Raw genomic sequence first — 55576 nt, 5'->3', positions numbered from 1 at the left:
CTGGGGCAGCGGCAGCCCCAGGGTGACAAACGCCTTATCCAGCAAATTGCGCGCCGGCGCGTTGGCGCGCGGCAGCACCCATTGCGCTGTCGCCAGCTGGCTGCGCGGGTCCGGATGGCGCAGCAGCGGGTGGTTATTACGCAGTAAAATCAACATATCCTCTTCGAATAACGCTTCGCTACAGAGGTCCGGGAGATCTTCATCCTGGCGCAGGGCGCCGATAATAAAATCAATATTACCTGCCCGCATATCGGCGACCAGCGACTCATACGGGCTTTCATTGGTCATGAGGGTGATGCCCGGGTGCTGGGCCAGAAAGGCGGCGATGGCGGAGGGCAGTAGCCGGGTCCGGCTCAGCGGCAGGGCGCCAATGCGCACGGTGCCCTCCAACACCCCGCGACGGGCAGCGAGATCGCTCCAGATGTTTTCCAGCTCGTTGAGCGCTCTGCTCACCGGGGGATAGAGTAGCTCTGCGGCAGGCGTGGGACGCACCCCCTCTGGCGTCCGGCGAAATAGCGCCGAATCCGCTCCTTTTTCCAGGACCTTCAGCGCGGCACTGACCGCCGGCTGAGTGATCCCCAACTGTTGCGCGACGGTTTGGGTATGGTTGACGTGATAGAGCTGAATAAAAATGGCTAAGCGGCGGGTATTGAACAGCCAGCCGGCGTCCGCCAGCGGGCCGCTGCTGCGGGTATGGTGCTTCTGCAGCAGCGCCGGGATGGCCTGCAGGTCGTCAATCGCCCGCCGGGCGCGCGGCAGGATGCACTTGCCATACTCGGTGGGCACCATGCCGCTGTAATGGCGTTCGAACAGCGTGACGTTCAACGCGGCTTCAAGATCGCGAATAGCCCGGGTTATCGCTGACTGCGTGCGGAATAAGTCATCGGCCGCGCGTGAGACGCTACCGCGCAGCGCGACCTGACAGAAAAAGCGCAGCTGCATGATATTTATAATTTTATCGTGCTTTCTCTTTAGCATTGTTCGTCAGGCCTGAAAAAGTGAGTGAGACGACAACATAAATAAAAATCATAGCCTTCGCAAGTTAACGAATTACCTCCCCACGACGGGACATGACAAGCTGAAAAAAACAACAGAGGAAGCCATCATGTCTCATCCGGTTAGCGAAAAAAGTGCCCTTGTCGTCAGCGCCCACTCGGCCGATTTCGTCTGGCGCGCGGGCGGTGCGATAGCGCTGCATGCCCTGCAGGGCTATCAGGTCCATGTGGTCTGTTTATCCTTTGGCGAGCGCGGCGAGTCCGCCAAACTGTGGCGTAAAGGCAACATGACCGAGGAGGCGGTGAAGCAGGTGCGTCGCGAAGAGGCGCAGGCCGCCGCCGCGATCCTGGGCGCCAGCGTCGAATTCTTTGATATCGGCGATTATCCGCTGCGCGCCGATAAAGAGACGCTATTTCGTCTGGCGGATGTGTATCGCCGTATCCAGCCCCACTTTGTCCTGACGCACTCCCTGCAGGATCCCTATAACTACGATCATCCGCTGGCCTCCCATCTGGCCCAGGAAGCACGGATTATCGCCCAGGCAGAAGGCTATCGCCCTGGCGAGAAAATTGTCTCTGCTCCCCCGGTTTACTGTTTCGAACCGCACCAGCCGGAGCAGTGCAACTGGAAACCCGATGTGTTGCTGGACATCACCGCCGTCTGGGAGAAAAAGTATCAGGCCATTCAGTGCATGCAGGGTCAGGAGCATCTGTGGGAATACTACACCCGCGTGGCGCTGCAGCGCGGGGTGCAGGCCAAGCGCAATATCGGCATCACGGCCGCGCGCGATATCGTTCACGGCGAAGCCTTCCAGAGCATCTTCCCCCGCGTAACGGAGAACCTGGCATGAACCTGTTAAATAAAAAAGGCCTTGTGATCCGCCACCTGCCGCGCCATGACGAGGCGGTTTTGCGCCGCTGTGAGGCGGCCGGGGTGGCGACGCTCCATGAAGCCAGGGATCGTCAGGGGCTGATGGGGCCGGCAATCCGTCCGATTCAGCAGGGCGTCAGCCGGGCGGGCAACGCGGTAACCGTGCTGGTGACGCCTGGCGACAACTGGATGTTTCATGTGGCGGTCGAGCAGTGCCGCGCCGGCGATATTCTGGTGGTGGCCCCGACCTCGCCGTGCGGCGATGGCTTCTTCGGCGATCTACTGGCGACGTCTCTCCAATCGCGCGGCGTGGTCGGGCTGGTGGGCGATATCGGCATTCGTGATTCGCAAACGTTGCGGGAAATGGGATTCGCCGTCTGGTCCCGTCAGGTTTATGCCCAGGGGACGGTGAAAGAGAGCCTCGGTTCGGTTAACGTCCCGGTGATATGCGCAGGTCAGCTTGTACAGCCGGGCGATGTCGTAGTGGCCGACGACGATGGCGTCGTGGTGCTGCCTCACGCCCGGGTCCGTGATGTGCTCCATAAAGCGGAAGCCCGCATGAGCAATGAGCTTGCGAAGCGTGAGCGGATGCGCCATGGCGAGCTGGGGCTGGATATTTACGCTATGCGTCCGCGTCTGGCGGAAAAGGGCCTGCGGTATTACGACCGCGCAGACGAGGTGGAGGAATAAATGGCGCAACGCGGAATCCCCTGTCTATGGATGCGCGGCGGCACCTCTAAAGCGGCCTGTTTTCTGGCCGACGATCTGCCTGCCGATCCGGTGCGACGTGATGCGGTGCTGCTGGCGGTGATGGGCTCGCCTGATCCCCGGCAAATTGACGGGATCGGCGGCGCCGATCCGCTGACCAGCAAAGTGGCGATTATCCGCCGCTCCGCACGACCTGACGCCGATGTGGACTATCTGTTTGCCCAGGTGAACGTGGCGGCGGCTACCGTGGATTATGGCCAAAACTGCGGCAATATTCTCGCCGCCGTTGGCCCTTTCGCCATCGAGCGCGGTCTGGTTCGCCACGATGCGCCGCTCACTCGGGTGCGTATTTTTATGGAGAACACGGGGCAACTGGCGGTGGCAGAGATCCCCTGCGATGCCGACGGGGTTGACTACGTCGGCGAGAGTCGTATCGATGGCGTGCCGGGCAGCGCCAGCCCGATCCTGCTCCATTTTCTTGATGTCGCAGGCTCCAGCTGCGGGGCCCTGCTGCCGACCGGCCGGGTTCGTGACCGTTTTGACGGCGTCGAGGTGACCTGCATCGATAACGGAATGCCGGTGATCCTGCTGCGCGCGTGCGACCTCGGTTGCACCGGCTATGAGACGCGCGAACAGCTGGATAATGACGACGCGCTTAAACGTCGCCTGGAGTCGATTCGCCTGCAGGCCGGGCCGCTGATGCAGCTTGGCGACGTCAGCCAGCGCACGGTGCCCAAGATGACCTTGATCGCCGAGCCGCGACACGGCGGCGCCATCAGCAGCCGCACCTTTATCCCCCACCGCTGCCACGCGTCGATCGGCGTATTTGGCGCGGTGAGCGTGGCCAGCGCTTGTCTGCTCCCCGGCTCTGTCGCGCAGGGCCTGGCGCAGGTAGCGCCAGGCGATACGCCGCTGCTCAGCGTCGAGCATCCGACAGGCGAATTTAGCGTGACGCTTCAGCTTGATGCTGACGGCGCCCTGGCTGGCTGCGGCCTGTTACGCACGGCGCGACTGCTGTTTGCTGGCGAGGTTTTTATTCCGGCCCGCGTCTGGCCGCGTGAGGAGTGATGATGACAATCGCGTTTATTGGTTTTGGCGAGGCAGGTGGCATTCTGGCGGCGGATCTGGCCCGTGAGCATGCGGTGACCATTTGGGATTGCAAGCTCAATGGCCCGGAGCGAGAGGCAATGCTCAGTAAAGCCCGTGATTCGCGAGTTCAAGTGGGAAATTCGCTGGCGCAGGCGCTGGAGGGGGCCACGCTGGTTTTTTCTACTGTGACCGCCGGTGAGGCGCTAAAGGTGGCGCAGCAGGCGGCCGCGCTGCTGCAGCCGGGACAATATTTCCTCGATCTCAACTCCGTGGCGCCGGAGACGAAACGGCAGGCGGCTGAACATTTTCTGCCGGGCGCCTACATCGATGTCGCGGTGATGGCGCCGGTACCGCCGGCCCGATTGCAGACACCGTTATTGATCGGCGGGCCGCAGGCGGAGGCGATCGCGCCGCGTCTGCAGAGGCTGGGGCTGAATGCCCGCTATGGCGCCAGTACGGTGGGCCAGGTGTCGGCGATAAAAATGTGCCGTAGCGTGATGATCAAAGGTCTTGAAGCGCTTACCACAGAATGCCTGTTCGCGGCTCGTGAATACGGCGTTGAGGAGGAGGTGCTTAGCTCCTTGCATCATAGTTTTCCCTCTCTGGGCTGGACAGGCGCGTTCCCCGACTATCTGATCAGCCGGGTGGCGGAACATGGCATTCGGCGCAGCGAAGAGATGGAAGAGGTGGTGAAAACCCTGCGTGACGTGGGGAGCGCCGGGATAATGAGCGAGGCGATCGCGAAAAGCCAGCGCCAGCTGCCGGAGCAGATGGCCGCCCGTAGCCTGAGCTACAGGCAGCTTACGCCGTTTGACTGGAAAACGCTGGTCGCGAGGCTGAAATAACCGCTATTTGGCCGGACAGACGATTTTGTCGATTGCGGCCTGGTAGCTTTTCTGGTTATTGCGCTCCTTCGCCAGCGTTGCTTCGCGGACCGCGTTCTTGTTACCGTCGGTCGCCAGCACTTTATTGGCAAAATCGTTGTCGCTGAGGTGGCTTGCTGGCGCGCATTTTTCCTTCACCGCTTTGAGCACCTGCTGTTTTTGCTGCTCGAACTGCAGGCTTTGCAGCGGTGATTCGGCCCACGCCGACGTGGCGCTCAGGGCGGTGACCAGGCATACCATCCAACATGCTTTCATCAGGCTTCTCCTTCCGTAATCGCTTCCGTCAACTATATGCGCAGGCGGGAAAACACGCAAATAGTGGTCAGTTTAACTTATTGAAAATGCGCTTTTTCTCGCCTGCTCAGGCGGCTCTCACCCGCCGCCGCGAGTCGATGGCGATCAGCACCACCGACGCGAGGATCAGCAGAGTGCCCAGCCAGTCCGGCAGCGTGAAGGTGATCCCCAGCAGCAGGAGCGACAGCAGGGCGCTGCTCAGCGGTTCGGCGCAGCTGAGGATCCCGGCCTTCGCGCCGCCAATTTTCTGCGCGCCGTTAAGATAAAGGCTGAAGGTCAGCGAAGTACCGATCACCACCAGGTAGAAAAAGGCTAACAGCAGGCTGCCGTTCACCACAAAATCGGTGCCCTGGCCGCCGTAAAACGGCAATAGCATCGCGCCGCCGAACAGCATGCTCCAGCCGACGATGGGCAGCGTCCCGTAGCGGGCAATCAGCGTTGAAGGATAGGTGGTATAAAACGCGGCGGCAAACGCCGAGGCGATCCCCCAGAACAGCGCCGCCGGCGAAATCGACAGCGTCGTTGGGTTGCCGTGGGTCACCAGCAGAAAGGTGCCCGCCAGCGAGGTGCAGATAGCTCCCAGCACCAGCGGTGTGGGACGCGCTTTGCGGGCGAGGGCGAACCAGGCGACGATGATCGTCGGCGACAAAAACTGCAGCACCGTGGCCGTGGCGGCATTGGATTTTTCAATGGTCATCAGAAAGGTGAACTGCACGGTTAGCGCGCCAAACAGCGAGAAAAACAGCAGGCTTAGGGCGTCGCGGCGGTTTTGCAGCACGCGGAAAATGCGGTCGCCGTGAACAAAGCCGAGCATCAGCAGGATCAGCCCGGCAAACAGCAGACGCGTCATGGTCAGAAACGGCGACGACATCTGGCTTTCCTGCATAATAAATTGCGCACACACCCCGGAACTGCCCCACAGCACGGCGGCAATCAGTACGTTCAGCATCCCTTTTTTGCTGGAGCCCATCTTTTCCTCAAGCGAAATATGACAAAGGGGAATCATAGCATGCGCGCGCCCGGGCGGCGGGGCAGGAAATGGTAGTCGGGCGCGGCGGCGTAACTATTTTGCAGGCCCGGTAAGGCGAAGCCGCCGCCGGGCATTAACCGATAGTCGCGTTCTAGCTTAAATCGACATTTTTACTGCCGAACAGCCAGGTGAGGACAAAGCCGCACAGGTAGGAGACCGCCAGCCCGCCGGCGTAGACCGCCATCCCGGCGTAAATTCCGCTGCCGGAGGTCATCAGCGGCAGCGCCACCAGACCGGACGGACCGAACACCGTGTTCAGGCCGACCGGCAGCCCCAGCCAGGCGATCAGTCCGACGAAGAACCCGCCGCAGGCGCCGCCGAGGCAGGCGGTGACAAACGGCTTCATCCGCGGCAGGGTGACGCCGTAGATCAGCGGCTCGCCAATCCCGAGGAAGCCCGGAATAATCGCCCCTTTAATCTGGGTTCGCAGCAGCGAATCGCGCTTCGCCCGCCAGAACAGCGCCAGCGCCGCCCCCACCTGCCCGGCCCCGGCCATCGCCAGGATCGGGAACAGCGAGTTAAAGCCCTGGGCGTCCACCAGCGCAAAATAGACCGGGACAAACCCCTGATGGACGCCAAACATCACCGCCAGCAGGAACAGGCCGGCCAGCACCGCCGAGCCAAACGGGTTGCCGTTAAGATGCAGGAACAGCCATGACATGCCGGTAAATAACCAGCCGCCAATCGGCATGATCACCGTAAAGGTCACCGCGCCCATGATCAGCAGCGTCACCGCCGAAGTGAGGATCATATCGAGGTTGGCCGGCATCACCCGCCGCACCTGGCGTTCAACCCACGCGCCAAGGATAGCGGCGATCAGTACGCCGATGATATTGCCGCGCGGATCGATGCCATGGCCGAAGAAGGTGGAAATGCCGGCGTAGAAGCCGCTAGTTGCCTCCGGGTTGTAGCCCAGCACGAACAGCGAGGCGATAATCGCGCCGTTCACGCCGGAGCCGCCGAACGCCTTCTGCGCGTTATAGCCGATCAGGATACTCAGAAAGGTGAACATCCCTTTGCTGAAGACCTTCATATAGCCAATCAGCGCCACCAGGCTGGCGTTCGGATGGGCGTTCTCCAGTACGAAAACCTGTTCCGCCAGGGTGGCGAAGCCCAGCAGCAGCCCGACGGCGATAAAGCCGGGGATCAGCGGCGTAAAGATGGTGGCGAATTTGGCGAGAAACTTCTGCACCGCGCTGGTCTGCTTGCCCTTCAGCGCCTGCTTTTTCTCCGCCGCGACGTCGGCCAGCGTCGGCGCGGCGGCGGGCGCCGCCTCCAGCAGGCCGTTCATCATTTCGGCGGCGGTTTGCGCCTTGCCGGGGCCGAGCACCACCTGGAACTGCTCGTCGCTGACGATCACCCCCATCACGCCGTCAATCTGGCGGATGGCGGCGCTGTCGGCCAGACTTTCATCGCGCAGGGTCAAGCGCAGGCGCGTCATGCAGTTGCCCGCCTGCGCGACGTTTGCGGCGCCGCCCACGTGGGCGAGGATCCGCGCTATCATCTCTTTCGTTATTTTTGCCATTGCCCGTTACCTGTCTGTCGGCGCTCAGGTGTTGCTGAGCGCCTTGCGGATATAGCCGTTGTTTTTCGCCAGCAGCGACTGCGCCTCTGCGGCGCTTAAGTCCGCCAGCACCATCACGATCGCCGTTTTACAGTGGCGGCCGCAGGCCTCCAGCGCCTTCTGGGCGGTGGCGCGATCGCAGTCGGTGGCCTCCATCACGATAGAGACCTGGCGCTCAATCAGCTTGGCGTTGGTCGCTTCAACGTCGACCATCAGGTTGCTGTACACCTTGCCGACGCGGATCATCGCCCCGGTGGAGATCATGTTCAGCACCAGCTTCTGCGCGGTGCCGGCTTTCAGGCGGGTAGAGCCAGTGACCACTTCCGGGCCGACTACCGGGGTGATCGCCACGTCCGCCAGCTGGGCCATTTCGCCATGCGGGTTACAGCTGACGATGGCGACAAAGGCATTCTGTCTATGGGCGTATTCCATGGCGCCAATGACGTACGGCGTGCGTCCGCTGGCCGCCAGCCCCACCAGCACATCGCGGTTGCTGAAGTTCAGGTTCTGCAGATCCATCGCCCCCTGCGCTTTGTTGTCTTCCACGTTTTCCACGGCGCTGAGAATCGCTTTATGTCCGCCGGCGATGATCCCCACCACCTGCTCCGGGCGGGTGCCGAAGGTCGGTGGGCATTCACTGGCATCGAGGATCCCCAGACGCCCTGAGGTACCCGCGCCAATGTAAATCAAGCGGCCACCGGCCTGCAGCGCCGCCGCGACCTTATCCACCACCTCGGCAATCTGCGGCAGATAGGGCGTTATCGCCTGGGCTACCTGCTGGTCTTCCTGGTTTATCACCGTCAGCATCTCGAGGGTGGAGAGGGTGTCAATGTTGGCGCTGTTGGCGTTACGTCGCTCGGTCAGCAGTTTGCTCAGGTCGATACTCATAGAAACCTCGTTATTCTCAGTGGCGCGCAGTATAAGGAATTATTTATTCCTTGCCTGTGAAGAGTATCACGATTAGTACGTGGAGAATAATACGAGAATGGTAGATATGGCGGGAAATAGTGCGGTAATAAATCTGGAATATTTTATTACCGCAGCAGGAGATTAGCGTGCGTCGCGCGGTTTGCTGAGGCCCAGCAGCAGCGCCAGCAGGTAGCAGATGGCCATCGCGAGGCTCATTTTCAGCATTGTTTCGCCGCCGAGACCCGCCAGCGGCGCGGCGATGCCGCCGAAGACAAACATCAGGGTGCCCATCAGCGCGGACGCGGTCCCGGACTGCGCGGCGTCGACGGCGCTCATCGCCTCCGCGCCGGCGACGGTGCTGATGCCGCTCATCAGCGACACGGTAAAGAACAGGCCGACCAGCGCCAGCACCGGCAGATGCAGCCAGGCAAACAGCAGCATGATCGCCGCACAGCTCACGGCCAGCGTCAGGCCGCCGCGCAGCAGGCTTTCGGCGCTAAAGCGGCGCGCCAGACGGGAAAAGATCATCGCGGCGATGATCAGCCCGATACCGTTCAGACCGAACAGCAGACTGAACTGCATGGCGCTCATGCCGTATTCGCTCTGCATCACGAAGGAAGAAGAGCCGATGTAGGAGAACAGCCCGGCCATCATAAAGGCCTGGATCAGGCAGAAGCGCAGAAAGCGGCGATTTTTCAGCACCGGCTGGCCGGGCCGTTGGCGGCTGGCATGCGCCGCTGTGGCCGGGCGCGTTTCCCGCAGGATCGCCAGGCTCATCACCAGCAGCACGCCGCCGATGGCGGCCATCGTCCAGAAGAGAATTCGCCAGTCGAAGGCGGTGATAACGTAGCCGCCCAGCACCGGGGACAGCACCGGCGCAATGCCGTTCACGGTCATCAGCAGGGCGAAAAACTGGGTCAGCAGGGTGCCCTGGTATTTATCGCGGGCGATGGATCGCGACAGCACCGAGCCGCCGGCGCCGGCAAAGCCTTGTAAAAAGCGCCAGACAATCAGCATGTTGATATCGCGGGTCAGGGCGCACATCGCCGAAGAGAAGATAAACAGCAGCAGCGACAGCGCCAGCGGTTTCAGGCGGCCAATGCGGTCGCTCAGCGGGCCGAAAAACAGCTGACCCAGGCCGAGACCAATCAGCGCGGCGGTCAACGACAGCTGGGTCTGGGTGCTGGTGGCCTGCAGCTGCTGAGTGATCTCCGGCAGCGCCGGTAGATAAAAATCCGTGCACAGCGGGCCGATACCCGACAGCAGGCCGAGGATCAGCGCCCAGGAGAGGGAAACACGTGCCATAACGATTCCTTGTAGAGGCCGGGCTCGGTCGCCCGGCGGGTAAGTTTAACTGGCGCCGCCGCCCAGCGACTGCCAGAGGGTGATCCGGTTATTGAGGTCGGTCTGCTGCAGGGACAGCAGCGTCGTTTTCGCCGACCACAGCGTGCGCTGAGCGGTGAGCACCGACAGATAATCGCCGACCCCGGCCTGATAGCTCTTCATGGCGATATCCAGCGATGTCTGCTCGGCGGCGACATACTGCCGCTGAGCATCAAGCTCTTCGCTCAGCGTTTCCCGGCGCGCCAGCGCATCGGCAACGTCCTTAAACGCGCTCTGAATCGATTTCTCGTAGGTGGCGATCAGCCCCTTTTTCTCCGCTTCCGCATAGCGCAGCTGCGCCAGGTTGCTGCCGCCGGTGAACAGCGGCAGGCTGATGGAGGGGGCGAACGACCACACCTGCATCCCGTGGCTGAACAGCGACGACAGCGAGTCGCTGCCGACCCCGGCGCTGGCGGTCAGGGAAATCGACGGGAAGAAGTTCGCCCGCGCCGCGCCGATATCGGCATTGGCGCTCTTCAGATTGTGCTCCGCTTCCTGAATGTCCGGCCGACGCAGCAGCACCGACGACGACACGCCCGCCGGCACCAGCGCGATGCTGTTATCCCCGAGACTCTCGAGAGTGCCGGGCAGCAGGCTCTCCGGCACGGTTTCCCCCGCCAGCAGGTTAATGGCGTTTTTATCCTGCGCCACCAGCGTGCGATAGCTGGCGACGCTGGCGCGCGCCTGCTGATAGACGCTTTCCGCCGAGCTTAAATCACCCGCGGAGGCGGTGCCAACCGCCATCTGGCGGGCGACGATGTTGCGCGAGTTTGCCGCGCTGTCCATGGTCTGCTGCGCCAGCGCCAGATTGCTGTTATCCGTCGCCAGCGTCACCCAGGCGGTGGTCAAATCGGCAATCATCGTCAGCCGGGTATTCTGCGCGGTGAATTCGCTGGCAAGCCAGGTTTCGCGCGCCGCGCGCGACAGGCTCTGGTTCTTGCCGAACAAGTCCAGTTCGAAGCTGGAGACCGCGCCGTCGGCCTGTGAAGCGGAGCTCAGGCCACTGGCCACCGTTTTGCTGCGGGTGTGGCTCAGTTCGGCATCAACGGTGGGAAACAGCGATGCCCGCGTTTCGCCATACTGGGCGCGAGCGGCTTCAATATCGGCCAATGCCTTTTGCACATCGCGGTTGCTGTTCAGCGCGATGCTGACCACTTTTTTTAACCGCGCATCATTGACCACTTTTTGCCAGTCGCCGACCACCGCCGTTGATTCGCCGTGCGCGCCGGGAAGGGGCGCCGGCACCGGCGCGGCCGGGCTCTCGTAGTGCGGGTCAAGAGAGACACAGCCCGCGGTCAGGAGCGCGATAAACATTAAACTCAAACGAAACATAACTTACTCCTGAGAAGGACGTGGGCGGGTAAAGAGACGCTTCACCAGCACAAAGAACAGCGGTACGAAGAACACCGCCAGCAGGGTGGCCGTCAGGGTGCCGCCGATAATCCCGGTGCCGATCGCCACGCGGCTGTTGGCTCCGGCGCCGGTGGCGATGGCCAGCGGCAGCACCCCGGCGATAAACGCCAGCGAGGTCATGACAATCGGGCGCAGGCGAGTCTGCGCGGCGCGGATCGCCGCCCGGGAGAGCGAATACCCCTCATCCACGGCGGATTCAGCGAACTCCACGATCAGGATGGCGTTTTTCGACGACAGGCCGATGGTGGTCAGCAGCGCCACCTGGAAGTAGACGTCGTTGCTTAAGCCGCGCAGCGTCGCCGCCAGCGCCGCGCCAAGCAGGCCGAGCGGGATGACCATGATCACCGAGAACGGCACCGACCAGCTCTCATACAGCGCCGCCAGGCACAGGAATACCACCAGAATCGAGATGGCGTAGAGGCTCATCGCCTGGCCGCTGGCCAGCTTTTCCTGCAGCGAAATGCCGCTCCACGCCCAGGTGGAGCCCGCCGGCAGGCTGTCGGCCAGCTTTTCCATCTTGTCCATCGCCGCGCCGGAGCTGAAGCCGGCGGCGTTTTCGCCCTGGATCTCAAAGGCGGCGGAGCCGTTGTAGCGCACCAGGCTTTCCGGGCCGTATTGCCAGTGGGTGGTGGCGAAGGCGGAGAACGGCGTCATGCTGTTATCGCTGCCGCGAACGAACCATTTGCCGAGGTCCGACGGCACCGCGCGCGCGTCGCTTTCGCCCTGGATATAGACCTTTTTCACCCGGCCGCGATCGATAAAGTCATTCACGTAGGTACCGCCCCAGGCGCTGGAGAGCGTATCGGTCACGTCGCTCAGCGACAGCCCCAGCGAGACGGCTTTGTTGTTATCGATATCCACCTGCAGCTGCGGCATCTGCGGCAGATCGTTAGCGCGCACCGACTGCAGTTCGCTGCTCTGGTTGGCCGCCGCCAGCAGCTGGCTGCGCAGCTTCATCAGGCTGTCACGGTCGGTACCGCCGCTGGCCATCAGTTCGAAGGTGAAGCCGTTGCTCTGCCCGAGACCGTCTACCGACGGCGGGGTCATGGCGAAGAGGGTGGCGTCGCGGATCGTCCCCAGCTCTTTGGTGGCGCGCAGGGCGATGGCCTGGGCGGTGTTGTCGTCCCCTTTGCGCTGCGACCAGTTTTTCAGCGACACGAAGGCCATCCCGGCGTTCTGCCCGCTGCCGCTAAAGCTGAAGCCGTCGACGGTGAAAATGACATCGGTATTGGCTTTCTCTTTGGTGAGGAACCAGTCGGTCACCTGGCGGCGCACCTCGGCGGTACGCACCGCGGTGGCCCCGGCGGGCAGGGTGTACTGGACCATGATCTCCCCCTGGTCCTCCACCGGCAGGAAGCTGCCCGGCAGCTTCCACATCGCCAGCGCCATCGCCCCGCAAATCAGCGCGTAAGCGCCCATCATCACTGCGCCCCGGCGCAGGCCGCCGAGCACCCGGCGCTGGTAGCCCGCCTCCGTACGTCCCCACAGGCGGTTAAAGGCGCCGAAGAACCCTTTGGTGTGCGGTTTGGAGTGGCTGAGCAGCGCGCCGCACAGCGCCGGGGTGAGGGTCAGCGCTACCACCACCGACAGCATCATCGCCGAGATAATGGTTACCGAGAACTGGCGATAGATGACCCCGGTCGAACCGCCGAAGAAGGCCATCGGCAGGAACACCGCCGACAGCACCAGGGCAATCGCCACCAGCGCGCCGGAGATTTCGCCCATCGATTTTTCGGTGGCTTCGCGAGCGGGGAGCCCTTCGTCGCGCATAATGCGCTCCACGTTCTCCACCACCACGATGGCGTCATCCACCAGCAGGCCGATCGCTAGCACCATGGCGAACAGCGTCAGGGTGTTAATCGAGTAGCCGAACAGGGCCAGCACGCCGAAGGTGCCAAGCAGCACCACCGGCACCGCTACCGCCGGAATGAGCGTCGCGCGGAAGTTCTGCAGGAACAGATACATCACGCAGACGACGAGGATAATCGCTTCGAACAGGGTCTGAATCACGTCCTCGACCGAGATTTTGATGAACTCGGTGCTGTCCTTCGGATAGGCAATATCGTAACCCTGCGGCATCTGACGCTGGAATTCGGCGATTTTGCTTTTCACCAGCGTCGCGGTGTCCAGCGCGTTGGCGCCGGGGGCCATCATCACCGCGATCCCGGCGGCAGGGTGGCCGTTCAGATTGGCGGTGGCGGTGTAATCCTCGCTACCCATCTCCACCCGCGCGACATCGCTCAGGCGTACTACCGAGCCGTCGGCCTGGCTTTTCACGATGATCGCTTTGAACTGGTCAGGGGTTTGCAGCCGGGACTGCGCGCGCACGGTGGCGGTTAATTGCTGGGCATTGGACGACGGTAGCGCGCCGATTTTACCGGCGGAAACCTGCACGTTCTGCGCCTCAATCGCCGACTGGACGTCGGAAGGCATCAGCGAGTAGGAGGCGAGTTTGGTCGGGTCCATCCAGACGCGCATCGCGTATTCGGCGCCGAATACCTGCAGGCTGCCGACGCCCTCCACGCGCGCCAGCGGGTCCTGCATATTGCTGACCAGCCAGTCGGAGATATCGGAGCTGGTGGCGCGGTTGGTTTTGTCATACACCGCAAGGATCAGCAGAAAGCTGCTCTGCGATTTTTCCACCGTTACGCCGGACTGCTGGACTTCGCTCGGCAGCCGCGATTCCGCCTGCTGCACTTTGTTTTGTACCTGCACCTGGGCGGTGTCCGGGTCGGTTCCCTGCTCAAAGGTGACGGTGATGCTGACCGAGCCGTCGGAGCTGCTGGTGGAGCTGAAGTAGAGCAGATGGTCGAGGCCGGTGAGCTGCTGCTCGATCACCTGGGTGACGCTGTTCTCCAGGGTTTCGGCGGACGCCCCGGTATAGGTGGCGGAGATTTTCACCGCCGGCGGGGCGACATCCGGGTACTGGCCTACCGGCAGCGTGCGGATCGCCAGCACCCCGGCGAGCATAATCAGAATGGCGATCACCCAGGCAAAGACCGGGCGACGCACGAAGAAACGGGAGAACATCAGGCGTTGCCTCCGTTATTGTTGACGGCGACGGCCTTCACTGTCTGTCCGGGGGCCACTTTACCGGTGCCTTCGACAATCAGCTTGTCGCCCGCTTTCAGGCCGCTCAGCACCAGCCATTTATCGCCGTAGGTGTCGCCGGTTTCCACGGTACGCTGCTCAACTTTGTTGGCGGCATCGACCACCAGCGCCGTGGCGTCGCCTTTGGCATCGCGGGTGATCCCCTGCTGCGGGGCGAGGATCGCGTCGTTCATGATGCCTTCATCGATGCGCGCGCGGACGAACATCCCCGGCAGCAGGACGTGCTGCGGGTTGGGGAAGATAGCGCGCAGGGTCACCGAGCCGGTAGATTCATCGACGGCGACTTCGGTGAGCGCCAGACGCCCTTTTTCGGGATAGGTACTGCCATCTTCCAGGGTTAACGTCACGCTGAGGGTGTCGCTGTTGCTGGCCAGGCTTTGTTTGCGTAAACGCAGGAGATCGACGCTGGATCGCGTCAGATCGACATACATGGTGTCGAGCCCGCGGATCGTCGCCAGCGCGGTATCCTGATCGGCGGAGACCAGCGCCCCCGGCGTAACCGACGAGATGCCGATGCGCCCGGCAATCGGCGCGGTGACGGTGGTCCAGTTCAGGTTAATGCGCGCGCTCTCCAGCGCCGCTTTCTTCGATTCCACGCTGGCCTTGTCCTGGGCGCAGGTGGAGGCGGCGTCGTCAGCATCCTGGCGGGAAACGCCGTTATCCCTGACCAGCGACGCGTAGCGCTGGGCCTTCTGGCAATCGGAGACCACCAGCGCCTGGGCCTGTTTCAGCGCCGCCGCCGCTTCGTTCCAGGTCGCGCGATAGCTGGAGGGATCGATCTGGTAAAGGGCCTGCCCGGCCTTCACCATATCGCCTTCGGTAAACAGGCGTTTCTGGATGATGCCGCTCACCTGCGGGCGAACTTCGGCGCTGAGCGAGGCGGTGGTGCGGCCGGTGAGCTGGCTGACTACCGGCACCGGCTGGCTTTGCAGGGTGACCACGCCCACTTCCGGCGTGGGTTGCTGCGGAGCAGATGTCTGCGCATTATCGCATCCGCTAAGGAGAAATAATGCTGTCGCGATGGGAGCTATGATGTATTTCATTATATTTTCTCAAGATATAAGACGTCCGCCCCGTTTATTTAAAAACGAGGGAATAGGTTGGGCGCTGAGGCATTTTCGGGTGAGCGAAAATGACAAAAAAGGAACACAGATGTTCCTGAACGTGATTGTTATTGTGTCTCCGCTGAAGCCAACCTCTTCGGTCTTCAGGAGGTGAAAAGCGCATCTCCTCTGGTTTTGTGGTGAGAATGATCATTCTCATTTTTCCCCATTATACGATCCGTCGCGATAATGGAAAGGTTTTTTTGCTTACTTTTAGAACGCAAAAAATTAAGGCAAATAATCATGGAGAAAATAAGAATATTTTGTGAAAGTGGAGAGGGAAAATAACCATTCGGCAGCGCGATACTGGAGATAGTTAATGACACTAATCATTACAAAAAGCATTAATCCCGACGATCAACAAGAACTGTTTGCCGGTCTGCGGCAGTATAATCAGCAGTATCTCGATGCGGCGCAGTTTGGCGATCTGGGGATTTACTCGCGCGATGCGCAAGGGGTAATGCAGGGCGGGCTGATTGCTAAACGCAAGGGCAACTGGCTGTGCATTGAGTATCTGTGGGTTAGCGAGACGACGCGCGGGCGCGGGCTGGGGAGCGAGCTGATGCAGGAGGCGGAACAGCAGGCGCAGGCGCAAGGCTGCAGCCATCTGCTGGTGGATACCTTTAGCTTCCAGGCGCTGCCGTTTTATCAGAAATTAGGCTATCAGCTGCAGATGTCGCTGCCCGACTTCCCGCACGCAGGCATGCAGCGCCACTATTTGTCGAAGGCGCTGTAACGATCCTGGTATCCCCGGGCGGTCAGGTACCGTACCTGTGGTTGTGCCGGATGGCGGCATAAATGCCTTATCCGGCCTACGGTTCGTGCGACCTATTGTTATTTTAACCACATGCGCGACTGAAACTGCCGGTGCTGGCGGCCTCAAAATCGCTGAGACGTTCCCGGAAGGCCGGGGCAGCCCGCATGGATGCGGGCTGAGGGCCGTGTTTTGCAGGGACGCTGCCTCGGCCCGACCCGAAGCCTGCAGGGATAAGTCGAAGGGACCGCGTAGCGGCGATTTTGCTGGCCGGAGCCCGGGGGTACAGGGGGCGGCGGCGACTGGCCGCCCCCTGTGCGCTCCCTGCGGCATAAGAGACATAACGCAGAAGATCAACCGGGAGCGCAATCTGCCGGGAATTAACATAGAAGTTGTAGCCCTGCTAAGCGTAGCGCGAGCAGGGAAAATCCCGGATGGCGGCGCGTGGCGCCTTATCCGGGCTACAAAAGCATTTGCCGGGCGGCGGCTGCGCTTAACCCCCGACGCCGTGGCCCATCAACGCCAGCGCGTGGCTGACGATGGTCTGACGGTTGACCGCCTGTAAACGCGGATCGCTGTGGATGCGTGAAAATGGCACCAGCACCAGGCTAATTACCGTGGTAAACAGCAGCTCCGGCGCCAGCGCCGGATTGATCTTGCCTTCCTGCTGCCAGCGACGCACCGTCCCCAGCATCACCTGAAAACGCTCCTCGCCGAAGCGGGCATCCATATGCTGGCGCAGAATCGGCATCTCGCCGATGATCTCCTGCATCCACAGCGGCGCGAACCAGGCGTTTTTCTCCGCCATATGCCCCAGCGTTTCGACCATCATCGTCAGCGCCAGCACCGGGTCCTGTGGATGATCGACAAAGATGCGGCTGATGTGATTGCGCAGCGGCATAAAGCGCTCCTCAATCAACTGGGTCACCAGCGCATCCCGCGAACTGAAATAGTAATGCAGCATCGCCGGCGTTACCCCGGCCTCTTTGGCGATGGCGTTCAACGACACGCGGGCCGCACCGTCGCGGGCAAACAGCGTCAGGGCGATGTCCATCAGCTGTTCGCGGTTGGCAGTACCCGGTTTTTTACCGCGTGGCCGCCCTGGGCGGCGGGGGGCATCCTGATCCTTTTGTGCTGTCATGATATGGCGATCTCTTGACCCGACTCATTCTTTCACTAAATATTAATTATGCATTTAATTAATTTCAAGCGAGCGTTGTGATGACTACTGAAGTCGCAAACCCACCGGTGCAGTCGATACGTCTGCTATTTAGCGCATTGCTGCTGGTGATGCTGCTTTCGGCGCTGGATCAGACCATTGTCTCCACCGCGCTGCCGACGATTGTCGGCGAACTGGGCGGGCTGGACAAGCTTTCCTGGGTGGTCACGGCCTATATCCTCAGCTCCACCATTGCGGTGCCGCTGTACGGGAAATTTGGCGATCTGTTTGGTCGCAAAATTGTGCTGCAGGTGGCGATTGGACTGTTTCTCGTCGGCTCCGCGCTCTGCGGTCTGGCGCAGAATATGACCCAGCTGGTATTGATGCGTGGCCTGCAGGGGCTCGGCGGCGGCGGCCTGATGGTGATCAGCATGGCGGCGGTCGCCGACGTCATCCCGCCCGCCAACCGCGGGCGCTACCAGGGGCTGTTCGGCGGTGTCTTCGGCCTCGCGACGGTGATTGGCCCGCTGATCGGCGGCTTCCTCGTGCAGCATGCCTCCTGGCGCTGGATCTTCTATATCAACCTGCCGCTGGGCCTCTTCGCGCTGTTGGTGATCGGCGCGGTATTCCACAGCAGCAATAAACGCAGCCAGCATCAGATTGACTGGCTGGGAGCCATCTACCTCAGCATGGCGCTGCTGTGCATTATTCTGTTTACCTCGGAGGGGGGTACCGTTCGTCCATGGAGCGATCCGCAGCTATGGTGCATTCTGGCCTTCGGCCTGATCGGTATCGCCGGCTTCATTTATGAAGAACGGCTGGCGTTTGAACCGATTATCCCGTTGGGTCTGTTCCGTAACCGCAGCTTTCTGCTGTGTAGCCTGATCGGCTTCGTCATCGGCATGTCGCTGTTCGGGTCAGTCACCTTCCTGCCGCTCTATCTGCAGGTGGTGAAGGAGGCGACGCCCACCGAAGCCGGGCTGCAGCTGATCCCTCTGATGGGCGGCCTGCTGCTGACCTCGATTATCAGCGGGCGGATTATCAGCCGTACCGGTAAATATCGCCTGTTTCCGATCCTCGGCACCCTGCTCGGCGTGACCGGCATGGTACTGCTGACCCGCATTACCATTCACTCGCCGCTGTGGCAGCTGTACCTGTTTACCGGCGTGCTGGGAGCGGGTCTGGGGCTGGTGATGCAGGTGCTGGTCCTGGCGGTGCAGAATGCGATGCCGGCGCAGATGTACGGCGTCGCCACCTCCGGCGTGACCCTGTTCCGCTCGATTGGCGGCTCCATCGGCGTGGCGCTGTTTGGCGCGGTGTTCACGCACGTTCTGCAGAGCAACCTGCAACAACTGCTGCCGGAAGGCGAGGTGCTGCCGCCGGGAATGAATCCGGTGGCGGTCCAGCACCTGCCCGCGGATATCCGCCTCGACTACCTCGACGCCTTCGGCGCGGCGATCCACGCGGCGTTTCTGATGGCGGCCGGCATTATGGCGGTGGCGTTTGTCCTCTCATGGCTGTTAAAGGAGGCGCCGCTGAAGACCGCGACGCATTAAGCGGCCCCGGCGATGCGCAGCAGTGCCTGACGCAGCGCCGGTGCGGCAAAATCGATAAATTTGCGCAGCTTAAGCGGCGCCAGATCCCGAGCGGTATACAGCAAATGGACCGGCGCCGGATCCGGCTCGACGTTTTCCAGCAGCAGACGGAGCTCCCTGTGGCGCAGGCCATCCAGCGCCTGATAATGCAGTAAGCGGGCCACCCCCACCCCCAGCCGCGCGGCATCGGCGGCGCTCTCTGGCGTGGTGACGGATAGCACCGGCGGCAGGTTAATCAGCTGGTCCTCGCGCTCAGCGGCGCGAAAGCGCCAGCCGCGATAGGGCATCGGCGATTCAATGCGGATGATCGGCAGCGCCGCCAGATCGCGCGGCCGCTGCGGCTCGCCGTATTTCGCCAGCAGCGCCGGATGGGCGCAGGCCACAATCCGCATGGTGCCGAGGCGGGTGGCCACCATGCTGCTGTCCGCCAGGTCGCCAATCCGCACCGCCAGATCGACATGGTCGCTCACCAGGTCGGCATTGCGATCGCTGAGCAGCAAACGGACGCGAATTAGCGGGTAGCGGGCGATAAATTCACTGATTACCGGAAGAACGTGCTGGCGTCCAAACATCGTCGGCGCGGAGATCACCAGCTCGCCCTTCGGTTCCTGATATTCGCCCGTCGCCTGGCGTTCGGCGTTTTCCACCTCCTCAAGGATCCGCCGGGCGGCGGCAACATAATCGACCCCGGCGTCGGTGAGCGTCAGTTTGCGGGTGGTTCGCGCCAGCAGGCGTACGCCCAGCGCGCTCTCCAGTTCGCCAATATGGCGGCTGACGGTGGTCAACGGCATATTCAGCGCCCGCGCCGCCGCCGACATGCTCCCCAGCTCGGTCACTTTCACCAGCAGCGCCATCGCGTTGAATCGATCCATTATTCTCCCGTTTTGCGGAAAGATGATTGCCACTTTACCCGTATTATCATTCTTCACAGTACAGTCCATGATGGCGCCAGACAACAGGAGGCGCTATGGCAGCAACCTTTCTCGATATCGCTATCACCCCGGACGTGATGGATGTGCAGCATGAAATGGGCAGCGACTCGCTGTGGCAAACGCCGCGCAGTCGCCGCCAGGCCGACCGCTTCGGCGACAGCGAAGCGGGGATGATCGCCACCCGCGACAGCTTTTATCTGGCGACGGTGTCGCAGAGCGGCTGGCCCTACATTCAGCATCGCGGCGGCCCGCCGGGGTTTCTGCATCTGCTGGATGACATCACCCTGGCGATGGCCGATTTCGGCGGTAACCGCCAGTACATTACTACCGGCAATCTGCGCGGCAGCGACCGGGCCTGCCTGTTTTTGATGGATTATCCGCGCCGTGCCAGGCTGAAAATCTACGCCACCGTCGAGGTCCTGGCGGCAGAGGACCACCCGCAGCTGCTGGCGCAGGTGGCGCCGGCCAACTATCGCGCCCGCATTGAACGTCTGTTTCTTTTTCATTTGCAGGCGTTTGACTGGAACTGCCCGCAGCACATTACGCCGCGCTACAGCGCGCAGCAGGTGGCGGAGTACAGCCAGAACCTGCAGCAACGTATTCATGACCTGGAGCAGGAGAATCAGCGCCTGCAGCAGCAATTAGCCCGCAAAGGAGAGTAAGTATGACCGAACAACGTCCCCCGTTACCGCCGTTTACCCGCGACAGCGCTATCCAGAAGGTCCGCGCCGCGGAAGATGGCTGGAACAGTCGCGATGCCGAAAAAGTCGCTCTGGCCTACACCGTCGATAGCGAATGGCGCAACCGCAGCGAATTTGTCCACGGCAGGGGGCAAATTGTTGAGTTCCTGCAGCGAAAATGGCGCAAGGAGCAGCAATACCGGCTGATTAAGGAGCTGTGGGCATGGCAGGAGAATCGCATTGCCGTGCGCTTCGCCTATGAGTGGTGCGACGACAGCGGCAACTGGTTTCGCTCGTATGGCAATGAGAACTGGGAGTTTGATAAGCACGGACTGATGCAGACGCGCTACGCCTGCATCAACGACCTGCCGATCGCCGAAAGCGAGCGCCTGTTCCACTGGCCCCAGGGGCGCCGCCCGGACGATCATCCGGGGCTTAGCGATCTGGGGCTGTAAAACCGGCGCGGCGCAACGGATTAATCGGCTTTCGGGAAGTCGACCACCGTGTCGTTAACCCGGTTCACCATGTTGGTGAACAGGATGGCGCTGACGGCGCTGATAATCTCAATCACCTGCTGGTCGCTAAAACCGGCGTTGCGCAGCGCGGCGACGTCGGCTTCCGGCAGCGTACCGGTGGTGGTCACCAGGGTCTGCGCGAATTTCACCAGCGCATCAAGCTGCGCCTCTTCCGCATACTCCCCGCGGCGCAGGGCGTGGATTTGTTCGCTGCTGAAGCCGGCTTTTTTCGCCATCAGGGTATGCGCGGCCAGACAGTAGTCACAGCCGGTGGCTTCGCTGACCGACAGGTTAATCGCTTCCAGCTGTTGGGCGCTGAGGCTGCCTTTATGGAGCATCGCATTGTGCGCCAGCGCCTGCTGCAGCGCCGCCGGCGAGTGGCCGCCGATGGTGAGATAGGCGTTCGGCACTTTGCCCATCGCTTTTTTGATCCCGGCGAAAATATCGGCGGCTTTGCCGGTGGCGTCTTGTTCACGGATATCTGCTAAACGGCTCATGGTTAACTCCTGTTGTTATCGAGGGTGTGTTGGCAATGGGGTCATCTTAGGCGCTTGCCGCATGCTAGACTGGCGGTCTTCGTCTCACCTTTTTGTCTTATCGTCTCAGGAGAAGCATGGACAGTCTCAGTCATCTGCTGGCGCTGCTGGCGCCGCGCTGCGAAGTGAACCTGCACTGTCGCTTCGGCGGCCGCTGGCAGGCCGGGCACCAGCAAATGCGCAGCGGCGTGGTGCCCTGGCACGTGGTGCTGCGCGGCGAGGGGCGGCTCAACGTCGGCGGCCAGACTCATCACCTGCGCGCGGGAGATGTCGTCCTCCTGCCGCACGGTTCGCCGCATCTGATGGAGAGTCTGGTGGAGTGGGGCCAGGTGCTGCCGGTGGCGCACCGGTTTAACGGCACGGTGACGGAAATGCGCGCCGGCCCGGCGGAGGGGGCGCTGGAGATGCTGTGCGGCGAATTCTATTTTGGTCCGCACGTCAGCTGGCTGTTCAGTGAAGCATCGACGCTGATCCATCTCCATACCGATGCGCGTGAAGACTGCCCGGAGCTGGACGCGCTGCTTAATATACTGGTGCGCGAGAGCCTGGCGCAGCGTCCCGGCGGCAGCGCTATCGTGCGCAGCCTCGGCGATACGCTGCTGGTGCTCCTGCTGCGCATGCTGCTTGGCGAGCAGCAGCCGCCCGGCGGACTGCTGCGTCTGATGAGCGATGAACGCCTGATGCCGGCGGTGCTGGCGGTGATGGCGACCCCGGAGCAACCGTGGACGCTGGAGAGTATGGCCGCCCGTGCCTTTCTGTCGCGGGCCACCTTTGCCCGTCATTTTGCCCGCGTCTATCACCTGACGCCGCAGGCGTGGCTGTCGCAGTTGCGAATGGCGCTGGCCGCCCGGCTGCTGCGCCTGGAGCGTCAGACCAACCTCGAGGTCATTGCCGAACGCTGCGGCTTTCAGTCGCTGGCGTCCTTCTCGAAGCGCTTCAAAATGCGCTATGGCGTGACGCCGGGCGAGTGGCGACGGGGCTAGCGCCTCGCGTTTCGCGAAGATGATTTTATTTCCAGTTGCGTGGTTTGCTGTTTATTACCCGACCCGAAAGTCGCTATAGTTTTGCACGAAAAAAACAATGACAGTCAGGACAGACAGGGTGAAGAGGATGAGATTACGTTTACGGGCCGCCGCCGCGGTAATGCTGGCGGGTCTGGCGCTGGTCGGCTGCGACCAAAAGGGTAATGAAGCGAAGCACATTAAGGTCGGTGTGATTAACGGCGCCGAGCAGGATGTAGCGGAAGTGGCGAAGAAGGTGGCCAAAGAGAAGTACGGTCTGGAGGTCGAGCTGGTGGGATTCAGCGGCTCGCTGCTGCCTAACGAATCGACCAACGCCGGGGATCTGGACGCCAACGTCTTCCAGCATCGGCCTTTCCTTGAGCAGGACAACAAAGCGCATAATTATCATCTGGTGGCGGTCGGGAATACCTTCGTCTTCCCGATGGCCGGCTATTCGCGCAAGATCAAGTCAGTCGCCGAACTGAAAGACGGCGCGACGATCGCTATCCCCAACGATCCGACCAACCTCGGGCGGGCGCTACTGCTGCTGCAAAAAGAGAAGCTGATTACCCTCAAAGCCGGGACCGGCCTGCTGCCGACGGCGGTGGATATCACCGACAACCCGCATAACCTGAAGATCATGGAGCTGGAAGGGGCGCAACTGCCGCGCGTACTCGACGATCCCAAAGTCGACGTGGCTATCATCAGCACCACCTACCTGCAGCAAACCGGGCTGTCGCCGGTTCGTGACGGCATCTTTATCGAAGATAAAAACTCGCCCTACGTGAACATCATCGTGACCCGGGAAGACAATAAAGACGCGCAAAACGTGAAGGAGTTTATGCAGTCGTACCAGTCGCCGGAGGTGGCGAAGGCGGCAGAGACTATCTTCAACGGCGGCGCGGTGCCTGGCTGGTAAGCCAACACACAGGGAGAGGCGCGTATGGTACGCCAACGGCAGGCTGACCTGCTGCTGATTGCCGCGACGGTGATTGCCGCCTGCGGCTGGATATTTTCCCGCGAGGCGATCGCCGGCATGCCGGTGTTCGCGTTTCTTGGGCTGCGTTTTTTCTTCGCCGCGCTGCTTCTGCTGCCGTTCTGCCGCGGTTTTCGCCCGCAAAAGCAGCACTGGCCAAAACTCATCATCAGCGGACTCTGGTTTGCGCTCAACCTCTGCCTGTGGATCTATTCGGTCTCCACGACGGCGTCGCTCGGCGAAGGGGCGTTTATCATGAGCCTGTCGATGATGTTCGTCCCGCTGACCGCATGGGTGATGATGAAGGTGCGCCCGCCTCGCGCCTGGTGGGAGTGCCTGCCGATCGCGGTGGTAGGCCTGGGGCTGCTCAGTCTGCATATGCCGATAGCCTTCCACCCCAGCCAGGGCTGGTTTTTGCTGACGGCGCTGGTGCAGTCGATCTGGTTCTGTTACACCAGCCGCTGCGCGCGTGAAGTACCGCTGATCCCCCTGACCACCGTGCAGCTGGCGATCACCGGTATCGTCGGGTTGACCATCTCCGCTGCCGTTGAACGCTGGGACCAGCCGATGACCCTGCCGACTCTCGGCTGGTTGGTGGCCAGCATTGTCATCGCTACCAGCCTGCGCTTCGGTCTGCAGATGAAGGGGCAGAAGTACGCGGCGGTGGCCAGCGCGGCGATCATCATGGTGCTCGAACCGCTGCTGACGGTCATTGCCGCCGCGCTGTGGTACGGCGAACAGCTGCCGCTGCAGAAGATTATCGGCGGCGTGCTGATCCTCGTGGCCCAGCTGTGGTTCCGCTGGCGGATGCTTAAGCCGTAAGCGAGCCGCTTCGCCGCTGCGCCATCAGCTGCAGCAGCGGCACCAGCGACAGCCCGTCCGGCATCTCGCCGCGGGCGATCAGCTGGTTTATCTCGTCGAAGGTAAACCAGCCGGTCTCCATCACCTCATCCTGATCTGCATCCATCCCCACCCAGCGTAAACCGGTGGCCAGCCAGGTGATAAACAGCTGATCGCTGCTGCCGTAGGAGGGGTTAAAGCGAATGATCTCCTCAACGCGTTGCGCCTGCCAGCCGGTCTCTTCCCGCAGCTCGCGCAGCGCGGCGACCGCCGGGTCTTCCCCTTCATCGACGCCGCCAGAGGGGATCGCCCACACCACCTTATCGATCAGGTAGCGGTAGTGGCGAATCAGCAGCACTTTCTCATCCTGGATGGCCACAATCCCCACCGCCGGGCGCGGGTAATGAATGGAATAAAAGTCGCGGCGCTCGCCGGGGGCGACATCAATACCCACCTTACGCATGCTGAACCACGGCGTCTCGGCGATGACCTGCGGGTCGTGCATATCGGCGGCGGTCAGTTTCTTTTTCATCCTGCCACTCCTGTCAAAAATTGAGCCTTAAGAACAACATAGCCGGAGGCGGATGGCAACCGCCGCAGGTTGGCCCGATTTCATCGATCATTGCCCAAACGCCCCTGTTGAGCCAGGCGGGGACTCAGTACGATGTTCGTCAGATGACCCCAGAGGAATGCCAACATGAACATCACCCACATCCGTAATGCGACCCAGATTATTCACTACGCCGGGAAAAGATTTCTCATCGATCCGATGCTGGCGGACAAAGGCGCCTGGCCGGGTTTTCCGGGCACCGCGCGCAGCGAATTGCGCAATCCGCTGGTTGAGCTGCCGTTTTCCCGCGATAAAATTGTCGATGTTGATGCGGTGATCGTCACCCACACCCATGACGATCACTGGGACGCGGCGGCGATCGCCGCGATCCCGAAAACCCTGCCGGTGTTCGTCCAGCATGAGGCCGACGCCGCGCTGCTGCGCAGCCAGGGATTTCAGGATCTGCGCCTGCTGTCGGCAGACAGCGAATTTGCCGGCGTGCGTCTGCTGAAAACCACCTCCGGGCAGCATGGCAGCGACCGCACCTACGCGGTGCCGGCGATGGCTGAACGCCTGGGCGAGGCCTGCGGCGTGGTGTTTCGCCATCCGCAGGAGAAGACGCTGTGGCTGGTGGGGGATACTATCTGGCGCGATGACATTGCAGCCGACCTGCTGAAGCTGCGCCCGGACGTGGTGGTCCTCAACGCCGGCTACGCCCACGTCATCGGCTTTGGCCCGATTATCATGGGCAAGGAAGATCTCCTGAACGTGCACTTCACCCTGCCGGAAGCGAAAATCATGGCTATCCACCTCGAGGCGGTCAACCACTGCCTGGTGAGTCGGGAAGAGATGCGCCAGTATGCGCTGGATAATCAGATTGCCGATGTGGTTTCTATCCCGCAGGATGGAGAAACCGTCGTTTATTAACATGCGTAAGGGGAAGGGACGATGAAACTCACCGACGTGGCGATTGTCGCCGTAGAGGGCTTTAGCCCGTTTCACTACGCCGTCCCCTGCATGCTGTTTGGCGATTCGGTTTCGGAAATCAAACGCTTTAATCTGCACATTTGCGCCGAGCGGCCGGGGCTGCTGCGCGCCCGCGATGGTTTTGCGCTGTACGCCACCGGCGATTATGCCGCGCTGGAACAGGCGGATATCGTGGTGGTGCCTTACTGGGGCGAGGTCGATCGACGTCCGCCGCAGGCGCTGCTTGATAGCCTGGTGCGGGCCCGGGATAACGGCGCGGAGATTGTCGGCCTGTGCCTCGGCGCGTTCGTCCTCGGCTACGCCGGGCTGCTGGATGGCAGGCGAGCGGCGACTCACTGGGAGTTCGAGCAGGATTTCCAGCGCCGGTTTCCGCAGGTGCAGCTGGATATCAACGCCCTGTACGTCGACGACCAGCGGATCATTACTTCGGCGGGCACCGCGGCGGCGCTGGACTGTTGCCTCTACATCATCCGCCAGCGTTTCGGCAGCCTCGCGGCCAACCAGATCGCCCGGCGGATGATTGTTTCGCCGCACCGCGAGGGCGGCCAGGCGCAGTTTATCGCCCAGCCGGTGCCGAAAAACACCCGCGATGCGCGAATCAACTGCCTGCTGGATTATCTGCAGCAGCATATTGCCGAGCCGCACAGTCTCGATTCGCTGGCCCGGGTGGTGGCGATGAGCCGCCGTACCCTGACCCGCCACTTCGCCCGGGCAACCGGGATGAGCATTACCGACTGGCTGACCGCCGAACGTCTGCGCCGCAGCCAGACTCTGCTTGAGGCGGGCGATCTGCCGGTCGAGCAGGTGGCGGAGGCGGTGGGCTATCTTTCAGCGGTCACCTGGCGCCAGCAGTTTAAAGCGCGCTTTGGCGTCAGCCCGACGGAATGGCGGCGTACCTTTCGTCGCGGCGCTTAGCCGGCGAGGGTCGCACTGTCGATCACGAAGCGGTATTTCACGTCACCCTTGACCATTCTTTCCCAGGCTTCGTTGATCTCATCGCCGCGGATCAATTCGATATCGGCGACGATGCCGTGTTCGGCGCAGAAGTCGAGCATCTCCTGAGTTTCCGGAATACCGCCGATCATCGAGCCGGCAATTGACCGGCGGCGGAAGATCAGATTGAACACTTCCGGCGACGGATGCGGCGTGGCCGGGGCGCCAACCAGCGTCATGGTACCATCGCGTTTCAGTAGCGTGGTGAAGGCATCGAGATTGTGCGGCGCCGCCACGGTGTTGAGGATGAAGTCGAAGCTTTTGACGTGGGCCGCCATCTCGTCGTCGTTGCGCGACACCACCACATCATCGGCGCCCAGCGCTCTGGCCGCATTACGCTTGGATTCGGAGGTGGTAAAGGCCACCACGTGGGCCCCCATGGCATGGGCCAACTTGATCCCCATATGCCCCAGGCCGCCGATGCCGACCACGCCGACTTTTTTACCCGGCCCGACGTGCCAGTGGCGCAGCGGCGAGTATGTCGTGATCCCAGCGCACAGCAGCGGCGCGACGGCGGCCAGCTGCGCTTCGGGATGGGTTATCCGCAGCACGTAGCGTTCATTGACCACTATCTGCTGTGAATAACCGCCAAGCGTGTGTCCCGGCGCGTCCTGGGTCGGCCCGTTATAGGTCAGCACCATGTGGTCGCAGTAGTTTTCCAGCCCCTCAGCGCACTCTTCGCACTGTTGACAGCTATCGACCATACAGCCGACGCCCACCAGATCGCCGACGGCGTAGCGCGAGACGGCGTTGCCGACCGCGGTCACCCGACCCACAATTTCATGCCCCGGCACGCAGGGATACAGCGTTCCCGCCCATTCCGATCGCGCCTGGTGGAGATCGGAGTGGCAGACGCCGCAGTAAGCGATGGCGATCTGTACATCCTGCGGCCCCGGGTCGCGGCGGGTGATGGCCATTGATTCCAGCGGCTGGCTGGCGGAGTAGGTACCAATAGCGTTGATCAGCATAGCGAAACCTCTTCTTGATGAATGGACTCAATAGAACGGGAGGGGAATGCGGGTGGTCAGTGGCATCGATAAGCGTAGCCTGGACTGGCCGAGATGCGAGGGGGAAAGCGGTAGAGAAACTCTCAGGCGCGGCGTTAACCAGCGCAGTAAATAATAAGATGGCCTTATCTTTATCGCCGCTAAGCCTTATAGGTATTTACGGCATATAGTATTATTTATTCCTGTAGAATAGAGATAAATAGTTATTGCAGATAATGATGCTTACACTCTTTTTATCCCCGTAACGTCTTGTCTTTTATTCGTTATTTCACCTGTTGATACTATGATTCTCAACGAATCACTTTTTCAACCTGACCTGATGGCATAAAAACCATGTCGATACCTGCAGCCAGCCCCTCTACCGACCAGGCGTTACCGTCTTTTTATTACGGAAGACAGACAAAGCCGTTATTCGCGGTGGAATCCCTGTTATCTGCGTTCCTGCCCGCCAGCTCACCCTTTGCGCTGCCGCGATCGACCTATTATCGTTTTCCGCCGACCCAGGCTGAATCCGGATTAATTCTGCTCGAAGAGGGGATTGCCTCGCTATGCCATGCGGAAAACAACATGGTGATATCAACGATATTTGCCCCTTCGCTATTGGGATTAATCGATGGTTACGGCGTCTTTAACGGTATTCCGGAAAAACACCACTGCTCTCTGTTTGCTGAGACAGATTTGCGCGGACGCTGGATAGGACACCAGGCCGCGGTCGAGATCCTCAATGCGCAAAACCTGTGGCAGGAGATGGCCCATGTTCTGGCGCAGCGGCTGATGGTGTTGAGCATGCGTTCGCAGGAGATGGTGGGGGTGGATTCTTATCCGATGGTGCGAACCCTGCTAACAGAGCTGGCGGACTACCCGGAGGAGTATCGTCGCCAAATTAATGCGTTAAGCTTTATACAGCGCCGCACCAACCTGTCGCGCAGCCGTGTTATGTCGATTCTGGCAGAGCTGCGCAAAGGTGGTTACATTACGGTCCATCGCGGGGTGCTGGAAAAGATAACCCGCACGCTTCCCGCCCACTTTTAAACCCGCGCGGCGGAGGGGCGTGATTTTCCCACCCCTCGTCAGCCGGTGGGCTAAGGCTCAACCGGCGTCAGAAAGTCCAGCCGCAGCGGCTCAGCCAGCAGAGACTCCATCTGCGCCATAAACGCCTGAAAATAGGGCATCGCGACATGGGCATCGAGGGCGTCCTGTCCCTGCCACGCCTCGCGCATATAGAAGGTGTCCGGCGCGTCGCGCAGCTGAAACAGGGCATAGTCGAGGTTGCCCGGCTCCTGTCTCGTCGGCAGGAGCAGCGCCTGCAGGGCCTGACGCAGGGCGTCCGTTTGGCCCGGTTTCGCCTTGAGCACGGCGATAAGCGATATCATCTTAAAACCCCTCCAGCACGATCTTGCCGACGGCGCGTCCGGTTTCCAGCTGGCGATGCGCTTTCTGCAGATTGGCGGCGGTGATGGCGCCGTAGTGTTCGCCAAGGGTGGTTTCGATAGTGTGGTTGTCGATCAGCGCCGCCACGCGGGTGAGCAGCTGATGCTGGGCGATCATATCATCCGTCTCAAACATTGAACGGGTGAACATAAATTCCCAGTGCAGGGACAGGCTTTTCGCTTTCAGCGGCACCACGTCCAGGGTCTCCGGGTCATCAATCAGCGCCAGCTTGCCCTGCGGGGCGAGGGCGTCGATCAGCGCGTTGAAGTGCTGCTCGGTATTGGTCAGGCTGGCGACATGGGTTACCGACGTGATACCAATGCGCGCCAGCTCGTCGGCGAGCGGCTTGCTGTGATCGATCACATGGTGCGCGCCCGCCTCGCGGACCCACTGCTGGCTCTCGGGACGCGAGGCGGTGCCGATCACCGTCATGGCGGTCAGTTTACTGGCCAGCTGGGTCAGGATAGACCCCACGCCGCCCGCCGCGCCGACGATTAGCAGCGTGTCGCCCGCATTGCCGCCTTCCTCAACGCCGAGACGGTGAAACAGCAGCTCCCAGGCGGTGATCGCCGTCAGCGGCAGCGCGGCGGCGGAGGCATTATCGAGGGTGCGCGGTTTGTGCGCCACCAGGCGCTCATCCACCAGCTGATATTCACTGTTGCTGCCGGCCCGGCCCAGTGCGCCGGCGTACCAGACCTCGTCCCCGGGCGCGAACAGCGTCACTTCCTCACCGACGGACTGCACCACGCCAACGGCGTCCCAGCCCAGCACCCGCGGCGTGTCACCCTGAAAGCCGGCGCGCACTTTGGTGTCTACCGGATTGACCGAGATAGCCTTCACAGCGACCAGCAGATCACGCCCGTGGGCGGTGGGGATCGGCAGGTCGATCTCGGTTAAAGAAGGGATGTTATTGCCGTCAGCGGCGGCTTGAGTAATGGCGATAGCTTTCATAACTGCTCCGGTCTGTGATTCGGGTGAATGAAAAGATGGAGCCATCGTAGACCGCTGCCGGGAGGGGAAAAACGGGCTAACGGCAATAACAGTTATATGCAGAAAGTGAAAATCAGCCCACCTGATAGAAGTCGAGCATCACCCCATCCTGGGTCCGGCCACCGGCGCAGATAAACAGCGAGGTGGTTAGCCAGCTGAGCGCGGGAGCATCCACCTCAAAGGTGGGCACGGTGCGAAAATAGATGGCTTCTGGCGGAATATCGCTAAAAAAGCGCATATCGTCGGCGAAAAGCTGGTCATGATACTGGGCCGGCACCCGGCGGATGCCATTGTTTTCCACATAGACCGTGCCTTCCGCCACCTGCAGGGCATAGCGGGCGGACAGCCTGCAGGTGCCGTCGGGTTCGATTATCTGGCTGTCGACGCCGCCGGGTAATACGTGACCGCGAAGTTGACCCGAGACGCTGCCGCCGACAATCGGGATCAGCTGGCGCTTACCGGTCTGCGGGCTGCGGGAGACGATTATCGGTTTATCAACCTGGATGGTAATGGAAAAACAGTGTCTGAGTTCGGGGGTCATTATGGCTCTCCTGTTTCGGTTGGTAACGGCACACGGCCACCGCGCCAGTGTAACGGGTTTGCGAGAGACAAAATAACGCAGGGTTTGGATGAAAATGATTGGCTGGGATGATGAGTTTGGGGGGCTCAGGTTGGTATGGCGTGGCTGTGGGGGAGCAGAGGCAAACTGGCGGAAGATCACAGGAGTTGAACCTGCCCGGGACCGCTGGCGGCCCCAACTGGATTTGAAGTCCAGCCACCTCACCGGAGATGACGATCTTCCGCGCCTCGATTGCTACATGGAGGCGGGGCGCATTATAGCTACTTTCAGCCGTTTACCACATACCTAAACGCACTTTTTTACTGTTAAAACTGGACTTTACAGAACAGTCCTGGACAAATCCTCACAAAATCCGTGAGTTACACTTTTTCACTCCCTGATTCCCTACCAAGATCACAGAAAACAAGAAACGTAATCTGATAACGAGATATCGCAATTCATCTTAGTGCGGCAAAGGTTTACAAAAACCGTAACCGGTACCAACCCTCGGTGCCGCTAAGGGAATAGTGCGCATATGAAAGATCACATTTTGTCCGTCAAAGAGAAAATTGGTTATGGCATGGGTGATGCCGCCAGCCACATTATTTTTGATAACGTCATGTTGTACATGATGTTTTTTTACACCGATATTTTTGGTATCCCCGCCGGCTTTGTCGGCACCATGTTCCTGCTGGCGCGCGCGCTGGACGCGATTTCCGACCCGTGTATGGGTCTGCTTGCCGACCGTACCCGCAGCCGCTGGGGTAAGTTCCGCCCATGGATCCTCTTCGGCGCTATCCCGTTCGGCCTCGTCTGCGTGCTGGCCTACAGCTCGCCGGATTTAAGCCACAACGGCAAGCTGATCTACGCCGCCGTGACCTACACGCTGCTGACCCTGCTCTACACCGTGGTGAATATCCCTTACTGCGCGCTGGGCGGCGTGATCACCGACAACCCGACGCAGCGCATTTCGCTGCAGTCCTGGCGCTTCGTGCTGGCGACGGCGGGGGGCATGCTCTCCACCGTGCTGATGATGCCGCTGGTCAACTTTATCGGCGGCGAAGACAAAGCGCTCGGCTTCCAGGGGGGCATCGCGGTGCTGTCGGTGATTGCCTTCCTGATGCTGGCCTTCTGCTTCTTTACCACCAAAGAGCGTGTCGAAGCGCCGCCGAGCAGTACCTCGATGCGTGAAGACCTGCGCGATATCTGGCGCAATGACCAGTGGCGGGTGGTCGGCGTGCTCACCATCCTCAATATCCTCGCGGTCTGCGTTCGCGGCGGCGCGATGATGTATTACACCACCTGGATCATGGGCTCGGCGGCGCTGTTCACCGCCTTCCTCACGACCTACTGCGTCGGCAACCTGATTGGCTCGGCGCTGGCGAAACCGCTGACCGACTGGAAATGCAAAGTCAGCGTCTTCTGGTGGACCAACGCCCTCCTGGCGGTGCTCAGCGTGGCGATGTTCTTCGTACCGATGGACGCCGAAATCACCATGTTTGTCTTTATCTTCGTCATTGGCGTACTGCACCAGCTGGTGACGCCAATCCAGTGGGTAATGATGTCCGACACCGTCGACTACGGCGAATGGTGTAACGGCAAACGCCTGACCGGCATCAGCTTCGCCGGTACCCTGTTTGTGCTCAAGTTAGGGCTGGCGCTGGGCGGCGCGCTGATCGGCTGGATGCTGGCCGGCGGCGGCTATGACGCCGCCGCTAAAACCCAGAACAGCGCCACCCTCACCATCATTATCGCCTTGTTCACCCTCGTTCCGGCGGTGTGCTACCTGCTGAGCGCGGTGATCGCCAAACGCTACTACACGCTGAAAACGCCGTTTCTGAAAAAAATGATGGCCGAGCTGGCCGAGGGCGCGCGTCGCAACGAACAAGATTTCACCGCCGCCCCGATCGACAAAGAATGGCAAAACTAAGAGGACGTTTTAATGAAAATCAGTGATGGAAACTGGCTCATTCAACCAGGGCTCAACCTGATCCAACCCGTACAGGTTTACGAGGTGGAGCAGCAGGGGAATGAAATGGTGGTCTATGCCGCGCCGCGCGATGTCCGCGAACGCGCCTGGCAGCTGGATACGCCATTGTTCACCCTGCGCTTTTTCTCGCCTCAGGAAGGGATAATCGGCGTGCGCATGGCGCACTTCCAGGGCGCGCTGGATAACGGCCCGCACTATCCGCTGAACGTGCAGAAAGACGTCCATGTCGAAATAGAAAATACGGCCGGGTTCGCCGAGCTGAAAAGCGGCAGCCTCAGTGTGCGGGTGACTAAAGGCGAATTCTGGGGGCTGGATTTTCTGCGCGACGGCGTGCGTATCACTGGTAGCCAGCTAAAAAACAACGGCTACGTGCAGGATAGTAAGACCCAGCGCAACTACATGTTTGAGCGCCTCGACCTCGGCGTCGGCGAAACCGTATACGGCCTCGGCGAGCGCTTTACCGCCCTGGTGCGCAACGGCCAGACGGTAGAAACCTGGAACGAGGACGGCGGCACCAGCACCGAGCAATCCTACAAAAATATCCCGTTCTATCTGACCAACCGCGGCTACGGCGTGCTGGTCAACCATCCGCAGCGCGTCTCCTTCGAGGTGGGCTCGGAGAAAGTCTCTAAAGTCCAGTTCAGCGTTGAAGGCGAATACCTCGAGTACTTCGTCATCGACGGCCCGACGCCGAAAGCGGTGCTTAACCGCTATACGCAGTTCACCGGCCGCCCGGCGCTGCCGCCGGCATGGTCGTTTGGTCTGTGGCTGACGACCTCGTTCACCACCAACTATGACGAAGCGACGGTGAATAGCTTTATCGACGGCATGGCTGAGCGCCATCTGCCGCTGCACGTCTTCCACTTCGACTGCTTCTGGATGAAGGCCTTCCAGTGGTGCGATTTTGAATGGGATCCGCTAACTTTCCCGGACCCGGAAGGGATGATCAAGCGCCTGAAGGCGAAAGGGCTGAAGGTCTGCGTGTGGATCAACCCGTACATCGGTCAGCGCTCGCCGGTGTTCAAAGAGCTGAAAGAGAAGGGTTATCTGCTGAAGCGTCCGGACGGTTCGCTGTGGCAGTGGGATAAGTGGCAGCCGGGGCTGGCGATTTATGACTTCACCAATCCGGAAGCCCGCCAGTGGTACGCTGACAAACTAAAAGGCCTGGTGGCGATGGGGGTCGATTGCTTCAAGACCGACTTCGGCGAGCGTATCCCGACCGACGTCCAGTGGTTTGACGGTTCCGATCCGCAGAAAATGCACAACCACTACGCCTTCATCTATAACGAGCTGGTGTGGAAGGTGCTGAAAGAGACCGTCGGCGAGCAGGAGGCGGTGCTGTTCGCCCGCTCCGCCTCGGTGGGCGCGCAGCAGTTCCCGGTGCACTGGGGCGGCGACTGCTACGCCAACTACGAATCGATGGCGGAAAGCCTGCGCGGCGGGCTGTCGATCGGCATGTCCGGCTTCGGTTTCTGGAGTCACGATATCGGCGGTTTCGAAAACACCGCGCCGGCCCACGTCTACAAGCGCTGGTGCGCCTTCGGTCTGCTCTCCAGCCACAGCCGGCTGCACGGCAGCAAATCCTATCGGGTGCCATGGGCCTACGATGACGAGTCCTGCGACGTGGTGCGCCACTTCACGCAGCTGAAATGCCGCATGATGCCGTATCTCTATCGTCAGGCGGCGCTGGCCAACGAGTGCGGCACGCCGATGCTGCGCGCGATGCTGCTCGAGTTCCCGGACGATCCGGCCTGCGACTATCTCGACCGCCAGTATATGCTGGGCGATTCGGTCCTGGTGGCGCCGGTGTTCTCCGAGGCCGGCGAAGTGCAGTTTTATCTGCCGGAAGGGCACTGGACGCATCTGTGGCATAACGATGAATTGCCGGGTAGCCGCTGGCATAAGCAGCATCACGATGCGCTGAGCCTGCCGGTCTACGTTCGCGACAACAGCCTGCTGGCGCTGGGCAACAATGACCAGAAGCCGGATTACGCCTGGCTTGAGGGCACCGCCTTCCAGCTGTTCCACCTTGAGGATGGACGCGAGGCACGCTGTGACGTTCCGGCGGCAGACGGCTCGACGATCTTCACCCTGAAGGCCAGGCGCCAGGGTAACGCCATCGCTGTGAGCGGCGAAGGCGAGGCCCGCGGCTGGACGCTGTGTCTGCGCAATATCCCGCAGGTCGCGGGCGTGCAGGGCGGTACGCAGACCGGTAGCGAACTGGGCGTGGTGGTGAGCGCCGAGGGTAATACGCTGACGATTACGTTGTAAATAGGTTAACAGCAGCAGCCCTCTTCGCCAGGCGGAGAGGGTTTTTTTATTCCATTTTTGTACAAAAAGTAACGTTCATTTCATTGTGGTGACTCAGGCCGCAGACGCGGTTGTCGAACGGTGTTAGCGTATTCTGCCGCTGAGAGGAGCCCGCCATGGACGTAGAAAATATCTTTCGTGACGTGAAGCTAAGCAAAACGGAAATGACCGTGCTGCGCTTTATTCAGAACGACCCGGAGCAGTGTATCCGCCAGGGAGTTCGCGCTGTGGCCGAACAGTGCTACAGCAACCCCTCTTCCCTGGTCCGGCTGGCAAAGAAACTGAAGTTCAGCGGCTGGCTGGAGCTGGTTTACTTTATCAAGTTCAATATCACCATGCCGAAGCTCGATGTCACCAACGATATCGACTACATGAGCGTTCAGCCGGAAGAAGCGCTGACGCCGCTGCTGGCAAGCCTTAAACAGCAGCGCATCCTGATCCACGGCAGCGGCTTTTCACAGCTGATCGCCCAGTATATTTACAACAAGTTTCTCGTCACCGGCGTGAATGCCAGCCTGGCGCTGTGGCCCGATTACGAAATCCTCGAACAGAAAAACGCCGCCTGCTTCGACTCCATCTGGATCATTTCTAAATCCGGGCGCAGCAGCTCGGCGCTCAACTGGGTTAAGGCCCTGGAGGGGAAGGAGATTAATCTGGTCTGCTTTACCGGCGACTACCAAAGCCCGCTGGCGCAGGCCGCGGATACGGCGTTTATTATTCACGACCCGCAGAAGTTCGATGATGATATTTACTGGAGCAACCCGTTTTTCGGCTACTGCATCTTAGGCTTTGAGCGACTATTGAAGATGTGGTTTACCAGTCTACGTAGCAATAGTTAGCCCCCGCTAAGCGCGGTGCGAGCGGGGGAATCCCATCGGCAGCGGATTACCGCCAGGCGGCGAACTGCTCATCGTCGAGATAGGCTTCGACCAGGGTTTTCGCCAGCGAATAGGAACCGATCAGCGGGTGCGCCATCAGCGCCCGCACCGCCAGCGATTTATCCTGCTGCAGGATCGCCGCCACCGCCAGCCGCTCATACTCTTTCACGCAGGCAATCATATTCTTCTGCGCCGTCGGCACCTTCACCGGCGTCACCGGCTTGAGGCCATCCCGGCTCAGGTCGCAGCTGATCTCGATCACGTCGTCAGGGCGCAAAAAGTCGAGCGTGTCGTGATTCTGGATCGACACCACGATCCGCTTGGTGGTGGTGCTGTTCACCGCTTCCAGGATATCCAGCGCCACTCCGGCATAGCCGCCGGTGTCCGGCTCTTCGATAAACTGGCGCAGCGTCAGCGGTTCGCGGGTGTGGAATTTCTCCTGCCGGGATTCGTTCTGCATATAGCTGTTTTCCCGGCGTAGGTAATGCTGCATCCAGATGGTGAAGGCGGCCTCCGGTTGCGTTCTGGCATCCACGGTGCGCAGCGCCTCGCGCATCTCCTGATTGATGCGGGCGATCTGCTCTCCGCGCGTTTCGCCGGCCCCCTGAATCGCCTTCAGCGCCTCGTCGCGATAGTAGTAATAATAGAGATATTCATTGAGGAGCTGATTATCGCAAAGCCGTACCAGCTCCGGGGAGAAGTACTGCATCGCTGTCTTCTGGTACAGTTCCGGGCTGGCGATCAGCCGTTCGGTCACCTCTTCCCCACGGACGGTGAAGTGGGTAAACCAGGAGAAATGGTTCAGCCCATAGCATTCCACGCTGAGGTCGCGCTCCTCACAGCCAAGGATCGCCGGCAGTTCACGAATCAGCTCGGAGGGGGCATCGCAGATCCCATAGACCCGGCGCTTAAAGCCGGACTTAATAATCGCTTCCGTCACCAGACCTGACGGGTTGGTAAAGTTAAACAGAATGGCGTCTTCGGCGGCATGTTCTTCGATCAGCCGGCAATAGCGAAGGATCGCCGGGATCGAGCGCATGGCCATCGCGAAACCGCCGGCGCCGGTGGTCTCCTGGCCGAGAGTGTTATGCTCAAGCGCAATACGTTCGTCGCGAATGCGGCTTTCATCGCCGCCAACCCGCAGGGTGGTAATGATATAGTTGGCGTCCTGCAGCGCTGCGACCGGGTCGGTGGTGGTACTAAACTGAATATCCGGGCGAATGGTATTAAATACATAGCGGGCAATTTCGCCAAATATCGCCAGATTATCAGCAGAGTTATCGAGAAAAACGACTTCTGTTAAACCAATGCGGTGAGCGTTATAGGCCAGAGATTTCGCTAAAAATGCAGAGCGAACGCCGCCCCCGCCTAATACGGTTAATTTCATAAATACTCCTCATTAATTTTCTGCTAACCAGTTATCAACCCGGGAACGTACCTGTCCCACTTTGACGCCATAAATAACCTGAACTTCATTTCGATTGCGTACGACGCCGTTGGCGCCGGTATTTTTTAATTGCGTGTCATCAACCCGCGCCATATCGCGCACGGCCACGCGCAGGCGAGTAAAACAATTATCGACGGAGAGAATATTTTCCTTGCCCCCGAGGCCGCGGATAATGTCATCGGTGACCGACTGCGGTTGCGCGACTTTCTGGCGGTACTCTGCTTTGCTGTAGAGCTTCACGTTCTCGTCATCTTCCCGGCCCGGCGTTTTCAGGTTCAGCTTCACCACCAGGGTGCGGAAAATCACGTAGTAGACGGCGAACTGGCCGATACCGATAAGGACATAGCCCGGCCAGCGCGTTAAGGAGACCGGCAGCGGCAGGTTATAGATCAGAAACTCGATCAGGCCCGATGCACCCCAGGGACGTACGGTGAAGATGTCGCAAATGGCCTGCGAGGCGGCGGTTAACGTCGCGTGGATCACCCACAGCAGCGGCGAGACAAATAAGAAGGTGAACTCAATCGGTTCGGTGATGCCGGTCAGCATCGAGGTGATAATCGCCGGCAGCAGAATCGCCTTCGCCATCGCTTTCTTCTCCGGTTTCGCGGTGTGGTAGAACGCCAGCGAGGCGCCCGCCAGGCCGAAGATGGTGGTCATCCCTTGCTGCGAAAAACGTAATGCGTCGTTCATGACCGGCGTCAGGTCGGGATGGCGCATATAGGCGAGGAATATGGCCTGGGTGCCGGAGACCACCTGACCATCCACGTTCAGCGTGCCGCCAATCTGGGTGAGCTGGAAGGGGGACCAGACGAAATGGTGCAGGCCGGTGGGGATAAGGAATTTTTCAAAGAAACCATAGACGAAGACCCCGGCGACCCCGGCATTTTTCATAAAACCGGTGAGGGCGGAGATGCCGTGGGTCATAAAGGGCCAAATCCAGGTAAAGGCGATGGCGTAGAAGATAACCACCGGCGTCATCGCCACCAGCGTCAGCTTGGCGCCGCCGTACATCGACAGCGCGCCAGGCAGCTCAATGGCAGAGACTTTATTGTGCACCCACGCAATCGTGCAGCCGAGAATAATGCCCAGGAAAACGCCCATATCCACCACCACAAAGCCCAGCAGCTGGGTTTGCCCGGTGCCATAATATTCACCGTTAATTTTTTCGGCGAGTCCATGGGTGTGTTCCAGCCAGGAGTGGTTGGCGCCAAGAAACATAATAAAGCACATCACTGAAACCAGTGCGACTTCGGTTTTTTTATCCTTTGCCAGGCCATAGCTGATGCCGACGCAAAATAATAAGCCGAGGTTGCCAAATAAAGGCCAAAAGGTGTCGCCGAGCATTTGCCCAAGCTGATGTAAGAAACTGGTTTCAGCAATTAATGTCGGATTAGTTAATACTGAACTGAGGGCCAGAATTAAGCCAATGACCGGCAAGAACAATACGGCGCCGATCATGGCCCGGGAGAATTTTTGCATATTCTCCAGAATACGCTGACGTATTTCAGGCATGATTGATCCTTTTATATTTTTGTAGGTACAGGGAGCGGTTTTTTATCGACTTCCAGTGATTTGGTTATAGCAACTCTGATATTTGAAAGGAACCTGTTGCGCTAAATAGGTACAGATAGCCGCGTATTGCACACAGGTTTCAGGACTCGCACCCCAACTCTCTCCCTGAAAGGGAGAGAGTTGTCAGAGTGGAGTTTTGCCGGGAAGCAATCCCTCTCCCCATAGAGGAGAGGGAATGGGCATCGCTATGGGGTGACGGGAGCGGGCGCTGGCGCGGCGGGGGCGGGGCTGACCTCGCCGTTGCGCATGATTTGCGCCACCTGCTGTTTCTCCATATTCACGGCGCTGAGCTGCCCGTTGACCGTCGGTTTGAGCGGGGCATCGGCCTGCACGCTGCCGCTGGCGGTCAGCTGGAGATTGCCATCCCCGCTTATAGGTAGCGACGGCCAGCCCCAGGCCTGCAGAATATTCAGCGGCACGCCGCGGCCGCTGAAGCTCAGATTGACCTGGCGCTGCGGCAGTTGGGATACCGCGGCGGTGGCCTGCAAAATGCCGCGCTCGGTGAAGGCGCTAAGCTCAGTGATATTGACCGTCGAGGCTGTGGCGTTCAGTTTGAGTGATGGGCGGCGCACGTCGATCCGGTTGAAAGTCGCCGCCGCGGCGTTCAGCGTCGCGCTGCCGTTCCATACTCCCCAGCTGCCGTTTTTCACCAGCTGTAGCTCGCCGCCATAGCCATCGAGGGCGGTAATTTGCCACGGGAAAGCAGGGTCCACATCGATGATCAGATTGCGGCTGGCGCTGAATTTTTTCAGCGTCAGGCTTTGCAGCCAGGCTGGCAGCGGCGTCATCCACAGCTGTTTCCAGTTCGCCGGCAGCGTGTACTCCAGTCCGGCGAAAGCGGTATCGTCGAGCACCAGGGCGTTCCCGGCGCGCAGCCAGTTGCCGGAGGTGCGCACCATGCCGCCCTCCCAGCGCGAGGAGAACTGGCGCAGCGCAATGCCCTGGGGAGAGAATTCGGCATTGAGGATCGGGTCGAAAAGATGCAGCGAGCCGTAGATAAATTCGCTGGCGTTCATCGACAGCGTGCCGTCCTCACTCTGCCAGCCGCCGTGGCTAAGGGTCAGGTTGCGCAGGCTCAGGTCGAGGTCGGTTACCGCCCAGTCCGGTCCCTGCAGGCGGGCGTCGGTGATGTCCAGGCGGCCAATCTGCAGAGAGGGGACCGTGGTTAACGGTGCGAAAAACTCGGCTAGCGAGGCGGGGCTTTGCAGTCGAATCTCGTTGAGCTGGAGGTTATCCACCCGCCAGCTGCCATCGGCGCTGCGTTTGGCATTGCCGGTTAAGGTGCCGCGGGCGACATCGGCGCCGAGGGTGGAGAGGGTGACCTCGCCCTGATCAATCTTACCCTGAATCAGAACGTTGCTGGCTTCGACGCCATTGAGCGTCATCGAGCCCGCGCTCATCTGGATCTGCGCCGTTTTCCCCAGCACATTGCCCGCCTCCGGCGTCCATGGGCTGACGCCGCCGGTGACGCGCTGCGCGCTGAGCGCCCAGCCGGTTTCCGGGCTGTTGAAAGCCATATTGCGCAACATCAGCCGGTCGGCAGCGAACGGCAGGTCTGCAGAGTGGGGTGACAGATTCAGAGTGCCGTCGTTAAGGACTATCTCATCCGCATGCAGCGGATCGCTAAACTGGCGGGTGCTGAAGCCAATGTCGACCGTTTTTGCCACCAAAGTGGCAGGCTTGCCTTCCCGACCAAAGGTGACGTTTCGCAACTGCACATGAAGGGGGGAGGAGAAATCGTGCTCCATCTCATCGAAGGAGACCTGCCAGCCGGTGCCATTGCTGAGCCAGGCGCTGGCCTGGCGGGCGCCCCAGTGGGTTTGCAGCAGGAACCACGCGCCAATAATGACGAGCAGCAGAGCGACTAGCAGCCAGAGAATCAGCTTTCCAAGAAATTTCATGGTCTTCCATTCTGTGAGATGCACATCACCGTGTTATGCCCGATTTAGGCGCACTTCTCAAGGCAGGCGTGGTTTATTTCCGTGATGGGGCAGGTGGTTGGAGGACGTCCCGGCCGATGCGCGACCGGGAACGCATGAGATCACGCCTTTTCTGGCGGGAAAATTAAATTCAGAACAATCGCCGTGATACCGCCGGCGGCAATCCCGGAGGAAAGCAGGTTTTTCAGCCAGTCCGGGGCGAACTGCAGGATCAGCGGTTGCTGCGACACGCCGAGGCCTACCGCCAGCGACAGAGCGATAATCAGGATCGCCCGACGGTTCAGCGGTTCACGGGAGACGATGCGCACGCCGGACGCGGCGATGGTGCCGAACATCACCAGCGTGGCGCCGCCGAGCACTGGCTCAGGGATATGCTGGACAAAGCCGCTCACCGCTGGGAACAGGCCGAGGACGATCAGCATCAGGGCGACCACAAAGCCGACGTAGCGGCTGGCGACCCCGGTCAGCTGGATCACGCCGTTGTTCTGGCCGAAGCAGGAGTTCGGGAAGGTGTTGAAGACCGCGGAAACGAAGGAGTTCAGGCCGTTAGCCAGCACGCCGCCTTTCAGGCGCTTCATATACAGCGGACCCGAGACCGGCTGTTCGGAGACGTCGGAGGTGGCGGTGATATCGCCGATGGTTTCCAGGGAGGTGATCATAAACACCAGCATCAGGGGCAGCAGCAGACTCCAGTCGATGCCGAGGCCATAATAGAGCGGCGTCGGGACGGTGATGAGGCTGCTGTTGGTCGGGGCGGTGTTGGCTGGCAGCATATCGAGGAACCACGCCGCCAGATAACCGGCAGCCATGGCAATCACTAGCGAGGCGATGCGCAGGTACGGGTTGCGCTGGCGGTTGAGGATAATAATCAGCGCCAGCACGATACCCGCCAGCAGCAGATTTTTCGGCGCACCAAAGGTGTGGTCGGCCATCGCCGCGTAGCCGCCGCCGATGGAGGTCAGTCCGACCTGAATCAGCGACAGGCCGATAATCATCACCACCACGCCGGAAACCAGCGGGGTAATGATACGGCGCGCCAGGTGCAGGATCCGGGAGAGGACCATTTCGGTGCAGCTGGCCAGCATCAGGGTGCCGAAGAGGGCGGCCATCATGGTGGGGACGTCGGCGCCGCCGGTTTTCAAGGCGGTACCGCCCATGATCACCGGGGCGACAAAGTTGAAGCTGGTGCCCTGGATGGAGAGCAGTCCGGAGCCGACCGGGCCCCAGGCTTTGATCTGAATAATAGAGGCGACGCCGGAGGCGAACAGCGACATGCTGATGATATGTTGGGTATCTTGCGCCGGGAGACCGAGAGCCTGGCAGATTAACAGCGCCGGGGTGATCACCGCGACAAACATCGCCAGCAGGTGCTGGAAGGCGGCGAACAGGGTTTGCGGTAGCGGCGGGCGATCTTCGAGGCGGTAGATTAATTCGCTGGCTGGTTTATGCGCAACCGGTTGCGCATTTTCTGACTCTGCGGTGTTTACGGACATCACAAGCAATCCCAAGGTGGCAAAGCGGGAATTTTATCGGACTGTAGACCAAAAGCAAACGTTTGCCAGCGTTTGCTCATAAAAATTTATACCGTGAATATGCGCAACGAGGTAATTAACATTTTGTATGCTAAATCGCATCATTAAGGATACAAAATATCTTTTTCTGTCAATTTTTCCGCCGTTCTGCGTAAAATCCCCCTCTGACTCCTCATGATGAGAAGCTAAAGACACCAGGAATATCGTCGCGTGTGAATGGATCATGCGCCCATAAGGAGCTTTTTATGTTTCATCTCGATACCTTATCGACGCTCGTTGCCGCAACGCTCGTGCTGTTACTCGGCAGAAAACTTGTACAAACCGTTCCCTTCCTTAAGAAATACACTATTCCTGAACCCGTTGCCGGCGGTCTGCTGGTGGCGCTGGCGCTGCTGGCGCTGAAAAAAAGCATGGATATCGAAATTGATTTCGATATGAGTCTGAAAGATCCGCTGATGCTGGCGTTCTTCGCCACCATCGGTCTTAACGCCAACCTCGCCAGCCTGCGGGCCGGCGGCAAGGTGCTGGGCACTTTCCTGATCGTGGTGGTTGGCCTGCTGCTGCTGCAGAACGCCCTCGGTATCGGCATGGCGACGCTGCTGGGGCTGGATCCGCTAATGGGTCTGCTGGCCGGGTCGATTACCTTATCCGGCGGCCACGGCACCGGGGCGGCGTGGAGTAAGCTGTTCGTTGAGCGCTACGGTTTTGCCAACGCCACCGAGGTGGCGATGGCCTGCGCGACTTTCGGCCTGGTGCTGGGCGGCCTGATCGGCGGCCCGGTGGCGCGTTATCTGGTGAAGCACTCTTCCTCACCGGACGGGACACCGGACGATCAGGTGGCGCCAACCGCCTTTGAAAAGCCGGACGTGGGGCGGGTGATCACCTCGCTGGTGCTGATCGAAAGTATCGCCCTGATCGCCATCTGTCTGACGCTGGGCAAGGTGGTTGCGCAACTGCTGGCGGGGAGCGTCTTCGAGCTGCCGACCTTCGTCTGCGTGCTGTTTATCGGCGTGATCCTCAGCAACAGCCTGGCGCTGGCGGGGTTGTATCGGGTGTTCGATCGCGCGGTATCGGTGTTGGGCAACGTCAGCCTGTCGCTGTTCCTCGCCATGGCGCTGATGAGCCTCAAGCTGTGGGAGTTGGCCTCGCTGGCGCTGCCGATGATTATTATCCTGGCGGTGCAGGCGCTGGCGATGGCGCTGTATGCGGTGTTCGTCACCTATCGGATGATGGGCAAAAACTACGATGCCGCGGTGCTGGCAGCCGGGCATTGCGGGTTTGGCCTGGGGGCAACGCCGACGGCGATCGCCAATATGCAGGCGATTACCGACCGTTTCGGGCCATCGCATATGGCCTTCCTGGTAGTGCCGATGGTGGGGGCGTTCTTTATCGATATCGTCAACGCGCTGGTGATTAAGCTGTACCTGCTGCTGCCGATATTTGGCTGATAAAAAACCCGGAAGCGGTGCTGCGCACCTGTCCGGGCTACAAGATCGTGCTGTTTGGGGTTTTGTAGCCCGGCTCAGGCGTTTACGCCGCAAGCCGGGAATAACTTCACAATCTTACGCTTCGTCGTGCTCTTCCCACGCTAACGCGCGTTTCACCGCTTTCTTCCAGCCGCTGTAACGATAGTTACGCTCAGTAGTTTCAATCCCCGGGCGGAATTCGCGCTCAATCACCGCTTTCTCCTGCAGTTCATCCAGATTCTGCCAGAAACCGACCGCCAGACCGGCCAGATAGGCCGCGCCCAGCGCCGTCACTTCGCGTACTTCCGGACGCTCGACACGGGTGCCGAGGATATCGGATTGGAACTGCATCAGGAAGTTGTTAGCCACCGCGCCGCCGTCTACGCGCAGGGCGTGCAGACGAATGCCAGAGTCAGCCTGCATCGCCTCCAGCACGTCGCGGGTCTGAAAGGCGATGGACTCCAGCGTCGCACGGATAATGTGGTTGGAGTTCACGCCGCGGGTGAGGCCGAAAATCGCGCCGCGGGCATACGGGTCCCAGTACGGTGCGCCAAGACCGGTGAACGCGGGTACCACGTATACGCCGTTGGTATCCTTCACTTTGGTGGCGAAGTACTCGGAGTCGAAGGCATCGCTGATGAGCTTCATCTCGTCGCGCAGCCACTGAATAGACGCGCCGGCCATAAACACCGCCCCTTCCAGAGCGTAGTTCACCTCGCCGCGCGGGCCGCAGGCGATGGTGGTCAGCAGACCGTGGGTGGAGGTGACCGCTTTTTCGCCTGTATTCATCAGCATAAAGCAGCCGGTGCCGTAGGTGTTTTTCGCCATCCCTTCCTTGACGCACAGCTGGCCGAACAGGGCCGCCTGCTGGTCACCGGCGATCCCGGCGATAGGAATACGGGTCCCGCCTTTACCACCGATGTTGGTCTGGCCGTACACTTCGGAAGACTTGCGCACTTCCGGCAGCATGGCGCGCGGAATGTCCAGCGCGTCGAGCATCTTGTCGTCCCAGTCGAGGTCGTGAATGTTGAACAGCATGGTACGCGAGGCGTTGGTGTAGTCGGTGACGTGCACGCGGCCCTGGGTCATCTTCCAGATAAGCCAGGTGTCAACGGTGCCGAACAGCAGCTCGCCGCGCTTCGCACGCTCACGGGAACCTTCGACATGGTCGAGGATCCATTTCACCTTGGTGCCGGAGAAGTACGGGTCCACCACCAGGCCTGTGGCCTTGCGGATATACTCTTCCATCCCGTCACGCTTGAGCTGCTCGCAGATCTCCGCGGTACGGCGGCACTGCCAGACGATAGCGTTGTAGATGGGTTTACCGGTCTCTCGCTCCCACACCACCACGGTCTCACGCTGATTGGTGATGCCGATGGCCGCGATCTGATCGGAGTTGATATCCGCTTTGGCCAGCGCTTCGACCAGCGTCGAGCTTTGGGAAGCCCAGATTTCCATCGGGTCGTGTTCGACCCAGCCTGGCTTAGGATAAATTTGTTCAAATTCTCGCTGGGAGACGCTGACGATATTGGCATCATGATCCATCACAACGGCCCGGGAGCTGGTAGTGCCCTGGTCAAGCGCAACGATATATTTTTTGTCGGTCATAGTCGGTGTCCCGTAGTCAGATTACAGCGAAGCTTTATGTTGAGCGGTGGAAGAGGAGGGGCTCTGTTGCTCTTCCTCCACGCAGGTGTCGCAAGGCAGGTGACGGCCAATCAGCTTACGATAGCTGAATGCGCCCAGCGCCGCGCCGACCACCGGTGCGCACAGCGGCACCAGGAAATAAGGAATATCTTTGCCGCCGGTGAAGGCGACGTCACCCCACCCCGCCAGCCAGGCGAAGGCTTTCGGGCCGATGTCACGCGCCGGGTTCATGGCGAAGCCGGTCAGCGGTCCCATGGAGGCGCCAATCACCGCAATCAGCAGGCCAATCAGCAGAGGGGCCAGCGGGCCGCGCGGTATGCCGTTGCCATCGTCGGTCAGCGCCAGGATGACGCCCATCAGGATAGCGGTAATCACCATCTCTACCGCGAAGGCCTGCACAAAATTGATGTGCGGGTTCGGGTAAGTGGAGAAAATGCCGGCCAGATCGAGGCTTTCCACGCTGCCGCGAATCATATGGTGGGTGGTTTCATAATCGAGGAAAAGATTGTAGTAAAGCCCGTAAACTAATGCCGCAGCGCAAAAGGCGCCAGCGAATTGCGAAATAATAAAAGGAACCACTTTGCGGCCTTCGAAGCAGGCGAACAGCCACAGCGCGATAGTCACCGCTGGGTTAAGGTGCGCACCGGAGACCCCGGCGGTCAGGTAGATCGCCATGGCGACGCCCAGACCCCAGATGATGCTGATTTCCCATTGTCCGAAGCTGGCTCCCGCGACCCTGAGCGCAGCCACGCACCCAACGCCGAAAAAGATCAACAACCCGGTACCGAGGAACTCTGCGATGCACTGGCCTTTTAAGGTTGATGTTTGGCTCATAATCGAATCCTGAAGCGTGGTGATGATTATTGTATGTAGGGTGGTCACAGACGACCATATTGCCATGTAGGCATAGTGTTAATTTATCGTTAACGAGCAAAAACGAGAAATATCGAACTTCAAATGTGTGTGCCTCGTCAAGAAAATGAGCGTTTTCGCGCCATTTGCGCGCATCGAGAGCGCTGCCGGAGCGTTTCACCACGCATTTTGTTAACCATAAAATTAACATTGACCCATGAACTACGAGCGAACTGCGCTGAAAGCACCAGGTAAAGACTGAAAAGTGTTGCAAACCGCAATCTACGCGGCTTGCCGCTGGACAGGGGCGGCGGGGATTCATACAATCGACGATAACACCGCTATGTGCGCTAATTTTCGTTAAGGCGGGACCGCGTATACGAAACACGAGTTTCTATCAACGCCTTGCAAGTTCAGGAGAGGTATGACGATGTCATTAGAAGTGTTTGAGAAATTAGAATCTAAGGTTCAGCAGGCGATTGATACCATCACTCTGTTGCAGATGGAAATCGAAGAGCTGAAAGAAAAGAACAACACCCTGGTGCAGGAAGTTCAGAGCGCGCAGCATGGTCGTGAAGAGCTGGAGCGCGAAAACAGCCAGCTGAAAGAGCAGCAGCAGGGCTGGCAGGAACGTCTGCAGGCGCTGCTGGGTCGCATGGAAGAAGTCTAATCGCTTCGCGCCCTCTCCCGCCCGGGAGGGGGTCATCCTTACTCGCGTCTTTATATCCGCAAGTTATAGCCAATCTTTTTTTATTCTTTAATCATTGAATCGCTTTCTGGCACGCTTAACCCATCACAACATACATAAAGAGAGCGGTGCGATGAATAAGTGGGGCGTAGGGTTAACTCTGTTGCTGGCATCCGCCAGCGTTCTGGCAAAAGACATTCAGCTATTAAACGTATCTTATGATCCAACGCGCGAGCTGTACGAACAGTACAACAAAGCGTTTAGCGCACACTGGAAGCAGGAGACCGGCGACAACGTGGTGATCCGCCAGTCGCATGGTGGCTCTGGCAAACAGGCGACCTCGGTGATTAACGGTATTGAAGCGGATGTGGTCACGCTGGCGCTGGCCTACGATGTCGACGCTATTGCCGAACGCGGCCGCATCGATAAAAACTGGCTGAAACGCCTGCCGGATAACTCTGCGCCGTATACCTCCACCATCGTGTTCCTCGTCCGCAAGGGCAATCCGAAACAGATCCATGACTGGAACGATCTGATCAAACCGGGCGTGTCGGTCATTACCCCGAACCCGAAAAGCTCCGGCGGCGCCCGCTGGAACTACCTGGCGGCCTGGGGCTATGCTCTGCATCAGAATCACGGCGACCAGGCGAAAGCCCAGGAATTCGTCAAGGCGCTGTATAAAAACGTGGAAGTGCTGGACTCCGGCGCGCGCGGTTCGACCAATACCTTCGTAGAACGCGGCATCGGCGACGTACTGATCGCCTGGGAAAACGAAGCGCTGCTGGCGACCAACGAACTGGGCAAAGACAAGTTTGAAATCGTGACCCCAAGTGAGTCGATTCTGGCTGAGCCGACCGTCTCGGTGGTCGACAAAGTGGTGGATAAGAAAGGCACGCGTCAGGTGGCGGAAGCGTACCTGAAGTATCTCTACTCGCCGGAAGGCCAGGAGATTGCGGCGAAGAACTTCTACCGCCCGCGCGATCCGAATGTGGCGAAGAAATATGCTAACGAATTCCCGAAACTGAAGCTGTTTACCATCGATCAGGAGTTCGGCGGCTGGACGAAAGCGCAGAAAGAGCACTTCTCCAACGGCGGCACCTTCGACCAGATTAGCCAGCGTTAATTCTCTTGTCCCTGCTTGCGCTACGCTTAGCAGGGCTACAGTTTTGTGCGGTGCGTAGCCCGGGTAAGGCGTCAGCCGCTACCCGGGATAACGCCCCGTCAACCATCTGTTTTCATTTAGTCATCAAATTACGCTACTCTTCCGCTTCAGGCTTAACAGGGAATGAAAATGAGAAGAGTAAGATACTTTTTGCTGGCGCTGCTGGTGGCGATCCTCGCGGCGCTGGCGGGCGGCTACTACTGGCTGCACTCTGGCAACCCGGACGCATTACGCAAGATTGTCTTGCAGCAGTGCGTTCCCCATCAGCAACAGCAGCAAAACCCGTCGCCGTGCGCGGAAGTGAACCTCAAGGGCGGCTATGTGCTGTTTAAAGACCGTAACGGCCCGCTGCAATATTTGCTGATGCCGACCTACCGCATCAACGGCACCGAAAGCCCGCTGCTGCTGGAACCGTTGACGCCGAACTTTTTCTGGCAGGCCTGGCAGGGGCGTGAAATCATGAGCCAGCGCCACGGCGCGCCGGTTCCTGATAACGCGGTATCGCTGGCGATCAACTCGCGCAGTGGACGTACGCAAAACCATTTCCATATTCATATCTCCTGCCTGCGCCCCGATGTGCGCGCGCAGTTAGATAAGGATGCCGCAGCGATCAGCAGCCGCTGGCTGCCGCTACCGGGCGGGCTTCAGGGCCACGAATACCTGGCGCGCCGGGTGACGGAGGCGGAGCTGGCCCAGCGTAGCCCGTTCCTGATGCTGGCGGAAGAGGTGCCGGAGGCGCGTGAACATATGGGACGCTTCGCGCTGGCAATGGCGCAACAGAGCGACGGCTCGCTGGTGCTGCTGGCGACGGAGCGTAACCTGCTGACCCTGAACCGGGCTTCAGCGGAAGAAATTCAGGATCATCGCTGCGCCATCCTTAACGCAAACCACTAGTTCTGGCGTTTACCTGTCTTACCTGTCGTCGTATTCTTGCTGAAAAAAACGACAGGAGACAGGCATGTCGCTCTGGCTTACCCACCCGCTGTTCCTTCCTTCATTGATTGTCGGCGTCACCATCGTGCTCTGGGCGACGTCGCTGCTGCCGGAATTTATCACCGCGCTGCTGTTCTTCGCAGCGGCAATGATGGCGAAAATCGCTCCGCCGGAGGTGATCTTCGGCGGCTTTGCCTCTTCGGCGTTCTGGCTGGTGTTCAGCGGCTTTGTGCTCGGCATCGCCATCCGTAAAACCGGACTGGCGGACCGGGCGGCGCAGGCGCTGTCGGCCAGGCTCACCGACTCCTGGCCGCGGATGGTCGCCAGCGTGGTACTCCTGAGCTACGCCCTGGCGTTCGTGATGCCCTCCAACATGGGGCGCATCGCGCTGCTGATGCCGATCGTGGCGGCGATGGCCCGCCGCGCGGGCATTGCCGACGGTAGCCGCGGCTGGTTCGGCCTGGCGCTGGCGGTGGGGTTCGGCACCTTTCAGCTGTCGGCGACGATTTTGCCCGCCAACGTGCCGAATCTGGTGATGAGTGGCGCGGCGGAAGGCTCGTACGGTATCCATCTGAATTATGTTCCCTATTTACTGCTGCATACGCCGGTGCTTGGCTGGCTGAAAGGGGCGGTGCTGGTGGCGCTGATTTGCTGGCTGTTTCCCGGCAAGCCGCATCCACCGCGCGACCTGGCGCCGCTGCCGCCGATGAGCCGCGACGAGAAACGTCTGGCGTGGCTGCTGGCGGTGGTCCTCTCGCTATGGGTGACCGAGAGCTGGCACGGCGTCGGCCCGGCGTGGACCGGCCTGGCGGCGGCTGTGATCACGCTGCTGCCGCGGGTGGGCTTTATCAACGGCGAGGAGTTTGCCAGCGGGGTGAATATGCGCACCTGCATTTACGTCGCCGGGATTCTGGGGCTAGCGATCGCCGTCACCCAAACCGGGATTGGCGGCGCGGTGGGCAATGCGCTGCTGCAGGTGATGCCCCTGGATAAAGACAATCCTTTCACCAGCTTTCTCGCCCTGACCGGGATAACCAGCGCGCTGAACTTTATTATGACCGCCAACGGCGTGCCGGCGCTGTATACCACTTTTGCCCAGAGCTTTGCCGACGCCACCGGCTTCCCGCTGCTAAGCGTGATTATGATTCAGGTGCTGGGCTATTCCACGCCGCTGCTGCCCTATCAGGCGTCGCCGATCGTGGTGGCGATGGGGTTAGGCAAGGTCCCGGCGAGGGCGGGGATGCAACTGTGTCTGGCGCTGGCGGCGGTGAGTTATCTGATTTTACTGCCGCTGGACTACGCCTGGTATCAGCTGTTGGGGAAACTGTAACGGCAAAAGAAAGCCCGGCTTGCGCTGTGCTAGGCCGGGCTCCCACGTTTTGTCAGTCAACCCGGTCGCGTGTCGCCACCGGGAAAAGCGAATTACGCTTTTTTCGCTGCTTCTGCTGCTTTAACGATCACCGCGAAAGCGTCAGCTTTCAGGGAGGCGCCGCCAACCAGCGCGCCGTCGATGTCCGGCTGGGTGAACAGCTCTGCGGCGTTGCCAGCGTTAACGGAACCGCCGTACTGGATGATCACTTGCTCAGCGATTTTGGCGTCAGCTTTAGCAATGTGGTCACGGATGAATTTGTGCACCGCCTGCGCCTGAGCCGGGGTCGCTGATTTGCCAGTACCGATAGCCCATACTGGTTCGTAAGCGATAACCACGCCTTCGAAAGCGGCAGCGCCCTGGGTTTTCAGCACGGCGTCGATCTGACGTGCGCAAACTTCTTCCGTTTTGCCCGCTTCGTTTTCGGCTTCGGTTTCACCGATGCACAGAACCGGGGTCAGACCCTGCTCTTTCAGCACGGCGAATTTCTTCGCGATCAGCTCGTCGGATTCTTTGTGGTAGGTACGACGCTCGGAGTGGCCGATGATGATGTACTGCGCGCCGATATCTTTCAGCATTTCGGCGGAGGTTTCACCGGTGAATGCGCCGGACAGATTCACGTCAACGTTCTGCGCGCCCAGGTGAATGTGGCTGCCTTCTGCCGCGCGCTTAGCCAGGTCCAGATACATTTCCGGCGGGGCGATGGCAACTGCACAGCCGCTTACGCCAGCCAGCTCGGTACGCAGGTTCGCAACCAGTTCGTTTACCATGTGGCGGCTGCCGTTCAGTTTCCAGTTACCCATCACTAAAGGATGTCGCATTTTAATTCTCCACGCTACTTAAGCGAATTAAGGAATATAGCCGCCCCAGAGGGCAGCATGGTCTGTGAAACAGTATAGAGACTCGTCACTGGAAAGGCTTTGCTTTTTGTCATTTATTGTTACCTTCCAGCGTTTCAGATAGCGCCAGCTTAATCGGTTCAATGGCGAAGGTCAGGCCCTTTTCCCCATGATCTGCCACCACATAGCGCACGGCGCCTTCGGTATCGGCGAAGTAGCGCTTGCCCTTGCCGGCGGCCAGCAGTTTCTGCAGTTTTTGCTGGCTTTGCGCCTGGCTAAAAGTCGGCACGAAGGCGCGGATCATGGCGCTCATATACTCCAGCGCTTTGGTCCTGGCCGCCTTTTGCTCCGGCCCCTGGATCGGCAGCCAGGTGATCTGCATGGATTTGATCTTCAGCGTGCCGCGCTCCAGCGCGGTGGAGGCATAGAGATTTTCGTTAATTTTGCTGGCGGCGCGGGTCAGGTTAGCCCGATCGCGACTGGTGGCGATGGAACGGAATTCGTTCAGAGGCAGCTTTGGGTTATCGGCGTTGAATTTCTCGCGGAACTGACTGATCGACTGGTCAAAGCTCGGCGCGCCGGCGAGCAGGTAGGGCGCTGCCGCGGTCGTCGATTCGCTCTCTGCGGACAACGCGTGCGGGCCGACGGCAAGGCCCATCAGCCCACTTAACCACAAAATTGTCCACTTCTTCATGCCCGTCGTTCCTTTTTTTGCCTGCTGACGATTAAATCGGGAAGCGCGGCGCTTGTCAAAAAGTCACGACGCCAGGGTAAACTACGCAGACGATGATGATAAGGAAAAACGCATGACCCTACAGCAGTGGTTATTCTCAATTAAAGGGCGCATTGGCCGCCGCGATTTCTGGATCTGGATTGCCATCTGGCTGGTGACCATGAGCGCCCTGTTTACCCTGGCAGGCAGCAATCTGCTCAACCTGCAGACGGCGGCGTTTATTATCGTCTGCCTGCTATGGCCGACGGCGGCGGTGGTGGTCAAGCGGCTGCACGATCGCGGCAAATCCGGGCTGTGGGCGCTGCTGATGGTTCTGGCGTGGATGCTGCTGGCGGGGAACTGGGCGATGTTGCCGCAGGTCTGGCAGTGGGGCGTCGGGCGCTTTGTGCCGACGCTGATTATCGTCATGATGCTGATCGACCTGGGGGCGTTTGTCGGCACCCAGGGCGAGAATAAGTTCGGCAAGGAGACCCAGGACGTGCGCTGGAAAGCGGACGCCTGATTACCAGTAGTGCTCCGCCGTCATATGGCCCGGCCGGCGACGCAGATGTTTGGTCATCTGCCGGGTCTCTTTTAACAGCTGTTGGGTATCGCGCACCATTTGCGGGTTGCCGCACAGCATCACATGGCTGGTGTCGGTGGTCATCGGCAGGCCGACGGCCTCTTCCAGCGCGCCGGTTTCAATCAGAAACGGCACCCGGCCGGTCAGCGAGCCTTCCACGGTTTCGCGGCTGACCACCGTCTGAATACGGAGTTTGCCGGCATAGCGCTGCTCCAGTTCGCGCATTAGCGGCAGATAGCTCAGGTCCGCGGCGTAGCGGACGGCGTGGACCAGCACCAGGTTGTTAAAGCGCTCAAGGTCCTTGCCTTCCTGCAAAATTGACAGGTACGGCCCCAGCGCAGTGCCGGTCGCCAGCATCCACAGGGTATCGCAATCCGGTACCTCCTCGAGGACGAAGAAACCTGCCGCTTCACTCACCACCAGGACTTCATCGCCCGGCTTCAGCGCCGCCAGACGCGGGCTCAGCTTGCCTTCCGGGACGGTGACCAAATAGAACTCGAGGTCGGGATTGCCGGGGGCGTTGACGTAGGAGTAGGCGCGCTGCACGCGTTCGCCGTCGATTTCCAGCCCGAGCTTGGTAAATTGCCCGGCGGTAAACGGATGAACAGGCGCCCGCACGTATAAACTGAACAAGGCGTCCGTCCAGTACTCCACTTTTGTCACTTTGCCGCTAACCCAGTCCGCCATCGTCTTCTCCTGTTGCCAAGCGATGCCTTATCTTCGGTCCAGACGAGCCAGATTTCCACCCCGAAGGCGCAAGAAAGCTCTATTGATCAAATATAAACGAAGAACAGGGCAACCGCCTGCGGACGGTTGCCTGGGAGAGAAAAAGCGGTATTACAGGATGTGCTGCTGAATGTCCGGATCTTTACGGTCGAGGTAATGAATCGACTGGATACGACGGATAGTGCGCGACTTGCCGCGGATCAGCAGCGTCTCGGTGGTGGCCATGTTGCCCTTGCGGGTGATGCCGTCCAGCAGATCGCCTTTGGTGATCCCGGTGGCGGAGAAGACGACGTTATCGCTGCGCGCCATTTCATCCAGACGCAGCACTTTGCCCGCTTCAATGCCCATGGTTTTGCAGCGCGCCAGCTCATTTTCACCGATGCGGCGGTTCTCTTCGTTATCGCCCTTCACGTGGTGGCGAGCCAGCAGGCGCCCCTGCATATCCCCGTCGAGGGCGCGGATCACCGCGGCGGAAACCACCCCTTCCGGCGCGCCGCCGATGCCGTACAGTACGTCGACTTCGCTATCCGGCATGCAGGTGAGAATAGAGGCCGCGACGTCGCCATCGGGAATAGCGAACACGCGCACGCCCAGCTGCTGCAGCTGGGCAATGACCGCGTCGTGGCGCGGTTTCGCCAGCACGGTGACGGTCAGCTCGCCCAGCGGCTTGTTCAGGGCGCGGGCGATATTGTGCAGGTTCTCTTCCAGCGGCAGATTAAGGTCGATAGCGCCTTTAGCGCCCGGGCCGACGATCAGCTTTTCCATATACATATCCGGCGCGTTGAGGAAGCAGCCCTTATCGCCGACCGCCATCACCGCCAGGGCGTTGGCCTGGCCCATCGCCGTCATGCGGGTGCCTTCGATGGGATCGACGGCGATATCTACCGCATCGCCCTTGCCGGTACCCACTTTTTCGCCGATATAAAGCATCGGCGCTTCATCGATTTCGCCCTCGCCGATGACGATGGTGCCGTCGATATTGACGAGGTTAAGCATAATGCGCATGGCGTTAACCGCTGCGCCGTCGGCGGTATTCTTATCGCCGCGGCCCAGCCATTTATAGCCCGCCAGCGCGGCGGCTTCGGTGACACGCGAAAATTCGATGGCCAGTTCTCGTTTCATAATCCACTCGTTGTGTAGAAAAGTTGCCCGCAGCGCGGCAAAAGCGCGCTACGCGTTGGAATAGCGTTCGGTTTCCGGCATCCAGCGCTCGATAAGCGCCTGGGCCTGCAGCGGATAGCGTTCATGAATGTGGCGAGCAATGCGCTGGACATCGGGGATCATCGCCTGATCGCGCAGTAAGTCCGCCACTTTAAATTCGGCGTTGCCGGTCTGGCGGGTGCCGAGCAGCTCGCCGGGACCGCGAATTTCGAGGTCTTTCTGGGCAATGACGAAACCATCGTTGCTGTCGCGCAGGACCTGCAGACGTTTCTGCGCCGTTTTGGAGAGCGGCGATTTATAGAGTAGCACGCAGTGGGAAGCGACCGCGCCGCGCCCGACGCGCCCTCTGAGCTGGTGCAGCTGCGCCAGACCCAGACGTTCCGGGTTTTCGATAATCATCAGGCTTGAGTTAGGCACGTCGACGCCGACTTCAATCACCGTGGTGGCTACCAGCAGATGCATCTCGCCCTGCTTGAAGGCCTGCATCACCGCCTGCTTCTCCGCCGGTTTCATCCGCCCGTGGACGAGGCCGATATTGAGCTCCGGCAGCGCCAGTTTGAGCTCTTCCCAGGTGGCTTCCGCCGCCTGGGCTTCCAGCAGATCGGACTCTTCAATCAGCGTACAGACCCAATAGGCCTGGCGACCTTCATGGGTACAGGCGTTGCGCACGCGGTCGATAATATCGCTGCGCCGGGTGTCGGGGATGGCGACAGTGGTCACCGGAGTTCGGCCTGGCGGCAGCTCGTCGATAATCGAGGTGTCCAGATCGGCGTAGGCGGTCATCGCCAGGGTGCGGGGGATCGGGGTGGCGGTCATGATCAGCTGATGCGGGTGGAATCCCTGCTGCTGACCTTTCTCCCACAGCGCCAGCCGCTGATGCACGCCGAAGCGGTGCTGTTCGTCAATAATC

At 60.1% G+C, this 55576-nt stretch carries 53 protein-coding genes and 1 tRNA gene (2 of these 54 running past the window's edge); 24 read left to right on the top strand and 30 right to left on the bottom strand.

Going from position 1 to position 55576, the window contains the following annotated elements:
- Nucleotides 1-978 carry the 5' portion of a LysR family transcriptional regulator gene (locus KHQ26_RS07730; protein WP_002923147.1) on the bottom strand. Its footprint begins 249 nt before the window's first position, so only the first 978 of its 1227 coding nucleotides appear in the window; it begins with the start codon at nt 976-978; the stop codon falls past the left edge of the window.
- Nucleotides 979-1105: 127 nt separating this feature from the next.
- Here KHQ26_RS07730 and galB point away from each other — a divergent pair, with 127 nt between their 5' ends.
- Genes galB through KHQ26_RS07710 form a run of 4 tightly spaced genes read left to right on the top strand, consistent with a single transcriptional unit; the run spans nt 1106 to nt 4508 of the window.
- Nucleotides 1106-1846 carry a 4-oxalmesaconate hydratase gene (gene galB / locus KHQ26_RS07725; protein ID WP_020804212.1) on the top strand — a complete coding sequence of 247 codons (741 nt, stop codon included), beginning with the start codon at nt 1106-1108 and terminating at the stop codon, nt 1844-1846.
- A complete protein-coding gene (locus KHQ26_RS07720) occupies nt 1843-2556 on the top strand; it encodes a 4-carboxy-4-hydroxy-2-oxoadipate aldolase/oxaloacetate decarboxylase (RefSeq protein WP_020804211.1) in 714 nt (237 codons plus the stop codon). The genes galB and KHQ26_RS07720 overlap by 4 nt, the downstream gene beginning before the upstream one ends.
- Entirely contained in the window at nt 2557-3642 is a 1086-nt protein-coding gene (locus tag KHQ26_RS07715; RefSeq protein WP_004186236.1) for a 4-oxalomesaconate tautomerase, read from the top strand. It begins immediately after the preceding gene.
- 2 nt (nt 3643-3644) lie between these two features.
- Nucleotides 3645-4508: an NAD(P)-dependent oxidoreductase gene (locus KHQ26_RS07710; protein WP_004181570.1), complete on the top strand. Its 864-nt coding sequence runs from the start codon at nt 3645-3647 to the stop codon at nt 4506-4508.
- Nucleotides 4509-4511: 3 nt separating this feature from the next.
- On the opposite strand, the gene KHQ26_RS07705 is transcribed toward KHQ26_RS07710, so the two are convergent.
- From KHQ26_RS07705 to eefA, 8 genes are all read right to left on the bottom strand, one after another.
- Nucleotides 4512-4802 (bottom strand): YicS family protein, encoded by a 291-nt coding sequence (locus KHQ26_RS07705; RefSeq protein WP_002923120.1) that lies wholly within the window; start codon nt 4800-4802, stop codon nt 4512-4514.
- A gap of 106 nt (nt 4803-4908) precedes the next feature.
- Nucleotides 4909-5811, bottom strand: coding sequence for a DMT family transporter (locus tag KHQ26_RS07700; protein ID WP_002923118.1), 903 nt, complete (start codon nt 5809-5811; stop codon nt 4909-4911).
- Nucleotides 5812-5962: 151 nt separating this feature from the next.
- Nucleotides 5963-7396, bottom strand: a complete 1434-nt coding sequence (gene murP / locus KHQ26_RS07695; protein ID WP_002923111.1) for a PTS N-acetylmuramic acid transporter subunit IIBC — start codon at nt 7394-7396, stop codon at nt 5963-5965.
- Nucleotides 7397-7420: 24 nt separating this feature from the next.
- The gene (gene murQ / locus KHQ26_RS07690) at nt 7421-8323 is read right to left on the bottom strand and encodes an N-acetylmuramic acid 6-phosphate etherase (protein ID WP_023317384.1); all 903 of its coding nucleotides are present in this window, start codon (nt 8321-8323) and stop codon (nt 7421-7423) included.
- A 162-nt stretch (nt 8324-8485) separates the two neighbouring features.
- Nucleotides 8486-9649, bottom strand: coding sequence for a multidrug effflux MFS transporter (locus tag KHQ26_RS07685; RefSeq protein ID WP_002923107.1), 1164 nt, complete (start codon nt 9647-9649; stop codon nt 8486-8488).
- 45 nt (nt 9650-9694) lie between these two features.
- On the bottom strand, nt 9695-11059 hold the full coding sequence (eefC, locus tag KHQ26_RS07680) for a multidrug efflux RND transporter outer membrane subunit EefC (protein WP_049126168.1): 1365 nt from the start codon (nt 11057-11059) through the stop codon (nt 9695-9697).
- 3 nt (nt 11060-11062) lie between these two features.
- A complete protein-coding gene (gene eefB, locus KHQ26_RS07675) occupies nt 11063-14170 on the bottom strand; it encodes a multidrug efflux RND transporter permease subunit EefB (RefSeq protein ID WP_004173877.1) in 3108 nt (1035 codons plus the stop codon).
- Nucleotides 14170-15294: a multidrug efflux RND transporter periplasmic adaptor subunit EefA gene (eefA, locus tag KHQ26_RS07670; RefSeq protein ID WP_004173878.1), complete on the bottom strand. Its 1125-nt coding sequence runs from the start codon at nt 15292-15294 to the stop codon at nt 14170-14172. Before eefA ends, eefB begins: the two co-directional genes overlap by 1 nt.
- 206 nt (nt 15295-15500) lie before the next feature.
- Between eefA and KHQ26_RS07665 the strand changes: the two genes are divergently transcribed.
- The gene (locus KHQ26_RS07665) at nt 15501-15623 is read left to right on the top strand and encodes a hypothetical protein (RefSeq protein ID WP_004150240.1); all 123 of its coding nucleotides are present in this window, start codon (nt 15501-15503) and stop codon (nt 15621-15623) included.
- Here KHQ26_RS07665 and KHQ26_RS07660 read toward each other — a convergent pair.
- Nucleotides 15583-15699 (bottom strand): hypothetical protein, encoded by a 117-nt coding sequence (locus KHQ26_RS07660; RefSeq protein ID WP_014343452.1) that lies wholly within the window; start codon nt 15697-15699, stop codon nt 15583-15585. The genes KHQ26_RS07665 and KHQ26_RS07660 overlap by 41 nt on opposite strands.
- On the opposite strand from KHQ26_RS07660, the gene KHQ26_RS07655 reads away from it, so the two are divergent.
- Complete coding sequence (locus KHQ26_RS07655; protein ID WP_004173879.1) at nt 15674-16090, top strand: GNAT family N-acetyltransferase; 417 nt, start codon at nt 15674-15676, stop codon at nt 16088-16090. The genes KHQ26_RS07660 and KHQ26_RS07655 overlap by 26 nt on opposite strands.
- A gap of 511 nt (nt 16091-16601) precedes the next feature.
- Here KHQ26_RS07655 and KHQ26_RS07650 read toward each other — a convergent pair.
- On the bottom strand, nt 16602-17249 hold the full coding sequence (locus KHQ26_RS07650; protein ID WP_004186218.1) for a TetR/AcrR family transcriptional regulator: 648 nt from the start codon (nt 17247-17249) through the stop codon (nt 16602-16604).
- A gap of 80 nt (nt 17250-17329) precedes the next feature.
- On the opposite strand from KHQ26_RS07650, the gene KHQ26_RS07645 reads away from it, so the two are divergent.
- Complete coding sequence (locus KHQ26_RS07645; RefSeq protein WP_020803788.1) at nt 17330-18823, top strand: MDR family MFS transporter; 1494 nt, start codon at nt 17330-17332, stop codon at nt 18821-18823.
- On the opposite strand, the gene KHQ26_RS07640 is transcribed toward KHQ26_RS07645, so the two are convergent.
- On the bottom strand, nt 18820-19791 hold the full coding sequence (locus KHQ26_RS07640) for a LysR family transcriptional regulator (protein ID WP_074185512.1): 972 nt from the start codon (nt 19789-19791) through the stop codon (nt 18820-18822). The genes KHQ26_RS07645 and KHQ26_RS07640 overlap by 4 nt on opposite strands.
- A 38-nt stretch (nt 19792-19829) precedes the next feature.
- On the opposite strand from KHQ26_RS07640, the gene KHQ26_RS07635 reads away from it, so the two are divergent.
- Both KHQ26_RS07635 and KHQ26_RS07630 read left to right on the top strand, forming a co-directional pair.
- A complete protein-coding gene (locus KHQ26_RS07635) occupies nt 19830-20456 on the top strand; it encodes a pyridoxamine 5'-phosphate oxidase family protein (RefSeq protein WP_020803789.1) in 627 nt (208 codons plus the stop codon).
- A gap of 2 nt (nt 20457-20458) precedes the next feature.
- A complete protein-coding gene (locus KHQ26_RS07630) occupies nt 20459-20929 on the top strand; it encodes a DUF1348 family protein (protein WP_004173883.1) in 471 nt (156 codons plus the stop codon).
- A gap of 20 nt (nt 20930-20949) precedes the next feature.
- Here the strand turns inward: KHQ26_RS07630 and KHQ26_RS07625 are convergent, their stop codons facing one another.
- Nucleotides 20950-21486: a carboxymuconolactone decarboxylase family protein gene (locus tag KHQ26_RS07625; RefSeq protein WP_008806790.1), complete on the bottom strand. Its 537-nt coding sequence runs from the start codon at nt 21484-21486 to the stop codon at nt 20950-20952.
- Between the two features lie 116 nt (nt 21487-21602).
- Here KHQ26_RS07625 and KHQ26_RS07620 point away from each other — a divergent pair, with 116 nt between their 5' ends.
- The 3 genes from KHQ26_RS07620 to KHQ26_RS07610 all read left to right on the top strand — a co-directional run bounded on the left by KHQ26_RS07620 (nt 21603) and on the right by KHQ26_RS07610 (nt 24324).
- Nucleotides 21603-22508, top strand: coding sequence for an AraC family transcriptional regulator (locus KHQ26_RS07620; protein ID WP_004150236.1), 906 nt, complete (start codon nt 21603-21605; stop codon nt 22506-22508).
- A gap of 127 nt (nt 22509-22635) precedes the next feature.
- Nucleotides 22636-23445 carry a lipoprotein NlpA gene (gene nlpA / locus KHQ26_RS07615; RefSeq protein WP_004173884.1) on the top strand — a complete coding sequence of 270 codons (810 nt, stop codon included), beginning with the start codon at nt 22636-22638 and terminating at the stop codon, nt 23443-23445.
- A gap of 24 nt (nt 23446-23469) precedes the next feature.
- A complete protein-coding gene (locus tag KHQ26_RS07610; protein ID WP_002922972.1) occupies nt 23470-24324 on the top strand; it encodes a DMT family transporter in 855 nt (284 codons plus the stop codon).
- Here the strand turns inward: KHQ26_RS07610 and KHQ26_RS07605 are convergent.
- Complete coding sequence (locus KHQ26_RS07605) at nt 24314-24874, bottom strand: NUDIX domain-containing protein (protein WP_009308807.1); 561 nt, start codon at nt 24872-24874, stop codon at nt 24314-24316. The two genes, KHQ26_RS07610 and KHQ26_RS07605, sit on opposite strands and share 11 nt — an antisense overlap.
- A 165-nt stretch (nt 24875-25039) precedes the next feature.
- Between KHQ26_RS07605 and KHQ26_RS07600 the strand changes: the two genes are divergently transcribed.
- Both KHQ26_RS07600 and KHQ26_RS07595 read left to right on the top strand, forming a co-directional pair.
- Nucleotides 25040-25819, top strand: coding sequence for an MBL fold metallo-hydrolase (locus KHQ26_RS07600; protein WP_004173886.1), 780 nt, complete (start codon nt 25040-25042; stop codon nt 25817-25819).
- 21 nt (nt 25820-25840) lie between these two features.
- Complete coding sequence (locus tag KHQ26_RS07595) at nt 25841-26794, top strand: GlxA family transcriptional regulator (RefSeq protein WP_004145010.1); 954 nt, start codon at nt 25841-25843, stop codon at nt 26792-26794.
- Here KHQ26_RS07595 and KHQ26_RS07590 read toward each other — a convergent pair.
- Entirely contained in the window at nt 26791-27840 is a 1050-nt protein-coding gene (locus KHQ26_RS07590; protein ID WP_004901462.1) for an NAD(P)-dependent alcohol dehydrogenase, read from the bottom strand. The genes KHQ26_RS07595 and KHQ26_RS07590 overlap by 4 nt on opposite strands.
- Nucleotides 27841-28212: 372 nt before the next feature.
- Between KHQ26_RS07590 and KHQ26_RS07585 the strand changes: the two genes are divergently transcribed.
- Nucleotides 28213-28911, top strand: coding sequence for a winged helix-turn-helix transcriptional regulator (locus KHQ26_RS07585; protein ID WP_020803796.1), 699 nt, complete (start codon nt 28213-28215; stop codon nt 28909-28911).
- A 50-nt stretch (nt 28912-28961) separates the two neighbouring features.
- Here the strand turns inward: KHQ26_RS07585 and KHQ26_RS07580 are convergent, their stop codons facing one another.
- The 4 genes from KHQ26_RS07580 to KHQ26_RS07565 all read right to left on the bottom strand — a co-directional run bounded on the left by KHQ26_RS07580 (nt 28962) and on the right by KHQ26_RS07565 (nt 31102).
- Nucleotides 28962-29252 (bottom strand): putative quinol monooxygenase, encoded by a 291-nt coding sequence (locus KHQ26_RS07580; RefSeq protein ID WP_004889187.1) that lies wholly within the window; start codon nt 29250-29252, stop codon nt 28962-28964.
- A gap of 1 nt (nt 29253) precedes the next feature.
- Nucleotides 29254-30261: a zinc-binding alcohol dehydrogenase family protein gene (locus KHQ26_RS07575; RefSeq protein ID WP_020803801.1), complete on the bottom strand. Its 1008-nt coding sequence runs from the start codon at nt 30259-30261 to the stop codon at nt 29254-29256.
- Nucleotides 30262-30373: 112 nt separating this feature from the next.
- Nucleotides 30374-30841: a DUF3237 domain-containing protein gene (locus KHQ26_RS07570; protein ID WP_002922963.1), complete on the bottom strand. Its 468-nt coding sequence runs from the start codon at nt 30839-30841 to the stop codon at nt 30374-30376.
- A gap of 166 nt (nt 30842-31007) precedes the next feature.
- Nucleotides 31008-31102 (bottom strand) — tRNA-Sec (locus tag KHQ26_RS07565).
- 292 nt (nt 31103-31394) lie between these two features.
- On the opposite strand from KHQ26_RS07565, the gene KHQ26_RS07560 reads away from it, so the two are divergent.
- The 3 genes from KHQ26_RS07560 (at nt 31395) to KHQ26_RS07550 (ending at nt 35998) form a co-directional block, all read left to right on the top strand.
- The gene (locus tag KHQ26_RS07560; protein WP_002922962.1) at nt 31395-32789 is read left to right on the top strand and encodes a glycoside-pentoside-hexuronide family transporter; all 1395 of its coding nucleotides are present in this window, start codon (nt 31395-31397) and stop codon (nt 32787-32789) included.
- A 12-nt stretch (nt 32790-32801) separates the two neighbouring features.
- Complete coding sequence (gene yicI / locus KHQ26_RS07555) at nt 32802-35120, top strand: alpha-xylosidase (protein ID WP_020803792.1); 2319 nt, start codon at nt 32802-32804, stop codon at nt 35118-35120.
- 155 nt (nt 35121-35275) lie between these two features.
- Nucleotides 35276-35998: a MurR/RpiR family transcriptional regulator gene (locus KHQ26_RS07550; protein ID WP_004173889.1), complete on the top strand. Its 723-nt coding sequence runs from the start codon at nt 35276-35278 to the stop codon at nt 35996-35998.
- A gap of 46 nt (nt 35999-36044) precedes the next feature.
- Here the strand turns inward: KHQ26_RS07550 and KHQ26_RS07545 are convergent, their stop codons facing one another.
- The 4 genes from KHQ26_RS07545 to KHQ26_RS07530 form a co-directional block, all read right to left on the bottom strand.
- A complete protein-coding gene (locus KHQ26_RS07545) occupies nt 36045-37424 on the bottom strand; it encodes a glycoside hydrolase (protein ID WP_002922956.1) in 1380 nt (459 codons plus the stop codon).
- A 12-nt stretch (nt 37425-37436) separates the two neighbouring features.
- Nucleotides 37437-38996 (bottom strand): PTS transporter subunit EIIC, encoded by a 1560-nt coding sequence (locus tag KHQ26_RS07540; RefSeq protein WP_002922953.1) that lies wholly within the window; start codon nt 38994-38996, stop codon nt 37437-37439.
- Nucleotides 38997-39241: 245 nt separating this feature from the next.
- Complete coding sequence (locus KHQ26_RS07535) at nt 39242-40957, bottom strand: AsmA family protein (RefSeq protein ID WP_020803799.1); 1716 nt, start codon at nt 40955-40957, stop codon at nt 39242-39244.
- Nucleotides 40958-41097: 140 nt separating this feature from the next.
- Nucleotides 41098-42489 (bottom strand): nucleobase:cation symporter-2 family protein, encoded by a 1392-nt coding sequence (locus KHQ26_RS07530; protein WP_211777870.1) that lies wholly within the window; start codon nt 42487-42489, stop codon nt 41098-41100.
- Between the two features lie 284 nt (nt 42490-42773).
- Between KHQ26_RS07530 and gltS the strand changes: the two genes are divergently transcribed.
- The gene (gene gltS, locus KHQ26_RS07525; protein ID WP_004173891.1) at nt 42774-43976 is read left to right on the top strand and encodes a sodium/glutamate symporter; all 1203 of its coding nucleotides are present in this window, start codon (nt 42774-42776) and stop codon (nt 43974-43976) included.
- 114 nt (nt 43977-44090) lie between these two features.
- Here gltS and glpK read toward each other — a convergent pair whose 3' ends face one another.
- Nucleotides 44091-45602, bottom strand: coding sequence for a glycerol kinase GlpK (gene glpK, locus KHQ26_RS07520; protein WP_002922944.1), 1512 nt, complete (start codon nt 45600-45602; stop codon nt 44091-44093).
- A gap of 21 nt (nt 45603-45623) precedes the next feature.
- Entirely contained in the window at nt 45624-46475 is an 852-nt protein-coding gene (locus KHQ26_RS07515; protein WP_020803790.1) for an MIP/aquaporin family protein, read from the bottom strand.
- A 442-nt stretch (nt 46476-46917) separates the two neighbouring features.
- On the opposite strand from KHQ26_RS07515, the gene zapB reads away from it, so the two are divergent.
- From zapB to KHQ26_RS07495, 4 genes are all read left to right on the top strand, one after another.
- Complete coding sequence (zapB, locus tag KHQ26_RS07510) at nt 46918-47163, top strand: septal ring assembly protein ZapB (RefSeq protein WP_004150222.1); 246 nt, start codon at nt 46918-46920, stop codon at nt 47161-47163.
- Between the two features lie 151 nt (nt 47164-47314).
- Entirely contained in the window at nt 47315-48304 is a 990-nt protein-coding gene (locus tag KHQ26_RS07505) for a sulfate ABC transporter substrate-binding protein (RefSeq protein WP_002922936.1), read from the top strand.
- A 162-nt stretch (nt 48305-48466) separates the two neighbouring features.
- Entirely contained in the window at nt 48467-49237 is a 771-nt protein-coding gene (locus KHQ26_RS07500; protein ID WP_020803798.1) for a CDP-diacylglycerol diphosphatase, read from the top strand.
- Between the two features lie 64 nt (nt 49238-49301).
- Nucleotides 49302-50606, top strand: coding sequence for an SLC13 family permease (locus tag KHQ26_RS07495; RefSeq protein ID WP_004151505.1), 1305 nt, complete (start codon nt 49302-49304; stop codon nt 50604-50606).
- Between the two features lie 92 nt (nt 50607-50698).
- Here KHQ26_RS07495 and tpiA read toward each other — a convergent pair whose 3' ends face one another.
- Together tpiA and KHQ26_RS07485 are read right to left on the bottom strand one after the other, a co-directional pair.
- Nucleotides 50699-51466 carry a triose-phosphate isomerase gene (tpiA, locus tag KHQ26_RS07490; protein WP_002922909.1) on the bottom strand — a complete coding sequence of 256 codons (768 nt, stop codon included), beginning with the start codon at nt 51464-51466 and terminating at the stop codon, nt 50699-50701.
- A gap of 109 nt (nt 51467-51575) precedes the next feature.
- Nucleotides 51576-52178: a YiiQ family protein gene (locus tag KHQ26_RS07485; RefSeq protein ID WP_002922908.1), complete on the bottom strand. Its 603-nt coding sequence runs from the start codon at nt 52176-52178 to the stop codon at nt 51576-51578.
- A gap of 112 nt (nt 52179-52290) precedes the next feature.
- On the opposite strand from KHQ26_RS07485, the gene KHQ26_RS07480 reads away from it, so the two are divergent.
- Nucleotides 52291-52719, top strand: coding sequence for a DUF805 domain-containing protein (locus KHQ26_RS07480; RefSeq protein ID WP_002922907.1), 429 nt, complete (start codon nt 52291-52293; stop codon nt 52717-52719).
- Here the strand turns inward: KHQ26_RS07480 and fpr are convergent, their stop codons facing one another.
- The 3 genes from fpr to recG all read right to left on the bottom strand — a co-directional run.
- Nucleotides 52720-53466 (bottom strand): ferredoxin--NADP(+) reductase, encoded by a 747-nt coding sequence (gene fpr / locus KHQ26_RS07475; protein WP_004173895.1) that lies wholly within the window; start codon nt 53464-53466, stop codon nt 52720-52722.
- A 150-nt stretch (nt 53467-53616) separates the two neighbouring features.
- Nucleotides 53617-54627, bottom strand: a complete 1011-nt coding sequence (glpX, locus tag KHQ26_RS07470; protein WP_002922903.1) for a class II fructose-bisphosphatase — start codon at nt 54625-54627, stop codon at nt 53617-53619.
- Nucleotides 54628-54675: 48 nt separating this feature from the next.
- Nucleotides 54676-55576 carry the end of an ATP-dependent DNA helicase RecG gene (gene recG, locus KHQ26_RS07465; protein ID WP_004151504.1) on the bottom strand. Its footprint extends 1181 nt past the window's final position, so 901 of the gene's 2082 nt are visible here — the last part of the coding sequence; its start codon lies beyond the right edge, outside the window — the gene reads right to left on this strand; its stop codon occupies nt 54676-54678.

The sequence above is a fragment of the Klebsiella sp. 10 genome (genome assembly GCF_018223925.1).
Lineage (GTDB): Bacteria > Pseudomonadota > Gammaproteobacteria > Enterobacterales > Enterobacteriaceae > Klebsiella > Klebsiella pneumoniae.
The sequence above is the reverse complement of the archived record's forward strand: the minus strand, read 5'-3'. Positions and strand labels throughout refer to the sequence as shown.

What these genes read in the sequence shown, in the direction of transcription:
- KHQ26_RS07625 (WP_008806790.1), bottom strand. Translation starts at nt 21,486, where the DNA reads ATGAGCCGTTTAGCAGATATCCGTGAACAAGACGCCACCGGCAAAGCC.
- KHQ26_RS07705 (WP_002923120.1), bottom strand. Translation starts at nt 4,802, where the DNA reads ATGAAAGCATGTTGGATGGTATGCCTGGTCACCGCCCTGAGCGCCACG.
- KHQ26_RS07575 (WP_020803801.1), bottom strand. Translation starts at nt 30,261, where the DNA reads ATGAAAGCTATCGCCATTACTCAAGCCGCCGCTGACGGCAATAACATC.
- KHQ26_RS07720 (WP_020804211.1), top strand. Translation starts at nt 1,843, where the DNA reads ATGAACCTGTTAAATAAAAAAGGCCTTGTGATCCGCCACCTGCCGCGC.
- KHQ26_RS07660 (WP_014343452.1), bottom strand. Translation starts at nt 15,699, where the DNA reads ATGCTTTTTGTAATGATTAGTGTCATTAACTATCTCCAGTATCGCGCT.
- KHQ26_RS07630 (WP_004173883.1), top strand. Translation starts at nt 20,459, where the DNA reads ATGACCGAACAACGTCCCCCGTTACCGCCGTTTACCCGCGACAGCGCT.
- KHQ26_RS07700 (WP_002923118.1), bottom strand. Translation starts at nt 5,811, where the DNA reads ATGGGCTCCAGCAAAAAAGGGATGCTGAACGTACTGATTGCCGCCGTG.
- KHQ26_RS07710 (WP_004181570.1), top strand. Translation starts at nt 3,645, where the DNA reads ATGACAATCGCGTTTATTGGTTTTGGCGAGGCAGGTGGCATTCTGGCG.
- KHQ26_RS07505 (WP_002922936.1), top strand. Translation starts at nt 47,315, where the DNA reads ATGAATAAGTGGGGCGTAGGGTTAACTCTGTTGCTGGCATCCGCCAGC.
- KHQ26_RS07515 (WP_020803790.1), bottom strand. Translation starts at nt 46,475, where the DNA reads ATGAGCCAAACATCAACCTTAAAAGGCCAGTGCATCGCAGAGTTCCTC.
- KHQ26_RS07685 (WP_002923107.1), bottom strand. Translation starts at nt 9,649, where the DNA reads ATGGCACGTGTTTCCCTCTCCTGGGCGCTGATCCTCGGCCTGCTGTCG.
- KHQ26_RS07545 (WP_002922956.1), bottom strand. Translation starts at nt 37,424, where the DNA reads ATGAAATTAACCGTATTAGGCGGGGGCGGCGTTCGCTCTGCATTTTTA.
- gltS (WP_004173891.1), top strand. Translation starts at nt 42,774, where the DNA reads ATGTTTCATCTCGATACCTTATCGACGCTCGTTGCCGCAACGCTCGTG.
- KHQ26_RS07595 (WP_004145010.1), top strand. Translation starts at nt 25,841, where the DNA reads ATGAAACTCACCGACGTGGCGATTGTCGCCGTAGAGGGCTTTAGCCCG.
- nlpA (WP_004173884.1), top strand. Translation starts at nt 22,636, where the DNA reads ATGAGATTACGTTTACGGGCCGCCGCCGCGGTAATGCTGGCGGGTCTG.
- galB (WP_020804212.1), top strand. Translation starts at nt 1,106, where the DNA reads ATGTCTCATCCGGTTAGCGAAAAAAGTGCCCTTGTCGTCAGCGCCCAC.
- KHQ26_RS07635 (WP_020803789.1), top strand. Translation starts at nt 19,830, where the DNA reads ATGGCAGCAACCTTTCTCGATATCGCTATCACCCCGGACGTGATGGAT.
- KHQ26_RS07495 (WP_004151505.1), top strand. Translation starts at nt 49,302, where the DNA reads ATGTCGCTCTGGCTTACCCACCCGCTGTTCCTTCCTTCATTGATTGTC.
- KHQ26_RS07480 (WP_002922907.1), top strand. Translation starts at nt 52,291, where the DNA reads ATGACCCTACAGCAGTGGTTATTCTCAATTAAAGGGCGCATTGGCCGC.
- KHQ26_RS07600 (WP_004173886.1), top strand. Translation starts at nt 25,040, where the DNA reads ATGAACATCACCCACATCCGTAATGCGACCCAGATTATTCACTACGCC.
- KHQ26_RS07535 (WP_020803799.1), bottom strand. Translation starts at nt 40,957, where the DNA reads ATGAAATTTCTTGGAAAGCTGATTCTCTGGCTGCTAGTCGCTCTGCTG.
- KHQ26_RS07645 (WP_020803788.1), top strand. Translation starts at nt 17,330, where the DNA reads ATGACTACTGAAGTCGCAAACCCACCGGTGCAGTCGATACGTCTGCTA.
- KHQ26_RS07500 (WP_020803798.1), top strand. Translation starts at nt 48,467, where the DNA reads ATGAAAATGAGAAGAGTAAGATACTTTTTGCTGGCGCTGCTGGTGGCG.
- KHQ26_RS07570 (WP_002922963.1), bottom strand. Translation starts at nt 30,841, where the DNA reads ATGACCCCCGAACTCAGACACTGTTTTTCCATTACCATCCAGGTTGAT.
- KHQ26_RS07540 (WP_002922953.1), bottom strand. Translation starts at nt 38,996, where the DNA reads ATGCCTGAAATACGTCAGCGTATTCTGGAGAATATGCAAAAATTCTCC.
- KHQ26_RS07610 (WP_002922972.1), top strand. Translation starts at nt 23,470, where the DNA reads ATGGTACGCCAACGGCAGGCTGACCTGCTGCTGATTGCCGCGACGGTG.
- murQ (WP_023317384.1), bottom strand. Translation starts at nt 8,323, where the DNA reads ATGAGTATCGACCTGAGCAAACTGCTGACCGAGCGACGTAACGCCAAC.
- KHQ26_RS07560 (WP_002922962.1), top strand. Translation starts at nt 31,395, where the DNA reads ATGAAAGATCACATTTTGTCCGTCAAAGAGAAAATTGGTTATGGCATG.
- murP (WP_002923111.1), bottom strand. Translation starts at nt 7,396, where the DNA reads ATGGCAAAAATAACGAAAGAGATGATAGCGCGGATCCTCGCCCACGTG.
- KHQ26_RS07530 (WP_211777870.1), bottom strand. Translation starts at nt 42,489, where the DNA reads ATGTCCGTAAACACCGCAGAGTCAGAAAATGCGCAACCGGTTGCGCAT.
- yicI (WP_020803792.1), top strand. Translation starts at nt 32,802, where the DNA reads ATGAAAATCAGTGATGGAAACTGGCTCATTCAACCAGGGCTCAACCTG.
- KHQ26_RS07665 (WP_004150240.1), top strand. Translation starts at nt 15,501, where the DNA reads ATGATCATTCTCATTTTTCCCCATTATACGATCCGTCGCGATAATGGA.
- KHQ26_RS07580 (WP_004889187.1), bottom strand. Translation starts at nt 29,252, where the DNA reads ATGATATCGCTTATCGCCGTGCTCAAGGCGAAACCGGGCCAAACGGAC.
- KHQ26_RS07655 (WP_004173879.1), top strand. Translation starts at nt 15,674, where the DNA reads ATGACACTAATCATTACAAAAAGCATTAATCCCGACGATCAACAAGAA.
- KHQ26_RS07550 (WP_004173889.1), top strand. Translation starts at nt 35,276, where the DNA reads ATGGACGTAGAAAATATCTTTCGTGACGTGAAGCTAAGCAAAACGGAA.
- zapB (WP_004150222.1), top strand. Translation starts at nt 46,918, where the DNA reads ATGACGATGTCATTAGAAGTGTTTGAGAAATTAGAATCTAAGGTTCAG.
- KHQ26_RS07650 (WP_004186218.1), bottom strand. Translation starts at nt 17,249, where the DNA reads ATGACAGCACAAAAGGATCAGGATGCCCCCCGCCGCCCAGGGCGGCCA.
- KHQ26_RS07585 (WP_020803796.1), top strand. Translation starts at nt 28,213, where the DNA reads ATGTCGATACCTGCAGCCAGCCCCTCTACCGACCAGGCGTTACCGTCT.
- KHQ26_RS07605 (WP_009308807.1), bottom strand. Translation starts at nt 24,874, where the DNA reads ATGAAAAAGAAACTGACCGCCGCCGATATGCACGACCCGCAGGTCATC.
- tpiA (WP_002922909.1), bottom strand. Translation starts at nt 51,466, where the DNA reads ATGCGACATCCTTTAGTGATGGGTAACTGGAAACTGAACGGCAGCCGC.
- glpX (WP_002922903.1), bottom strand. Translation starts at nt 54,627, where the DNA reads ATGAAACGAGAACTGGCCATCGAATTTTCGCGTGTCACCGAAGCCGCC.
- KHQ26_RS07485 (WP_002922908.1), bottom strand. Translation starts at nt 52,178, where the DNA reads ATGAAGAAGTGGACAATTTTGTGGTTAAGTGGGCTGATGGGCCTTGCC.
- KHQ26_RS07715 (WP_004186236.1), top strand. Translation starts at nt 2,557, where the DNA reads ATGGCGCAACGCGGAATCCCCTGTCTATGGATGCGCGGCGGCACCTCT.
- KHQ26_RS07620 (WP_004150236.1), top strand. Translation starts at nt 21,603, where the DNA reads ATGGACAGTCTCAGTCATCTGCTGGCGCTGCTGGCGCCGCGCTGCGAA.
- eefB (WP_004173877.1), bottom strand. Translation starts at nt 14,170, where the DNA reads ATGTTCTCCCGTTTCTTCGTGCGTCGCCCGGTCTTTGCCTGGGTGATC.
- eefC (WP_049126168.1), bottom strand. Translation starts at nt 11,059, where the DNA reads ATGTTTCGTTTGAGTTTAATGTTTATCGCGCTCCTGACCGCGGGCTGT.
- fpr (WP_004173895.1), bottom strand. Translation starts at nt 53,466, where the DNA reads ATGGCGGACTGGGTTAGCGGCAAAGTGACAAAAGTGGAGTACTGGACG.
- glpK (WP_002922944.1), bottom strand. Translation starts at nt 45,602, where the DNA reads ATGACCGACAAAAAATATATCGTTGCGCTTGACCAGGGCACTACCAGC.
- KHQ26_RS07590 (WP_004901462.1), bottom strand. Translation starts at nt 27,840, where the DNA reads ATGCTGATCAACGCTATTGGTACCTACTCCGCCAGCCAGCCGCTGGAA.
- eefA (WP_004173878.1), bottom strand. Translation starts at nt 15,294, where the DNA reads ATGAAATACATCATAGCTCCCATCGCGACAGCATTATTTCTCCTTAGC.